The 57671-nt window shown below is 37.1% G+C and carries 53 protein-coding genes (1 of these 53 running past the window's edge); 17 read left to right on the forward strand and 36 right to left on the reverse strand.

Annotated elements, in window-relative coordinates:
- Positions 1–600: 600 nt before the first annotated feature.
- Positions 601–1302 carry a DUF4294 domain-containing protein gene (locus tag AC58DT_RS00005; protein ID WP_497214658.1) on the reverse strand — a complete coding sequence of 234 codons (702 nt, stop codon included), beginning with the start codon at positions 1300–1302 and terminating at the stop codon, positions 601–603.
- Between the two features lie 128 nt (positions 1303–1430).
- Between AC58DT_RS00005 and AC58DT_RS00010 the strand changes: the two genes are divergently transcribed.
- From AC58DT_RS00010 to AC58DT_RS00020, 3 genes are all read left to right on the forward strand, one after another.
- The gene (locus AC58DT_RS00010) at positions 1431–2516 is read left to right on the forward strand and encodes a M42 family metallopeptidase (protein WP_497214660.1); all 1086 of its coding nucleotides are present in this window, start codon (positions 1431–1433) and stop codon (positions 2514–2516) included.
- A 521-nt stretch (positions 2517–3037) separates the two neighbouring features.
- Positions 3038–4063, forward strand: a complete 1026-nt coding sequence (locus AC58DT_RS00015; protein ID WP_497214661.1) for an MBOAT family O-acyltransferase — start codon at positions 3038–3040, stop codon at positions 4061–4063.
- A gap of 55 nt (positions 4064–4118) precedes the next feature.
- A complete protein-coding gene (locus AC58DT_RS00020; protein WP_497214662.1) occupies positions 4119–5009 on the forward strand; it encodes a hypothetical protein in 891 nt (296 codons plus the stop codon).
- Here AC58DT_RS00020 and AC58DT_RS00025 read toward each other — a convergent pair.
- Entirely contained in the window at positions 5006–6379 is a 1374-nt protein-coding gene (locus AC58DT_RS00025; protein WP_497214663.1) for an alanine/glycine:cation symporter family protein, read from the reverse strand. The genes AC58DT_RS00020 and AC58DT_RS00025 overlap by 4 nt on opposite strands.
- Positions 6380–6458: 79 nt before the next feature.
- Here AC58DT_RS00025 and AC58DT_RS00030 point away from each other — a divergent pair, with 79 nt between their 5' ends.
- A complete protein-coding gene (locus AC58DT_RS00030; protein ID WP_497214665.1) occupies positions 6459–7724 on the forward strand; it encodes an acyloxyacyl hydrolase in 1266 nt (421 codons plus the stop codon).
- A gap of 4 nt (positions 7725–7728) precedes the next feature.
- Here the strand turns inward: AC58DT_RS00030 and AC58DT_RS00035 are convergent, their stop codons facing one another.
- Positions 7729–8685: a phosphoribosylaminoimidazolesuccinocarboxamide synthase gene (locus AC58DT_RS00035; protein ID WP_497214666.1), complete on the reverse strand. Its 957-nt coding sequence runs from the start codon at positions 8683–8685 to the stop codon at positions 7729–7731.
- A gap of 67 nt (positions 8686–8752) precedes the next feature.
- A complete protein-coding gene (locus tag AC58DT_RS00040; protein WP_497214667.1) occupies positions 8753–9709 on the reverse strand; it encodes a PhoH family protein in 957 nt (318 codons plus the stop codon).
- Positions 9710–9816: 107 nt separating this feature from the next.
- On the opposite strand from AC58DT_RS00040, the gene AC58DT_RS00045 reads away from it, so the two are divergent.
- The 7 genes from AC58DT_RS00045 (at position 9817) to mnmE (ending at position 16751) form a co-directional block, all read left to right on the forward strand.
- Positions 9817–10650 carry an SAM hydrolase/SAM-dependent halogenase family protein gene (locus tag AC58DT_RS00045; RefSeq protein ID WP_497214669.1) on the forward strand — a complete coding sequence of 278 codons (834 nt, stop codon included), beginning with the start codon at positions 9817–9819 and terminating at the stop codon, positions 10648–10650.
- A gap of 12 nt (positions 10651–10662) precedes the next feature.
- A complete protein-coding gene (locus AC58DT_RS00050; protein ID WP_497214671.1) occupies positions 10663–10959 on the forward strand; it encodes a putative quinol monooxygenase in 297 nt (98 codons plus the stop codon).
- A gap of 4 nt (positions 10960–10963) precedes the next feature.
- Positions 10964–11671, forward strand: a complete 708-nt coding sequence (gene gldF / locus AC58DT_RS00055) for a gliding motility-associated ABC transporter permease subunit GldF (protein WP_497214672.1) — start codon at positions 10964–10966, stop codon at positions 11669–11671.
- Complete coding sequence (gene gldG / locus AC58DT_RS00060) at positions 11671–13362, forward strand: gliding motility-associated ABC transporter substrate-binding protein GldG (RefSeq protein WP_497214673.1); 1692 nt, start codon at positions 11671–11673, stop codon at positions 13360–13362. The genes gldF and gldG overlap by 1 nt, the downstream gene beginning before the upstream one ends.
- Positions 13363–13466: 104 nt before the next feature.
- The gene (gene dnaN / locus AC58DT_RS00065; protein WP_497214674.1) at positions 13467–14585 is read left to right on the forward strand and encodes a DNA polymerase III subunit beta; all 1119 of its coding nucleotides are present in this window, start codon (positions 13467–13469) and stop codon (positions 14583–14585) included.
- Positions 14586–14733: 148 nt separating this feature from the next.
- Positions 14734–15243: a hypothetical protein gene (locus AC58DT_RS00070; protein ID WP_497214676.1), complete on the forward strand. Its 510-nt coding sequence runs from the start codon at positions 14734–14736 to the stop codon at positions 15241–15243.
- 119 nt (positions 15244–15362) lie between these two features.
- A complete protein-coding gene (gene mnmE, locus AC58DT_RS00075) occupies positions 15363–16751 on the forward strand; it encodes a tRNA uridine-5-carboxymethylaminomethyl(34) synthesis GTPase MnmE (RefSeq protein WP_497214677.1) in 1389 nt (462 codons plus the stop codon).
- Positions 16752–16799: 48 nt separating this feature from the next.
- On the opposite strand, the gene AC58DT_RS00080 is transcribed toward mnmE, so the two are convergent.
- From AC58DT_RS00080 to AC58DT_RS00100, 5 genes are all read right to left on the reverse strand, one after another.
- Positions 16800–17366, reverse strand: coding sequence for a TetR/AcrR family transcriptional regulator (locus tag AC58DT_RS00080; protein ID WP_497215315.1), 567 nt, complete (start codon positions 17364–17366; stop codon positions 16800–16802).
- A gap of 21 nt (positions 17367–17387) precedes the next feature.
- Entirely contained in the window at positions 17388–17765 is a 378-nt protein-coding gene (locus AC58DT_RS00085; protein ID WP_497214678.1) for a DoxX family protein, read from the reverse strand.
- A 62-nt stretch (positions 17766–17827) separates the two neighbouring features.
- Positions 17828–18652, reverse strand: a complete 825-nt coding sequence (gene ygiD, locus AC58DT_RS00090; RefSeq protein WP_497215316.1) for a 4,5-DOPA-extradiol-dioxygenase — start codon at positions 18650–18652, stop codon at positions 17828–17830.
- A gap of 177 nt (positions 18653–18829) precedes the next feature.
- Entirely contained in the window at positions 18830–19399 is a 570-nt protein-coding gene (locus AC58DT_RS00095; protein WP_497214679.1) for a YceI family protein, read from the reverse strand.
- A gap of 98 nt (positions 19400–19497) precedes the next feature.
- Positions 19498–20325: a helix-turn-helix transcriptional regulator gene (locus tag AC58DT_RS00100; RefSeq protein ID WP_497214680.1), complete on the reverse strand. Its 828-nt coding sequence runs from the start codon at positions 20323–20325 to the stop codon at positions 19498–19500.
- A 206-nt stretch (positions 20326–20531) separates the two neighbouring features.
- Between AC58DT_RS00100 and AC58DT_RS00105 the strand changes: the two genes are divergently transcribed.
- Positions 20532–20960, forward strand: a complete 429-nt coding sequence (locus AC58DT_RS00105; protein ID WP_497214682.1) for an FKBP-type peptidyl-prolyl cis-trans isomerase — start codon at positions 20532–20534, stop codon at positions 20958–20960.
- Between the two features lie 124 nt (positions 20961–21084).
- Here the strand turns inward: AC58DT_RS00105 and AC58DT_RS00110 are convergent, their stop codons facing one another.
- Complete coding sequence (locus tag AC58DT_RS00110; RefSeq protein WP_497214683.1) at positions 21085–22641, reverse strand: NAD(P)/FAD-dependent oxidoreductase; 1557 nt, start codon at positions 22639–22641, stop codon at positions 21085–21087.
- A gap of 193 nt (positions 22642–22834) precedes the next feature.
- On the opposite strand from AC58DT_RS00110, the gene AC58DT_RS00115 reads away from it, so the two are divergent.
- From AC58DT_RS00115 to AC58DT_RS00125, 3 genes are read left to right on the forward strand one after another with little or no spacing between them, the layout of a single operon-like run.
- Positions 22835–25126, forward strand: coding sequence for a TonB-dependent receptor family protein (locus tag AC58DT_RS00115; RefSeq protein ID WP_497214684.1), 2292 nt, complete (start codon positions 22835–22837; stop codon positions 25124–25126).
- A gap of 38 nt (positions 25127–25164) precedes the next feature.
- Positions 25165–26169 carry a lipoate--protein ligase gene (gene lplA, locus AC58DT_RS00120; protein WP_497214685.1) on the forward strand — a complete coding sequence of 335 codons (1005 nt, stop codon included), beginning with the start codon at positions 25165–25167 and terminating at the stop codon, positions 26167–26169.
- Between the two features lie 39 nt (positions 26170–26208).
- Positions 26209–26349: a hypothetical protein gene (locus AC58DT_RS00125; protein WP_497214686.1), complete on the forward strand. Its 141-nt coding sequence runs from the start codon at positions 26209–26211 to the stop codon at positions 26347–26349.
- A 2-nt stretch (positions 26350–26351) separates the two neighbouring features.
- Here the strand turns inward: AC58DT_RS00125 and AC58DT_RS00130 are convergent, their stop codons facing one another.
- The 24 genes from AC58DT_RS00130 to cysQ all read right to left on the reverse strand — a co-directional run bounded on the left by AC58DT_RS00130 (position 26352) and on the right by cysQ (position 52051).
- Complete coding sequence (locus AC58DT_RS00130; protein ID WP_497214688.1) at positions 26352–27689, reverse strand: capsule assembly Wzi family protein; 1338 nt, start codon at positions 27687–27689, stop codon at positions 26352–26354.
- A gap of 10 nt (positions 27690–27699) precedes the next feature.
- Positions 27700–30063, reverse strand: a complete 2364-nt coding sequence (locus AC58DT_RS00135) for a GumC family protein (RefSeq protein WP_497214689.1) — start codon at positions 30061–30063, stop codon at positions 27700–27702.
- Positions 30064–30144: 81 nt separating this feature from the next.
- Positions 30145–30816 carry a polysaccharide biosynthesis/export family protein gene (locus AC58DT_RS00140; protein WP_497214691.1) on the reverse strand — a complete coding sequence of 224 codons (672 nt, stop codon included), beginning with the start codon at positions 30814–30816 and terminating at the stop codon, positions 30145–30147.
- Positions 30817–31082: 266 nt separating this feature from the next.
- Positions 31083–33008 carry a polysaccharide biosynthesis protein gene (locus tag AC58DT_RS00145; protein WP_497214692.1) on the reverse strand — a complete coding sequence of 642 codons (1926 nt, stop codon included), beginning with the start codon at positions 33006–33008 and terminating at the stop codon, positions 31083–31085.
- 68 nt (positions 33009–33076) lie between these two features.
- On the reverse strand, positions 33077–34213 hold the full coding sequence (locus tag AC58DT_RS00150) for a DegT/DnrJ/EryC1/StrS family aminotransferase (protein ID WP_497214693.1): 1137 nt from the start codon (positions 34211–34213) through the stop codon (positions 33077–33079).
- Entirely contained in the window at positions 34203–34799 is a 597-nt protein-coding gene (locus AC58DT_RS00155; protein WP_497214695.1) for a sugar transferase, read from the reverse strand. The genes AC58DT_RS00150 and AC58DT_RS00155 overlap by 11 nt, the downstream gene beginning before the upstream one ends.
- A gap of 8 nt (positions 34800–34807) precedes the next feature.
- Positions 34808–35554 (reverse strand): formyltransferase family protein, encoded by a 747-nt coding sequence (locus AC58DT_RS00160; protein WP_497214697.1) that lies wholly within the window; start codon positions 35552–35554, stop codon positions 34808–34810.
- Positions 35551–35889, reverse strand: a complete 339-nt coding sequence (locus AC58DT_RS00165) for a hypothetical protein (RefSeq protein ID WP_497214698.1) — start codon at positions 35887–35889, stop codon at positions 35551–35553. The genes AC58DT_RS00160 and AC58DT_RS00165 overlap by 4 nt, the downstream gene beginning before the upstream one ends.
- Positions 35870–36487: a sugar transferase gene (locus AC58DT_RS00170; RefSeq protein ID WP_497214699.1), complete on the reverse strand. Its 618-nt coding sequence runs from the start codon at positions 36485–36487 to the stop codon at positions 35870–35872. The genes AC58DT_RS00165 and AC58DT_RS00170 overlap by 20 nt, the downstream gene beginning before the upstream one ends.
- Positions 36488–36544: 57 nt before the next feature.
- On the reverse strand, positions 36545–37693 hold the full coding sequence (locus AC58DT_RS00175) for a glycosyltransferase family 4 protein (protein ID WP_497214700.1): 1149 nt from the start codon (positions 37691–37693) through the stop codon (positions 36545–36547).
- A gap of 25 nt (positions 37694–37718) precedes the next feature.
- Positions 37719–38960: a hypothetical protein gene (locus AC58DT_RS00180; RefSeq protein WP_497214701.1), complete on the reverse strand. Its 1242-nt coding sequence runs from the start codon at positions 38958–38960 to the stop codon at positions 37719–37721.
- Positions 38961–39013: 53 nt separating this feature from the next.
- Entirely contained in the window at positions 39014–40111 is a 1098-nt protein-coding gene (locus tag AC58DT_RS00185; RefSeq protein WP_497214702.1) for a glycosyltransferase, read from the reverse strand.
- The gene (locus AC58DT_RS00190; protein WP_497214703.1) at positions 40108–41190 is read right to left on the reverse strand and encodes a glycosyltransferase; all 1083 of its coding nucleotides are present in this window, start codon (positions 41188–41190) and stop codon (positions 40108–40110) included. Before AC58DT_RS00190 ends, AC58DT_RS00185 begins: the two co-directional genes overlap by 4 nt.
- A 28-nt stretch (positions 41191–41218) precedes the next feature.
- A complete protein-coding gene (locus tag AC58DT_RS00195; RefSeq protein WP_497214704.1) occupies positions 41219–42418 on the reverse strand; it encodes an O-antigen ligase family protein in 1200 nt (399 codons plus the stop codon).
- Positions 42415–43443, reverse strand: a complete 1029-nt coding sequence (locus tag AC58DT_RS00200; RefSeq protein WP_497214706.1) for an ATP-grasp domain-containing protein — start codon at positions 43441–43443, stop codon at positions 42415–42417. The genes AC58DT_RS00195 and AC58DT_RS00200 overlap by 4 nt, the downstream gene beginning before the upstream one ends.
- Entirely contained in the window at positions 43443–44348 is a 906-nt protein-coding gene (locus AC58DT_RS00205) for a sulfotransferase family protein (protein ID WP_497214707.1), read from the reverse strand. The genes AC58DT_RS00200 and AC58DT_RS00205 overlap by 1 nt, the downstream gene beginning before the upstream one ends.
- 9 nt (positions 44349–44357) lie before the next feature.
- The gene (locus AC58DT_RS00210) at positions 44358–45275 is read right to left on the reverse strand and encodes a sulfotransferase (protein ID WP_497214708.1); all 918 of its coding nucleotides are present in this window, start codon (positions 45273–45275) and stop codon (positions 44358–44360) included.
- 1 nt (position 45276) lies between these two features.
- Complete coding sequence (locus tag AC58DT_RS00215) at positions 45277–46743, reverse strand: lipopolysaccharide biosynthesis protein (RefSeq protein ID WP_497214709.1); 1467 nt, start codon at positions 46741–46743, stop codon at positions 45277–45279.
- Between the two features lie 853 nt (positions 46744–47596).
- Positions 47597–48853, reverse strand: coding sequence for a sulfate adenylyltransferase subunit 1 (locus tag AC58DT_RS00220; protein ID WP_497214710.1), 1257 nt, complete (start codon positions 48851–48853; stop codon positions 47597–47599).
- A gap of 48 nt (positions 48854–48901) precedes the next feature.
- Positions 48902–49294 carry a GxxExxY protein gene (locus AC58DT_RS00225; protein ID WP_497214712.1) on the reverse strand — a complete coding sequence of 131 codons (393 nt, stop codon included), beginning with the start codon at positions 49292–49294 and terminating at the stop codon, positions 48902–48904.
- A 47-nt stretch (positions 49295–49341) separates the two neighbouring features.
- On the reverse strand, positions 49342–50247 hold the full coding sequence (gene cysD / locus AC58DT_RS00230) for a sulfate adenylyltransferase subunit CysD (protein ID WP_497214713.1): 906 nt from the start codon (positions 50245–50247) through the stop codon (positions 49342–49344).
- A complete protein-coding gene (gene cysC / locus AC58DT_RS00235) occupies positions 50240–50839 on the reverse strand; it encodes an adenylyl-sulfate kinase (RefSeq protein WP_497214714.1) in 600 nt (199 codons plus the stop codon). Before cysC ends, cysD begins: the two co-directional genes overlap by 8 nt.
- Before the next feature lies 1 nt (position 50840).
- Positions 50841–51269 (reverse strand): DUF2061 domain-containing protein, encoded by a 429-nt coding sequence (locus AC58DT_RS00240; protein ID WP_497214717.1) that lies wholly within the window; start codon positions 51267–51269, stop codon positions 50841–50843.
- Positions 51266–52051, reverse strand: coding sequence for a 3'(2'),5'-bisphosphate nucleotidase CysQ (cysQ, locus tag AC58DT_RS00245; RefSeq protein ID WP_497214719.1), 786 nt, complete (start codon positions 52049–52051; stop codon positions 51266–51268). Before cysQ ends, AC58DT_RS00240 begins: the two co-directional genes overlap by 4 nt.
- A gap of 35 nt (positions 52052–52086) precedes the next feature.
- Between cysQ and AC58DT_RS00250 the strand changes: the two genes are divergently transcribed.
- Positions 52087–52338 (forward strand): hypothetical protein, encoded by a 252-nt coding sequence (locus AC58DT_RS00250; RefSeq protein WP_497214720.1) that lies wholly within the window; start codon positions 52087–52089, stop codon positions 52336–52338.
- A gap of 240 nt (positions 52339–52578) precedes the next feature.
- Complete coding sequence (locus AC58DT_RS00255) at positions 52579–53070, forward strand: Dps family protein (RefSeq protein WP_497214722.1); 492 nt, start codon at positions 52579–52581, stop codon at positions 53068–53070.
- Between the two features lie 63 nt (positions 53071–53133).
- Here the strand turns inward: AC58DT_RS00255 and AC58DT_RS00260 are convergent, their stop codons facing one another.
- Both AC58DT_RS00260 and AC58DT_RS00265 read right to left on the reverse strand, forming a co-directional pair.
- On the reverse strand, positions 53134–56847 hold the full coding sequence (locus tag AC58DT_RS00260; protein WP_497214724.1) for a metallophosphoesterase: 3714 nt from the start codon (positions 56845–56847) through the stop codon (positions 53134–53136).
- Between the two features lie 6 nt (positions 56848–56853).
- Positions 56854–57671: the final stretch of a phosphoesterase gene (locus AC58DT_RS00265; protein ID WP_497214727.1), read on the reverse strand. Its footprint extends 2860 nt past the window's final position; the window shows 818 of its 3678 coding nt (coding positions 2861–3678); its start codon lies off the right edge, out of view; it ends in the stop codon at positions 56854–56856.

Below are 57671 nucleotides of genomic sequence, written 5' to 3' on the forward strand. Positions count from 1 at the left end.
GGATCAAACTCTTCATCGTATAATCTTCAATAATATTGCGACCATACACCAAAAGAGCCCGACTCTCAAAAAAATCTCGGGATTCTCACTTAGTTTAGTTTTCTTTGTTGACCAACTACCTTTCGGTAGCTAATCTACGCTGTCAATTTCAATATCTCAATGAACTTTTTGTCTCTCTTTTGCTCGCTTTCAAATCGTGTTTTGTAGTCACTCATTGTTTTAGCGGGTGCAAATCTACAACTCTTTTTTAAACCTGCAATACTTTTTAAAAAATATTTCAAAAATTTTTAAGAGCGTTGTTTTTTGCTTTTTTGAACGTCTGAATCTGTTCTTCTAAGCGGGTGCAAATATAGAACCCTTTTCCGTTCCCGCAAACTTATTCAACAGGTTTTTTCGGTAAATTTTATCAACAAATAATAACGTTTTGAAACCTAGATTTTTAGTAGTCAATTTTTTTTTCTCTAGGGATAATTTGACTTTTAAGGCACAGTTAAATTAGTTTTTAGGCCAAGGCACTGTTATGCTGATTGTTATGAAAATATAAAAGAGCGAACTACAAACATAACATGTTTTAAAATAATACGCAACTACCTGATTGCCTTAGTTATTAACAGTTTTTTTGTTCCAATGTGCCTTTAAATCGAGATAGTCTATTGGAAATGCAGGATTTTGTCGTTCGAGTTTATTTTCTTGAAAGGATCTTTCCAGAATATCTTCAATTAAATAGTCTTCTTTTATCTCAAAAGGCTTGTATTCTTCTTTTAATGAGATTTCAAAAAGACTGGCCGTTGTGTTATACCAAAAAGCTCGCCAACCCGTGCGTAGTTCTTTTACAAGCTCAAAAGCTGTGCGACCGGTCTGTCTGTGGATAAGCTTTACTAATATCTGACCTTCGGTGTGGGTCAATTTCTTTAGTTTTTCTGAAAATTCGCCTTCTACGTATTTCTGAATACGCTTGGTATATCGTTTTTTGTCCCTATTGCTTTCAATTGTCTTCAACCGTTCGGTCATAGTGGTCAAACGTTCCGAGGCCAATTTGGCGTAAGGATATACTTTTCTGGTTTTTCGGCGAAGGATGAGATAACGCCTTCTGTCCTGCTCTGATTTAAATTTTAGTTTGTCTAACAAAATCACTTCATCAAGATCAATCATTTCACGAGCTATAGTATCGCCCTCGATTATATAATACATAACCTCTGTAGAATCCTTTTGTTTTTTTAAAAATTCGGTATCCGTCTGACCATATATAGGGCTCAGGTTAAAGAACAGTACACATATATATATAGGTATGAAAATCTTCATTTATAAATTTTTATATGAAAAGCTATACATCATCCAAAAACGTTCCAAAAATAAGCAAATTGCCTTGTTGGTCTTAATAAGAAATTACTAATTTTACCACACTTGAATCTTTTCAGAAAAATGAATTTATGACTACTTCAATATTAAACGACAAATCACTTAAATTTTTAGAGGAATATTTAAACAATGCGGCGCCCACAGGCTATGAATGGGACGGACAAAAACTGTGGATGCAATACCTCAAACCCTATGTAGATGAGTTTTTTACAGACACCTACGGAACAGCGGTTGGAGTAATCAATCCAAAGGCGAAATTTAAAGTTGTAATTGAAGGACACGCTGATGAAATTTCGTGGTATGTTAATTATATATGTGACAATGGGCTACTTTATGTAATAAGAAATGGTGGCAGCGACCACCAAATAGCACCTTCAAAAATTGTAAATATCCATACGAAGAACGGAATAAAAAAGGGCGTTTTTGGATGGCCTGCTATCCACACACGCGATAAATCAAAAGAAGAGACCCCAAAACCCGAAAACATTTTTATAGATGTGGGCGCAAAAGACAAAGAAGAAGTTGAGAAAATGGGGATCCACGTGGGCTGCGTCATTACATATCCCGATCAGTTCCATATTTTAAACGAGGATAAATTTGTTTGCCGAGCCTTGGATAATAGAATGGGCGGTTTTATGATTGCCGAGGTGGCTAGATTGCTGCACGAGAACAAAAACAAACTTCCTTTTGGTCTTTATATTACCAATTCAGTACAAGAAGAAATAGGACTACGAGGCGCCGAAATGATTGCAGATCGAATTAAGCCAAATGTGGCAATAGTTACCGATGTAACGCACGACACCACTACCCCAATGATTGACAAAAAGAAACAGGGCCTGGCAGAAATTGGTTGTGGTCCAGTAATCGCCTATGCGCCCGCCGTCCAACAGAAACTGCGGGATCTTATAGTTGATACTGCCGAAAGAAAAATGATTCCCTTCCAGCGAGCAGCACTTTCTAGAGCTACTGGGACTGATACAGATGCCTTTGCGTATAGCAATGGCGGGGTGGCAAGTGCATTAATTTCATTGCCATTGCGGTATATGCACACTACAGTGGAAATGGTCCACCGTGATGATGTTGAAAACGTCATTAAGCTTATTTATGAAACCCTGTTGAATATAAAAGATGGAGATACTTTCAGTTATTTTGAATAATAAAAATGAAAACTTAGTAGGTTAATCCTTACTTCTGAATCAAAAGAAAGACCGCTAGAATCTAAAATTTGTAGCGGTCTCTTTTTTGTTATATTTACCGCAAAATCCAGCAAACCTTGTTATTCAATTCCTTTTCATTTGGATTGTTTCTTCCCATTACCCTCCTGCTCTATTGGGCTGTGGGTTTTAAAAGAATAAAAGCACAAAACCTCATTTTGCTTGCAGCTAGCTATTTTTTTTACGGGCTGTGGGATTGGCGATTTCTTTTTTTAATAGTCGCTAGTTCTTTGGTAGATTATTTTGCCGCACTAGCTATTAAAGGTTCTGAGAGTTTTAGTAGAAAAAAAATCTTTCTTTATAGCAGTATTATTTGGAATTTGGGAGTACTCTTTCTTTTTAAATATTACAATTTTTTTATTGATGAATTCGCGTTGCTTTTCAATATGCAACAGGGAGAATATGCTTTTAGCACACTAAACCTAATACTTCCGGTCGGGCTAAGTTTCTATACTTTCCAAACTATGAGTTATACCATAGATGTGTATAAAAATAGAGTTTCGCCTACCAATAATTTACTTAACTTTTTGTGTTTTGTGGGTTTCTTTCCTCAATTGGTCGCTGGGCCAATTGAAAAAGCCTCTGATTTGTTGCCGCAATTCAGCAAAAAAAGATCATTTAATACAGATCAAGTTAAAGAGGGGTTACGGCAAATACTTTGGGGGCTTTTCAAAAAAATGGTGATTGCTGATAACGCCGCTTATGTTGTAAATATGGTATATGCAAGTCCCGAAGACTATGGTAGTTTGTCGTTGCTTTATGCTTCGGTACTTTTCTTTTTTCAGATTTATGGAGATTTTTCGGGTTATTCAGATATCGCCATAGGTACCGCAAAACTTTTTGGTTTTAAACTGAGTAAAAACTTCAACATTCCCTACTTGGCAAAAAGCGTTACGGAATTCTGGCAGCGTTGGCATATTACCCTCACACGGTGGTTTACGGATTATGTATACTTCCCAATAATTCAAAAAAACCTGCGCAGTAACACACGCCGTAATATTGCTGTCTATTTAACCATGGGACTCATTGGTCTTTGGCACGGAGCCGACTGGACTTTTGTGATTTTTGGACTTTTTCAAGGGTTTTTGATTGTTTTGGAAAGAACCCCTTTAACAAAGGATAGAAAATCAAGTCTATTTCATAAGTCTTTAAAACTAAGTTTTCTGCTGCCCCTCTTTTTTGTTCTTATAGCTAGTTTATCCTCAGTCCTTTTCAGAAGTCAGAATATTGATGACGCCTGGGTTGTGGTCCAGCGTATCTTAAGTTTTATTCCCAGTACACAAATTAGTCAATTAATAAATAAATATTTTTTGATATTTACCGCATTGATGCTGACTTCTGAAATATTAACCCGCCGTAAGGATTTTCCGTTAAGTCAATTGGAAAAACATATCAGACGGCCCCTTCGTTGGATTATATATTATATATTTATTTTTATCATTTTTCAATATGCCGGATTTCAAGAAGATTTTATCTATTTTCAATTTTAGTAAATCAATACAAGAGTTCTTAAAATACTGCGTATTTTTTTTCACTCCTGTCGTAATGACGTATTGTCTCTTGGAGGTTTTAGCCCTGCAAATTCCAATTACATTCAAAGTTGTGGGAGATTATCTAGAATCAAACTCTACCAAAATTGAGCTAGTTGCTCTAGGTTCTTCACAAGTAAAATGCAGTTTTAATCCTGCTCTTTCACATGTACCTGCAATTAATATGGCTTCATCTTCCCAACATCATAAGGAAGATTATTTGATTTTAAAAGGTGTTATAGATAAGCTTCCAAAACTAAAATATATCTTGTTTGAGGTTTCATACATGCATTTGGAATTGCCTTATCACTCCCAAAATTACTGGAAAAACAATATTTACTTGAATTATTATGGAATCAATACTTTTGAACGGCAGACCTATTTTAAGGATAAACTCATCTATCTTTCCCACCCTCGATATTTTTCCTCCAAAATAAAAGACTATTATTTTGATGAGAACAAGAAAAACGGAGAACAATTAAATGAATTTGGTTTCAATATCAATAAATATTATGGTTCATTTCATAAGTTAAAATATGATACTGCTCAAATAAAAAATAAATATTTCAAAATTTATACCCACGAAAATCCAGATATTTTTAAAAAAAATACTGCTTTTCTATTCAAAATGCTAGACCATATGAAAGAGAAAAAATTGAAGGTTATAATTTCCACCATACCGTTATATAAAACTTATTTAAATAAAAGAAACCCAAACATCGTACGCCGTCGCGACAGTGTGCTGTCAGAGATTTTGAAAAAATATAAAAATGTAACTATTTTGGATAAAGAAACCGATACGCTTCAATTTAAGGCAAAAGATTTTTTAAACGAAAACCATTTAAATCCCGATGGCGCGAAGAAGTTCACAGCCTTAGTGAACCGAAAATTGGATAGTTTGCATTAATACTCTTTCAACTTTTCAAAATAAATCTTCGCTTCCTTTATCACTTTCGGCGCCAGAATAATAGTTGCCGTCATTGTAGGGATAGCCATCAATGCAAAGAAAGTATCAATCAAATTTATCATCATACTTAAAGAAGTGGTTGCTCCCACAAGGATACTAAGTATATAGAAATAGTTATAAATTCCTTTGTTTTTTACCCCAAAAAGAAAGGCCATGCACTTACTGCCATAGTAGGAATATGAAAAAAGCGATGAGATACTAAAAATCGCAATACACGCCAACAATCCATATTTACCAAAGGTTGGCATACTTTCCTCAAAAGCTGAAGCCGTTAAGCTCACCCCATTTGCATCACTACTTTGCCAAACGCCCGTAACCAAAATTGCCAGCGCCGTAAGTGTACAGATTATCAACGTATCAATGGCCGGGCCTAGCATGGCCACCAAACCTTCACGAATGGGTTCGTTGGTTTTTGCGGCACCGTGTGCCATGGGCGCCGTTCCTATCCCCGCTTCATTAGAGAAGGCGCCACGGCGAATTCCCAAAAGAATAATTCCGCCAATAACCCCACCCAAAAATGCATCACCTTTATAAAAATTTGCAGAAAAGGCATCGATAAAAATTAATCCCAAATATTGCGGAACTACATCTAAATGCACGCCGAGAATAATCAGCACCAAAGCAAAATAGAGCACGACCATGGCAGGAACCATTTTCGAAGCAGTTTTACTAATTCGCGACAACCCACCTAAAACAACAAAGGCAGTTATTGTAGCCAAAACAAGCCCAATAATTAAATCTGTTTTAAAACCACTGTAAAGTCCGGCAGGTTTCAAAAGAATGTCGTTGATGGCCTGTGTAAGTTGATTTACATTGAAAACCGGCAAGGCTCCAACCAATCCGGCAACACTAAACAGAATGGCCATTGGCATCCACTTTTGGCCCAATCCTTCAGTAATAAAATACATTGGCCCACCTTGAATTTTTCCGTCACTATCCTTACCTCGGTAAAGAATGGCAAGCGTGGCAGTAAAAAATTTAGTGGACATTCCAATTACCGCACTTACCCACATCCAAAAAACAGCTCCGGGCCCACCAATGGCTATTGCCACAGCAACTCCGGCAATATTGCCCATTCCCACAGTAGCAGAAAGCGCTGTTGTCAATGCCTGAAAATGGGTGATTTCACCAGCATCGCTTTCACTATCATACTTTCCTCTGAGCACTGCAATTGCATGACCCAAATAACGAAATGGTAGAAATTTAATCCTGATTAAAAGGTACAATCCACCGCCAATCAAAATAATCAATAGTGGCAAACCCCAAGCATAAGAGGCCATTTCGGCAATAAAATTATCTATACTTTCCAAAAGGAGTGATTAAAATTTATAACGAATGTAAGTTTTAAATTTTTAAAATTAACGAGGAAATTGTTACTTGCAGCACCAAATGAAAAAACAACTAACCATTTTCCTTCTTTCCGTCACCTTTATCTCTTTCGCTCAAACTGAGAACGATTGGAAAAAAAGTGCTTTTACTTTTACCCCTGAAGTTCTCTTAGGGCTTACTATGGAAGCAAACCACGGTTTTCCCGATACTAAATTACAGAAACAAATCGTCCTAAATTTTGGGCGTAATCATATAAATAACCCGCAACAATGGGCACAGCGACTGAAAGCTCCAAAAACAGGGTTCTCAATAGGAATAACCGATTTTGGAAACCTGGATAGCTTAGGGTATGCTATTACCGCAATGCCGTACATAGAATTTAAAGCTTTTGGAAGTGAAAAATGGAGCGTATTGACTGGAATGGGAGCTTCTTATTTCACAAAAAAATTTAATGCAGAAACAAATCCTCTAAATCAAGCTGTAACCACTGATGTTACTTGGGCTTTCAGAATGTATCTTTACTATAGATTTCTTTCATTAAAAAGTTCCGATTTGCGGGTTGGCTTGGGGTATTCACATCATTCCAACGGACACACGCGTTTGTTGAACCAGGGATATAATTCATTTTTGTTAAGCCTTTCGGCAGCTATAAAAAATCCTTTAAAATATCCTGAAATTGATTCTAAAGAAAATATTCCACTATACAAAAAGACAGTTTATAATTACTTCGCCTTGCGCGGTGGACTTGGACAGAATGTTTTTGCATTGGCTTTTAACGACAAAAAAAATGTTTATACCATCGCTGGCGAATATGGTCGTGTCTATAATAAAACCTTTAAAATTGGATTAGGTTTTTACTATCGCTTCTACCAGCATTATTACGATTATATTGAAGGAAATGAATCTTTGGTGCAGGCCGGAAGGGAGTTTGATTATTTCAAAGGCAATCCTTGGTATTATGCATCCAATCTGGGTATAACCGTACACGGCGAAATATTCCTGAACCATGTGGGTATTGATCTGCAATTGGGTTACAATCTGCACAAACCAGCATACAAGCTCGAATGGCGAATAAATGAAGGATGGGATAATACGCCTAGAGTAATTTCAAAAACTTGGGTTTTGGGCGAGCTGGATGGCAGCTACAAAAGAAAGCATCGTATATCTTCCCGTTTGGGACTTAAATATTACTTGATAGGTATGGAAAAGGCTCCTAAAAATAATTTTTATTTAGGTGCCCACCTCAATGCAAATTTAGGACAAGCTGATTTTACAGAATTAAGTTTTGGCTATGTTCACAGTTTTAACTTTCAGGAACGCAAGTAAAATTTTAATTTGTGTTTGAAAGATATTCCATTACATTTTTCTCAATGCGATCGTGAATATTGGATACATCAGCCTTTACAAATTTTTCTCCAGTGATATTTTCGTAAAGCTCAATATATCTTTCTGAAACGGTCTCAATATATTCATCGCTCATTACAGGCACTTTTTGCCCCTCCAAGCCTTGAAAACCATTTTGGATTAACCATTGGCGCACAAACTCTTTGGAAAGTTGCTTTTGGGGCTCGTTATTTTTTTGGCGTTCCTCGTAACCTTCCGCATAAAAATAACGTGAAGAATCAGGCGTGTGGATTTCATCAATTAGAACAATTTTGCCATCCTGTGTTTTTCCAAATTCATATTTGGTATCCACCAAAATCAATCCTCGCTTTGCCGCAATCTCGCTACCGCGTTGAAATAGTTTTCGGGTGTAATCTTCCAATTGAAGATAATCTGCATCGGAAACAATCCCACGATCTAAAATGTCTTCACGAGAAATGTCTTCATCGTGATCGCCCATTTCGGCTTTGGTGGCTGGGGTAATTATTGGTTGCGGAAATTTATCGTTTTCCTTCAATCCTTCCGGCATTGCAACCCCACAGAGCATCCGCTTTCCAGCTTTATATTCTCTAGCCGCGTGGCCGCTCATATAACCTCGAATTACCATTTCAACCTTAAAAGGCTCGCAAGCTTCACCAATAGCTACATTAGGATCGGGTGTTGCAATCAACCAATTAGGCACCAAATCTTCGGTATCGCGCATCATTTTAGTGGCAATCTGGTTCAGAATTTGACCTTTGTAAGGAATTCCCTTCGGCATCACAACATCAAAAGCGCTCAGCCTATCCGTGGCAACCATCAAAAGTTTATTGTTTTCCAAAGTATAAACTTCACGGACCTTCCCATGATACACACTTTTTTGTCCGGGAAAATTAAAATCGGTTGATATTATGGTATTACTCATTTTTGATTTACAATTTAAAAATTGAAGTTTGGTATTTACGAATTATAAACTGTGACTGAAAACTGATTTACTCTACGTTTTCAATATTTTTATAGGCAGCAATCACTTCTTTTACCAAACGGTGACGAATAACATCTTTATCATCTAAATAAATAATCCCCACCCCTTTTATATCTTTCAGAACCAATAAAGCTTCCTTTAATCCAGAAATAACACGGCGCGGAAGGTCAATCTGCCCCGGATCGCCCGTAATCATGAACTTGGCATTTTTTCCCATACGGGTCAAAAACATTTTCATTTGGGCATGGGTGGTGTTTTGAGCTTCGTCCAAAATTACAAAAGCATTGTCCAAAGTACGTCCGCGCATGAAGGCCAAAGGCGCAATTTGAATAACCCCAGTTTCAATGTGCGATGCCAGCTTTTCAGCAGGTATCATATCGCGAAGGGCATCATACAATGGCTGCATATAAGGGTCGAGCTTTTCTTTTAAATCTCCCGGAAGAAAACCTAAATTTTCTCCAGCCTCTACTGCAGGTCTAGTTAAAATAATTCGCTTTACTTCTTTGTCTTTCAAAGCTTTAACCGCAAGCGCAACTCCAGTATAAGTTTTTCCGGTTCCGGCTGGTCCAACTGCAAAAACCATATCATTTTTGCGCATCAGCTCAACCAATTTTCTTTGGTTTGCTGTTTGCGCTTTTACAGGTTTTCCGCTCACCCCGTGTACTATAACTTCCTTGCTGTTAAATTCTGGAGTTTCGTAATCCTCCTTACTGCGACTCAACAACACGCGCTCAATCACATTTTCATCAATTTTATTGTATTTCATATATTGTTCGAGCAACATAGTAATGCGTCTATCAAACTCCTCCAAAACATCTTCATCGCCGTAGGCTTTTATTTTATTACCGCGGGCAACGATTTTCAGTTTTGGAAAATATTTTTTAAGAAGGTCAATATTAGCGTTTTCTAGGCCAAAGAATTCTCTAGGGCTAATCTCTGTGAGTTCGATGATAAGTTCGTTCAAAAGGCGTGCTTTTTTATTATTTGGAATATGCAAAAAATTGTTTTGCTACTAACAAAAGTAACCTATTTTTGTGGTAATTCTTTTAAGAAAATATCAACAATCCATTTATGGCAATAATCACACTTACTACTGACTTTGGAGAGAAAGATCACTTTGTTGGCGCGGTTAAGGGAGCTATTTATACTGAAATGGAAGATGCCAAAATTGTTGATATCTCTCACTCTATTTCACCATTTCACTTACACGAAGCTGCATACATAATTCAGAATGCCTATAAAAGTTTCCCTCCCGGAAGTATACACGTAATTGGGGTAGATTCTGAATTAAATCCTGAAAATAAGCACATTGCCGTATTGATGGACGGACATTATTTTGTGTGTGCCGACAATGGAATAATCTCGATGCTTACTTCGGAAATTCGTCCCGAAAAAATTGTTGAAATAAATATTCACGACCGTATAATCAGTAATTTTCCTGTTTTGGACGTATTCGTAAAGGTTGCCGGCCATATTGCCCGTGGCGGAACCCTTGAAGTTATTGGTAAAAATATTACTGAAATAAAGGAACTGACGGGAATTCGTCCAGTTGTGAACAACAAAGAGAGCCAAATAATAGGCAACGTAATTTATATTGATAACTACGGAAACGTAATCAGTAATATCACCAAAAAATTATTTGAAACGGTAGGGAAAGGAAGGGAATTTTTAATAAACGCCCGTTCCGAGAAGTTCCGCCAAATACACACACATTACAGTGATGCGATTAACTTTGCGCAACCTCCCGAAAAACGTGAGGAGGATGGAAAAAGGCTTGCACTTTGGAATTCATCACAATACTTGGAACTGGCAATTTACAAAAGCAATCCTACCTCTGTGGGCGGGGCTTCAAGCCTTTTTGGGTTGGAATTTAGAGATACAATCACGGTTAACTTTAATTCATAAATTAAAAGAAAAATGTTTACAAGAATTGTAAAAATGCGGTTTGAAAAAGAAAACATTCCTGCTTTTCTGGCTAATTTTGAAACCGTGAAAGAAAAAATCCGAAATTTTCCAGGCTGTACTTTTTTGGAACTTTACAATGATAAGAATGACGAAACAATCTTTTTCACCTACAGCCGTTGGAATGATGAAACTGATTTGGAAAACTATAGAACAAGTGAACTTTTCAAAAACGTTTGGAGCGTGACAAAACCCATGTTTAAATCAAAAGCAAAAGCGTGGAGTGTAGACACTTTACATTCCTTAAAATAATTAGATGCTCACAATAATAAAACGCGAAATAAATTCTTTCTTTTCCAGTACCATTGGGTACTTGGTGATTGCTGTTTTTTTATTGATTAATGGGCTGTTTTTGTGGGTTTTCAGTGGAAATTTCAACATTCTCGATTCGGGTTTTGCAGACCTCTCGCCCTATTTTGAACTTGCGCCCTGGGTTTTGCTTTTCTTGATTCCCGCCGTCTGCATGCGCGCCTTTAGCGATGAAATGAAAATGGGAACTTTGGAGCTTTTATTGACGAAACCAATTTCCTTAAAAGATATAGTTCTGGGAAAATATTTTGGAGCGGTAATCCTGATTATTATTGCTTTGATTCCAACAATACTTTATATTTTCACAATCTCTGAATTGGGCAATCCGCCCGGCAATTGGGATGTTGGCAGTACCATCGGCTCCTACATTGGATTGCTGTTTTTAGTGTTTGCATATACCTCCATCGGCATCTTTTCATCCACGCTTTCGCAAAATCAGATTGTGGCATTTATAATTGCGGTATTTCTGTGCTTTGTACTTTATTACGGCTTTGACGGTTTTTCATCTTCCAGTTTCAATATTGCCGAATTGGGAATGAAAGAACATTTTGATAGCGTGGCGCGTGGCGTTTTGGACACGCGCGATTTGATCTATTTTTTGAGCCTAACCGTGTTTTTCATTGCGTTGACAATCTTTAAATTGAAGCAACAATAATGAAGACTTCAATTAAAAAAAATATCGTTTCAGTTGCCGTTTTGGTTGGAGGATTAATTCTTTTGAATATCGTCGGAAATTATTTCTATAATCGTTTCGACCTTACGCAGGACAAGCGTTTCACGCTTTCCGCAGAAGCAAAGGAAATTGTTGATAAGGTGGATTCTCCATTAATAGTAGACGTTTTTCTGAAAGGAAATTTCCCCCCGGAATTCCGAAGGCTGCAAAGTGAGACCGAACAACTTTTGGAAGAGTTTTCGGCTTATAATTCCAACATTAAGTTTGAATTTGTAAACCCCACCGAAAAAGGCAACGAAGCCTTTCAGTCCCAATTTGAAAAATTTGGATTGACACCTGCACAAGTTTCAGTTACCGAAAGTGGTAAGCAGAGCACCGAACTTGTTTATCCCTGGGCGTTGGCACATCACAATGGCAAATCGGTAAAAATTCCGTTACTGAAAAACCAATTGGGCGCCACTTCCGAAGAACGCGTTAACAGTTCACTGCAAAATTTGCAGTATGCCTTTGCCGACGGTTTTAAAAAATTGGCTACCGATAAGTCAAGAAAAATAGCGGTCTTAAAAGGTAATGGCGAATATGATGACCGCTACATTGCCGACTTTTTTGCGACACTTCGCGACTATTATTTTATTGCGCCTTTTACCTTGGATTCGGTGGCTTCAAACCCTGAAAAGACTTTTAAGGCTTTGGAAGATTTTGATTTAATAGTTGCGGCCCAACCCACGGAAGCTTTCAGTGATGCCGAAAAGTATGTGTTGGATCAATATATAATGAACGGCGGCAAGTCACTATGGCTATTGGATGCCACTCAAATGCAAGTTGATACAGTTAGCGGAAATACGTTCGCTTTCGGAAAGGATTTGAATTTAAATGATTTCTTCTTTAAATACGGAATCCGCATTAACCCAAATTTGGTAAAGGATGTGTATTCCGCCCCTATAGTTCTGGCAAGTGGCGACGAACGCGAAGCGCAGTACAACCGTTATCCGTGGTTTTTCAGTCCGTTGAGCAGCAGTGCAAACAATCACCCCATAGTTTCAAACATAGAGGCCGTTAAATTTGATTACGCCAGCGCCATCGATACGCTTCCGAATAATATTAAAAAGACGGTTTTACTTTCCACTTCACCAATATCTAAAGTCGTGGGACTGCCCTTCCCTATTGATTTTGATGTGGAAATTCCGAAGAATTTACAAGTTGTGAACGAAGGTCCCGATCCCAATGAATACAATGCCGGCGAAATTCCGCTTGCGGTTTTGCTGGAAGGCAAATTTACTTCAGTTTATAAAAATCGGGTGAAGCCTATCTCCCTAAATGGTGTGAAAAATATAGATGACGGTAAAGTATCAAAAATGGTGGTTATTAGCGATGGCGACATCATAAAAAACCAATTGCAGGGTAGCCGTCCACTTGAACTTGGTTTCGACAAAATGACGAACCAATTCTACGGAAACAAGGAATTTCTGCTGAACACTGTCAATTACCTACTTGACGACAGCGGACTTATAAACATTCGGACACGTCAAATTGCGGTGCCATTTCTCGATCCACAAAAAACCGTGGAACAGCGCACAAAGTGGCAAGTGCTTAACCTCCTGTTACCGTTGGGTTTATTGACCTTATTCGGAATAGGTTTTGTAGTCTACCGCAAACGCCGCTACACCCGTTAAATGTTAATAAGTTTGTTTTAACAAACACTTCAATTGAAATATATTTGTAGGTATGCTAAAACCAAGGCATTTATCATTATTCTGATCAAAAAAATAAATATTCAATGAAATTCATCGTATCGAGTTCGTATTTATTAAAACAACTTCAAGTTTTGGGCGGTATTATCAACAACAACAATACCTTGCCTATTCTAGATAATTTTCTGTTCAATTTGGATGGAAAATCCCTTACTGTTTCGGCTTCCGATTTGGAAACAACCATTTCTTCTAAACTGGAAGTGGAAAGCGCTGAAAAAGGAATGGTTTGTATTCCTGCAAGGCTTTTGCTTGAAACTTTAAAAACCTTTCCAGAGCAGCCTTTAACCTTTACCGTTGAAGACAACAACACCATCGAAATAAGCAGCAACCACGGTAAATATGCGCTTGCATACGCCAGTGGCGAAGAGTTTCCCAATGCCGTGGAATTGAAAGATCCTTCTTCCACAGTAGTCCAGGGTGATGTGCTTGCCACTGCAATCAGCAAAACTATTTTTGCCTCTGGAAATGATGATCTGCGACCAGTAATGAGCGGGGTTTTCTTTCAGTTTTCAACAGATAATCTTGTATTTGTTGCTACCGATGCGCATAAATTGGTAAAATATACCCGTGATGACATCAGCGCTTCCCAAACTGCGGAATTTATTATGCCGAAAAAGCCTTTAACGCTTTTAAAAAGCATACTTGCAGGCAGCGAGGAAGATGTTACTATTGAATATAACGATAGCAACGCAAAGTTCGTTTTTGAAAACACCGAAATGGTTTGCCGCTTGATTGATGGGAAATATCCAAATTACGAAGCAGTTATTCCAAAGGAAAATCCCAATAAATTGGTAATCGACAGAAACCAATTTTTGAACTCCGTTCGTCGTGTTTCTATTTTCTCAAGTAAAACAACCCACCAGATTCGTTTGAAAATTGCTGGGGCCGAGTTGAACATTTCCGCAGAGGATATTGATTACAGCAACAAAGCCGAAGAGCGCTTGACTTGCGACTACCAAGGCGATGATATGCAGATAGGCTTCAACAGCCGTTTCCTTACTGAAATGTTGAACAATCTAACAAGCGACGAAGTTTCTCTGGAAATGAGCCTACCAAACCGCGCAGGAATTTTAACTCCCGTGGATGGTTTGGACGAAGGCGAAACCGTTACCATGCTTGTAATGCCGGTGATGTTGAACAATTAGATTGTTAGAATCTTAGATAATTAGAATAGCAGAATTAAAAAAATCCGCCCCAGTGGCGGATTTTTTTCTTGATAGTGATGACATAATTTAACGGGGCCGATGTGTTGTTAATTTAATTCTATAATTAACACTCACTAAAACGAAACACATGAAAACCCTAAAAACTATTAGCATCCTTTTTCTATCACTAGTAATTATTTCCTGTTCCAAAAAAGATGACGACAATGGTGGCGGAAGTGCTCCCGAAGCAGAGTTTAGCGCCACGATAAACGGCGGTGGGTTCGGTAGTAATTATTCGTCCCGTTTGGGATTTTACTCAAGCGACTATAGCGGCAATGGATTAACCCTTGCAGTAACTGACGAAAACACCAATATTATTCGCATATTTTTAAATAATACTGGAGGCTTTGGAAGTGGAATCACCAAAATTATTAATGACGTTGCCACCAATGGTTTTGTAACCAGCGTTGTAATTCGCGATCAAGCCAATCAAGTAACCTACAATGCCTCCGAAGGAGAGATAAATATTTTGGAAAACCGTCAAAATCCTGAAAACGAGGACGGACGCTTAATCTCCGGAAATTTCACAATTACAGCAACTTCCGGTTCGGGGCCGAGCATCACAATGAATGGAAATTTTAAACATTTTGCATATTAATAAAGCAAAGGGGTTACTATCAAAAAAGGGTGCTTTTGTGCACCCTTTTTTTTATGTGTTAATTTTCAACTTCCACTAAATTTATAACTTTTCCAAAGTTAACCGTACCTTTGCAGCCAATGACACACACAGACACCATAGTAGCAATGGCAACGCCAGCAGGAGCCGGGGCAATAGCCGTTTTAAGGCTTTCGGGACCGCAGGCTGTTACAATTGCTTCTTCAATCTTTTCTTCTGTTTCTGGTAAAACGCTTGCAAAACAGAAAACCCATACCGTTCATTTGGGACATATAAAAGATGGCGAAAAGGTTTTGGACGAAGTATTGGCAACCATTTTTAAAAACCCAAACAGTTATACGGGTGAAGACGTGGTGGAAATTTCCTGTCACGGCAGTAATTACATTCAACAGGAAATCATTCAGCTTTGCCTTCGGAAAGGGTGCCGTATGGCACAAGCAGGAGAGTTTACACTGCGTGCTTTCCTAAACGGGAAAATGGATTTAAGTCAGGCAGAAGCGGTTGCAGATCTCATTGCCAGCGATAGTGCCGCCAGCCACCAATTGGCAATACAACAGATGCGGGGCGGTTTTTCTTCGGAAATAAAAAAGCTTCGCGAAGAACTTTTGAATTTTGCATCACTCATAGAATTGGAACTGGATTTTGCCGAAGAAGATGTGGAATTTGCCAACCGCGAGGAATTTCAAAAACTTATTTCAAAAATAACCCACGTATTAAAGCGATTGATAGATTCCTTCGCAACAGGAAATGTACTGAAAAACGGTATTCCCGTTGCCATTGTGGGTGAACCTAATGTGGGGAAATCTACCCTGCTAAATGCCTTGCTGAACGAGGAAAGAGCAATTGTAAGTGATATTGCCGGAACCACGCGCGATACCATTGAAGACGAAATAATCATTGGCGGCATTGGTTTCCGCTTTATTGATACTGCCGGAATACGTGAAACCGTGGACGTTATTGAAGGAATGGGAATTCAAAAAACATTTCAGAAAATAGAACAGGCGCAAGTGGTAATTTATCTGTTTGATGCGGAAAAGTTTCAGGCCTCAGGTTCAAAGTTTAAAGTTGAGATTGAAACTATCAAAAATAAATACCCTTTAAAAAACCTTTTGATTGTTGCCAATAAGGTTGATAAACTTTCGAAAGAAGAAATAGAAAATCTACAGTTTGCAATGGGCAATCTTCAATTATTATCCGCAAAAACTGGGCAAGGAGTTGAGAAAATTCAAAATAAATTGCTCGAGTTTGTAAACACTGGCGCGCTTCGTAACAACGAAACCATCGTTACCAACAGCCGCCATTATGACGCCATGCTTAAAGCTTTGGAAGAAATCATAAAAGTACAACAGGGCTTGGACAGTAATTTAAGTGGTGATTTGTTGGCCATAGACATTCGGCAGGCACTGCATTATTTTGGGGAAATAACCGGTGAAATTTCTAATGACGAACTGCTTGGTAATATTTTTGCCAATTTCTGCATCGGGAAGTAATTGCCTTTATTACAATGCAGAATTTAAATTTAAAAAGAGCTGAATAAATTATTGTCTTTTAATAATACCATTCAGGCTCACTCTAATAGTGTTGTCAAATAGGTCTTGCAAGCTATATTCCATAAGCGCGGTTTTATGGCTTATTACTTGATCAAGATTTATCAGATGAAATTCACAAAACAACTGGGTATTGATTGTGGGGTCTATTTCACCACTCCTTTGCCCCTTTTTCAATAAGGTTTTAATTATACCAAAAACTATTTTACCGCGTTGAAGGGCATAAAACTGATAGGTTTCCGGATAACCTCTTTTTAAATCAAAATAAAAATTAGGTGTAACTTTTATTAAATGTTTTACGGCGTATTCATAAATCTTTTTTATTTTCTCTATCGGTGTTCCCCTTTCATCTTGAATCCTTTTGATATTTGAAAAATGTAAATCAAAAAGATAGTGAATACATTTTTGAACCAATTCATTTTTACTGCCATAATGAAGATAAATGGTCTTCTTTGATAAACCCATTTCTTGGGCTATATCATCCATTCTAACGGTCTTGATTCCATGTGTTTGAAAAAGCACAAGTGACCTAACCAATATGGTTTTTGACAGGGACATAGCTGTATATATTAACAATATCTATTCTTCTAATTGATAGTTTTTCAAAATAGCATCAAAAGAATATTTACCGCTGCCAAGTATTAACAAAACTACATAGGCCAACAAGTAAAACAGTCCTAATTCTTTCAAGGCATATGGATCGCTACCGTGAATCATCAATACGGCTACCAACATGGTTATAATCAATGGAATGGCCGCTATTCTGGTAAAAAGTCCAATTAGCAGTAATATAGAGCATAAAACTTCTGCAACCACAGTTAGTAATAATGAAAACGTAGCGCTCATCCCCATAACACTGGGAAACTGAATATCTTCACTAAACAGCATGTATAGTTTTGGAATTCCATGAACAAGCATCATTATACCCACACCCAACCTTAATAATAAGACAGCCATACTAACAGTGTTCTCTTTTAACTCAATATCCAATAATTTTTTCATAATTCATTGTTTTGTTTCTAACCTATCTTTACGGAAGTCATAGTAAGTGAACCTCCAACAGGTTTGTCGTTAAATATTGTTATTTCTTCATTTTTGGTCTTTAATGCCAAGGTGTAAATCAACGGCATATAATGTTCGGGCGTTGGTATGGCTAACTCAAAGGCTTTTCCTTGGGATTTAAAATCAATTAAACTTTTGTGATCTTCGCTAACGATAAAGTCTTTCATCTTTTCGTTGGCCTCTATAGTCCAATCGTAGGCATATACTTCGTTTAACCTTTTCCACGAAACCATGCGAAGATTATGTACCATATTTCCACTTCCCACAATTAGAACACCCTTTGTGCGAAGGCTATTCAATTCCTTTGCTAATTCATAGTGATATTTTGCAGGCTGTGTGTAATCAATGCTCATTTGAATTACCGGGATATCGGCATGGGGATAGAGATGTTTTATAACGCTCCACGCTCCGTGGTCGAGCCCCCATTTATCATCTAATCCTACATTTGTTTTTGTTATTATCGCTTTGGTCTGTTTTGCCAGTTGAGGGCTTCCCGGTGCTGGGTACTGTACTTCAAAAAGCTCCTGTGGGAAACCTCCAAAGTCATGAATGGTAGGAGGATTTTGCATTGCTGTTACATATGTGCCATTGGTTTCCCAATGGGCAGAAATGCAGAGTATTGTATTGGGGCGTACCAATTCATTTCCAAGCCGTCTAAAATTTGCCACAAATTCATTTTCCTCAATGGCATTCATAGGGCTTCCATGACCCAAGAATAGTACAGGCATTTTTTCTGTATTACTCATTGTTGCAGTCATTTTATTTAAATCTTTCAAATTCATACTTGAACCTATTAGCGGCAATAGTGCAATTGATTTTAAAAATTGTTTTCTATTCATTGACGTAATCTAACTACGAAACTTGCTTTGCCATACACGTCTTCTCTGCTTAACTTTTGGATTTTAAACTTTTTCATGATTTCTAAATTCAAAATATGAATAACTTCCCTTTAAATAGTTTTACTGTTTGGCGAACTGTAGATGAACTACAATATCCACATCCTTACCAATACCAGCTGCGGTAGGGTCAAAATTAATGTTGTAGTCAAACCTGTTGATAGTGGTTTTCGCTTTCAAACCTAATTTTTCACCTTTGTCGCTCTTCGCGGTTCCACCGTAGTACACATCAAAAATTACTGGTTTTGTAACCCCTTTAATAGTAAGCTCGCCATACAATAAAAAATATTCTGGTTTACCTGTCGCCAAAATTTTGGTGCTTTTAAAGGTCATAGTCGGATAGGTTTCCACCTCAAAAAAATCGGCACTTCTCAAGTGCTTGTCCCTCGCATCTACATTGGTATTGATACTTGCCACTTGCACGTTAAAATTAAATTGTGCATTGCTTAAGGCATCGCCATTGGTGGTTAAACTACCTGTGTAGTGTAAAAACTTGCCATTCACCAAACTAATGCCTGAATGCTTGATGCTAAAGTTTAACGAAGAATGGTTTGGGTCTACCTGCCATTGGGTCTGTGCAAAAGCTCCTATTGAAAATAGGGACATTACAACTAAAATCAGTACTTTTTTCATAATCATTTAAAATTAAATTGTTAATTAATTATTTGATTACAAAAATAGTAACACTACGGATGTTAAGAATTACACTTTTCGGTAGTAGAGGTATAATTTTAGGAAGTTAACAGGCTTCGCATTTCATCCCGAAACTCACCTGGTGTTTGTCCCGATTTTTTTTTGAAGACATTTGAAAAATAAGAATTTTCATTATAACCCAATTCGTAGGCTATTTTGGCAATGGTTTTATCTGTGGAAGTCAGAAGGTTTTTGGCTTCAGTCAATTTTCTGGTTTCAATGATTTCCGAAACACTTTGCTGTAGAATATTTTGGCAAATTAAATTTAAGTTCCGGGTGCTCATAAACAATTTTTCCGCATAATATCCCACGCTCAAGGGGCGCCGAAAATTTTCTTCCAAAATGGCGAGAAAATTGGTAAACGTCTCATTTTGGTTTGAGGAAATAGCTGTGGGCTGCTTTTTCTGTTTTTCTGATAATACAATCGAAATAACGGCATTGAGCAAATGGCGAATGACGGAAAAATCAGGATTTGATTGTCTTAATTCATTATACATCATTTCAGTCAAAACAGGAAGGCGGCCGGTAAGCCTTTCCACCGGCCAAAATATATTAGCCGTATTGTGGAATGCAGCGTAAAGTTGAAAAATGATTTCAGCTGCAAATTCACTACTAAACCTAATTACCCAAATATCGCACTTACCATCTTTTACTATAGGCTTTACTCTGTGAACCTTACCTTTGCTTACAAAACAAACATAGGGAGCATCTACGGTTGTGGTTTCAAAATCTATGAAATGCTCAATAGAACCCTCCATTCCTATAAGGATTTCTTCAAAATCGTGGATATGAGGTTCATTAGTTGAAGAAGCAACTTTTTTTGCCTCTTCAACGTCAAACCTAAATATTTTTACTGGTTGGTCCATTGCTTAATTACTGATGTAGTGTAAAAACTAAATTTACAAATTTTAAATCAGTTCTCTTTATTATCCCATACCACCTTTTTTATAGTCAAGGGTAAATCCGTTAATATTTACATAAATCTCAGGATTAATGACTCATTTCTGTGGAATTGGCAATGCAAACCCATAGTTTTGCCCCCTTATTGAACAATAATTGAAAAAACAAAATTATGAGTCAAGTACAAGGAAATGAAACCGTAAAACTTCATTACACAGGAAAATTGAACAACGGACAAGTATTCGATAGTTCCGTACAACGTGAACCACTGGAGGTAAAACTCGGTGAAGGTCGTTTAATTCCAGGTTTTGAAAAAGGATTGGTAAATATGAAGGAAAACGAAAAGAAAACCATTACCATTCCAAAAGAAGAAGCTTACGGCGAAGTTCAAAAAGAACTTTTTCAAAAAATACCAAGTGAGAACTTGCCACAGGATATAAAACCAGAAATAGGTATGGGCCTTGTGTCCAAAAACCCTGACGGATCTGAGCGTCAACTGCGAGTTGCAGATGTAAAAGATGGGTTCATCATTGTGGATGCGAACCATCCTTTGGCCGGTCAAGACCTAACCTTTGAATTGGAATTGCTTGAGATAAAGTAATTTTTCCAAAAATATACTTTAAGAAAGGCTGCCACTTGGTAGCCTTTTCTTTTTGAAATCGAAATTGAAATTAAATTACAAAATTTAAGTCACGTATCAACGAACCGAATCTACGAATCCCGAATTAACGAATTAACTTTTCAGCAATTGCATCCACACAATTAATCCCATCAATGGCGGCTGAAATAATTCCTCCAGCATAGCCTGCACCCTCTCCACAAGGGTATAATCCTTTTATTTCAATATGTTCCAATGTTTCTGAATCGCGTGGAATGGAAACTGGCGAAGAAGTCCTGCTCTCGGGCGCATGCAAAACCGCTTGATTGGTGTAATATCCCTTCATCTTTTTTCCGAAGGCTACAAATGCTTTTTTCAAACGTTTTGAAATTAATGGCGGAAGCACTTCATTTAAATCTGCTGAAACAATTCCGGGCTGATAAGAAGTTTTTGGAAAATTTTCAGAAACCTTTCCTTCCACAAAATCAATCATCCGCTGGGCAGGTACTTTTTGGGTCTTCCCTCCTGCTTCCCAACAGCGCTGTTCCACAAACCTCTGAAAGTCCAGACATACAAAAGGATCACCTTCTTTATAATTTGGTAAATCTTTGGGTTCCACGCTCACTACAATTCCGCTATTTGCGTACGGATTGTTGCGCTTGCTTGGGCTCCAACCATTGGTAACCACCTCTTCCTGCTCGGTGGCGCAGGGCGCAATAATTCCGCCGGGACACATACAGAAGGAATACACCCCCAAACCATCTACCTGCTCCACCAAGGCATAGCTGGCCGGTGGTAAGTTTGGATTGTCAACTTCTCCGTGATATTGAATATAATCTATGAGCTCCTGTTGATGTTCCACCCGAACGCCAATGGCGAAGGGTTTGGCTTCAATTTTTACATTTTTAGCGTGAAGCAAATAAAAAATATCTCGCGCCGAATGCCCTGTTGCAAGAATTACGTTTTCAAACTCAAACCATTTTTCGGTATTTATTTGAATTGCTTCAATAGCGCCATCCTTCAACTTTAAATCTGTCAATTTTGAATTGAAATGTACTTCCCCACCATTATCGAGAATCGCTTCCCGCATTGCAGTTATTATCTTTGGAAGTTTATTAGTGCCAATATGCGGATGGGCATCAACAAGTATATCTTCATCGGCGCCAAAGTGGACAAACCATTCCAACGCTTTCAGCACATTGCCACGTTTTTTGCTACGGGTATAGAGCTTTCCGTCAGAATAGGTTCCTGCGCCGCCTTCCCCAAAACAATAATTACTTTCTGGGTTTACAATTTGGTCTTTATTGATTGCCGCTAAATCACGGCGGCGCTCCCGAACGTCTTTCCCGCGTTCAAAAACAATTGGTTTCAAGCCCGCTTCGATAGCACGAAGTGCAGCGTAAAGTCCGGCTGGGCCTGCGCCAATTATTGCAATTTCTTTGGAAGAAGAAACATTCTGCGGAATAAATGGCGGAATAAATTCACGCTTTTCGCCTTTCAACCACATTTCAACTTGAAGGTTTATTTTGATAGGTTGACGGCGCGCATCAATGGAGCGTTTGCGGATGCGCCAGTCGCTAATGTTTTCTTTTCGAAGCTTTTCCTTTTCCAAAGCAAGTTCCAAAATGAATTCCAAGTCTTCTTGTTGCCGTGGTAAAATCGCTATTTGAACCAATCTGCTCATAGGCGGCAAAGATAGGGAGTTAATTGGATAATGTAATCAGGGATATACCTATTCCACTCCTCATTCTTCCGTTAAGAAATATGTAAACTTTTTAGCGGGCTCTTATTTTCTAATACTAATTGCTATTTTTAAAGAAAACTGTTGTAAAACAATTAAACATGGAAATACAACCTATACTGAAATTGCATAAAGAATGAAATTACTTTACTTTCAAGCCGTGGCGACTTTATTGTTGACTGCCTTTTTTAATTTTTCGTACTCACAGGAAATAAAAGGCAAAGTCGTTTCTTATAAGGGCATTCCAATTGAGACAGTAACGGTTTTCTTAAAGGAAAAACAAGTGGCAATAACAGATTCGGAAGGGGTTTTTATAATTAAGAATTTATTGGAACTTCCTGTTACTTTAGGGTTTGAGCATCCCAATTATTATAGCGAAACATTTCAACTTTCAAAATACAATTCAACATTTATCCTTTATCCAAAAGTTAAATTGGAAAATTTAGAAGAGGTTATTATTTCATCAACCTTCCAAAAGGAAAGCAAAGTTATAATCCCAACGGAAAAAATTTCTTCAGCAAAACTTGAAGCATACAGCCCTGTGGATTTGGTGGCAGCAATTAATGAAACCCCCGGAGTTTATATCCAAAGCGGCGCCATCAACACCAACAGGATCGTAATCCGCGGCGTGGGCTCGCGAACCCTATACGGCACCAATAAAATCCGCGCCTATTTTAATGGAATCCCGATTACGAACGGTATTGGAGAAACCTCAATCGATGCTTTTAATCCAGAGGATTTGCAATCCCTGGAAATAGTAAAAGGTCCGAAAGCTACTCAATACGGCACCAATTTGGGCGGAACTTTGCTGCTCACCTCGAAACAAGCGAATTTTGGGGAATCTTTTTTTAAAACTAACCTGACAGTGGGCTCCTTTGGGCTGATAAAAAACTCCGTTTCAACAGCAACTTCCACTGAAACTTTTTCAGTCAATTTAAACTACGATCATTTAAAAACAGAAGGTTTTCGTGAGAATAACAACTATGACAGGCAATCGGTATTGTTAACAGCTACTTATACATTCAACACCAGAAATGAACTCAGTTTTTTAATGAATTACGTTGATTACTTTGCACAGATTCCTAGTTCCATCAGTAAAACCGCCTTTGAAGAAAACCCTGCACAGGCAGCATTTACCTGGAAGGCAGCAAAAGGGTATGAGGATAACAAACAAACATTGGCTGGGCTTAGCTTTACGCACCGTTTTTCTGAAAACTTCAGCAATACCAGTAGTCTTTACTATACCTATTTAGATCATTACGAACCACGGCCTTTCAACATTTTGGATGAATTCATCAATGGATACGGAGCGCGGACGGTTTTTGCAAAAGACTTTTCGTTTATAAGAGATAAAGCCAATCTCAGTTTTGGTGGCGAATTTTACAAAGACGAATACAACTGGAAAACCCTTGAAAATTTATATGAAGATAACAATGGCAACGGAAGTTTAGAAGGCGATTTGTTGAGCGATAATATTGAAAGGAGAGACAATTTGAATGTTTTTATAACCGCAACGCTTCCTTTTACAAAAAAGCTAAAAGGTCAGTTTGGCCTTAATTTTAACCAAACTAATTATGATTTTATGGACTACTTTAATGAAGGAGAGGCAAACAAAAGTGCTGATCGAAACTTTGAACCCATTTTGGCACCGAATATAAATTTGTTATACCAATTCACTGAAAACAGTAGCGCCTATTTCAACTTCAGTCGCGGCTTTAATTATCCTTCCATTGAGGAAACCCTTACGCCTGCAGGAGTCATAAATCCCGATCTTGGACCCGAAAAGGGTTTTAATTATGAATTGGGAAGCGAGCTTTTTCTTTTTAAAAGAAAGTTATCTTTTCAACTCAATGCATATCTTTTGGATATTGATGATTTATTGGTGGCAGAGCGCGTTGGCGACGATCAGTATATTGGCAGAAACGCAGGAAAAACGGAACATAAGGGCATAGAAATAAGTGCTTCCTACACACAGACTTTCAGTGATTTGTGGTCCGTTTCTCCTTATCTTAATGTCGAAATTACCGATCATAAGTTCATTGATTTTGTAGATGGCGACAATGATTTTTCTGGTAACCGACTTACGGGTGTGCCCGATAAAAAAATAAACGGAGGAATACAAATTGGATTTAAAAACTTTAAGTTGGGCACAAATTTTCTTCATATTGACGAAATTCCACTTAATGATGCCAATGAAATTTATTCAGAAAAATATACGGTTTTCAACACTAAGGCTTCCTATAAAAATCAACTTTCAAAAGCGCTCTCTTTTGAAATACATGCAGGGATAAACAATTTTACCGATGAAAAATATGCTGCTTCCGTGTTAATAAACGCTTCAGGCTTTGGAGGTGCCGAGCCTCGCTACTATTACCCAGGAATGCCACGAAATTGGTATGGCGGGTTTCAGCTAAAATATCAACTTTAAGCCTTGAAGTTTGTACCTTTGCGAAAACTTTTTACAACATGATTTTCCTGGAAAACGAAGGCAATACCAATCCCAGATTAAACCTTGCATTGGAAGAATACGCGCTGCGAAATTTTAGCGCCGAAAATGATTATTTGCTCTTTTATATTAACGAGCCGTCCATCATCATTGGCCGCAATCAAAATACATTGGAAGAAATAAACCACGAGTACATTGAACAGAATAATATTCACGTTGTGCGAAGGGTTTCGGGCGGTGGCGCGGTATATCACGATTTTGGGAATCTTAATTTCAGTTTTATCACAAACCACGATGTAAAAAGTCTGAATAACTTTAAAAAATTCACTGCTCCCGTAATTAAGGTGTTGAACACTTTGGGCCTGGATGCGGAACTTAAAGGCAGAAACGATATCCAGGTAGATGAAAAGAAAATTTCAGGTACCGCGCAGTTTTCCACGGGAAAGCGGATGGTAAGTCACGGTACGCTCCTATTTGATACAGATTTGGGTGAAGTGGTAAATGCCCTTAATGTGAAAATGAGCAAAATTGAGTCTAAAGGACATAAATCGGTACGCAGCCGGGTGGCCAATATTTCTGAATTTTTAAAAGAGCCATTAAAGATTGAAACTTTTAGAAAACTTTTACTGGAAGGCCTTTATGAAGAAAGTGAACCTTTTGAAAGCTATCACTTAACGTCCGAGGAATGGAAATCAGTCCATCAATTAAAAGAAGAGAAATACGACACTTGGGACTGGAATTATGGCCGCTCCCCTAAGTTCAACGTTCAGCGTAGCAAGCGTTTTCCTGTAGGCGAAATAGATCTTCGCATATTTGTGGAAAAAGGGCATATCAAGGAATTCAAAATATTTGGGGATTTCTTCGGAAAGGAGCCCGTGGAAAACCTAGAAAAACTCTTGGAAGGCGCCCGCTATGAAAAAGAGGATATTTCAGAATTGTTGAAGGATATTGAAGTAAAGGAATATTTTGGTGATATTCCCAAAATTGATTTTATCGAGTTAGTATATGGTGCAGATAAAGTTTAGTAATAGTCTGGTGAAGTTAATTTTCGAAATTATTATTGGATGAGTAAAAATACCAAAATACTTTTAATGGTTATAGCCGCATTGATTACTATAATAGGATTTGTAACAGGAAAGTTTCTGTTTCTTTTTATCTGGCTGCCTTTGGGATTTCTATTTAAGAAAAAGGAAAAAGAAGATTGATTTTAGAAGGAATAGGAATATGCTATTCCGCCTCCAATAAGCGTATCAGCAACATTTGAGAAATCTGCTCCCCCCAAGACTGTAAATGTTCCGAGCTTTTCACTTTTATAGGAAAGCGAGCCGTAGTTGTACCAATATTTCCATTCTGGGAAAAATGGTTTTCGATAGGTTCCTAGATATTTGGCATAGGTGCTTTTTAATTTCCACTGAAATTTACTAAATGTTCCCTTCACTGCAAAATGGTGCACTTTGGAACGGTTACTTATAATAGGGCTATATTTCTCAGTTATTTCAACATTATTTTCAAAAATTATAAAAGGTAGCCCTATTATATTTTTTTCATAACTCCAGCCACTTCGATAAATTCCATTAAAGAAATAATTATCTATACCGCTACCTATAGAAATCCCACTTTGATTCATTGTGTGTATATATTCATAGAGGACTGAAGAAACAATTTTAATTTTTTTTGGGACAAAATATACTCCCCATACTCCATCAGGAAAATTTGCAAGTCGAGTGCCTGACCCATCTTCTATTGGATGTTCGTGATAAACCGAAAAACTTCCAAAAGAATTTCTGTTGTCATAAATTAATGAATAAGTACCTAAGTGATTTCCCAACTTATTTATCTTATCATTTTCTACTCCAATTTCTTCAGAGTTGTGAGCAAAAAAAACATTAATAAAATCTTTAGTACTATTTTCTAATTTTCCCAAACTTCGTGAATTTCCACCCCATTGGGCATAATGTTGAATTTTTGCCGTTAATTTATGGTTTTCATTGAATTGGGTTATAAGCCCCAATCTTTTGTAATGTACATACGTACCATCCACAAATCGATTGTCATTCAACTCGTAATGGCCAATACCCCAATCCAATCCGAAAGTATTTGAAATTTTAAGAGGGTTGTTTGCCTCTATGAGTATCCCCGGCAAGGGTCTGGCGTTTCCAGACCATAAAAAGTTTTGGTTGGTTGCAGAAAGTCCTTCAAGCACTTCCTTTTGTTTTTTTGAACCAACTGTGGCCAAAAGCCAAGAGTTTTCAAATTGAAGATATAAATCCCTTCGTTGCACATTGTTTTCAACTCCATCCCTTCCAAACACTGCAGCCCCTGCATTCAACTTAAATTTTGAATACTTTAATGTTGTTTTCAACTCAGCCGTTGCCGATAGATTTGTGAGTTCTCCTACCGCATAATTAGTATTGCTGTGGAACCAAAAAGGGTTTTCGTTTTCGTTTGATAAAATAGCTTTAGTCCCAATACTGCCGCCAATTTCAAATTCCTGTGAAAAGAGTACCAAAGGGAAAAGAAGAAATATTAAAAGGAATCTTTTCATTTGGCTTAACCTACTGTTTATTCAACATCCTTTTCAGCAGTGAGCGTTCCTCCCTGGCATATGCATACCCGTATTTATTACCGTAGCCAAAATTATTTAAGTTCACATTGTTGAGCACTATCGCAACATTAGCCAAACGCCCATCATCAATAGCATCTTGCGGAAAATCGAGCAAGCGTTTGTCTGTATAGCCAGCCCGTACCACATACAATGTTATATCCGCCAGTTTATTAATCAAAATAGTATCGGTTACCAGCATAGAAGGCGCAGTGTCCATAATGATGTAATCATATTCCTTTTTGAGTGCTTCTACAAAAGTTGTAGTTCGCTTTTGCATCAACAATTCGGCAGGGTTTGGCGGTATGGCACCTGAAAGCACAATGCTCAAATTTTCATTGTACTCACTTTGGGATACAACATCTTCTACCTTAATATCATCATATACAATATACTCGGTAAGTCCTTTATTGTTTTTTAAATTCTCTGGTAAATACCGTTGCAATTGTGGATTGCGTATATCAGCCCCCACCAGCACAACTTTTTTACCTGTAAGTGCTAATGTTAATGCTAGGTTGAATGCCACAAAGGTTTTTCCTTCACCTTTTATGGTTGATGTTACAATTAGTGTCTTGCCTTTCTCGTTTTCTTCAAGCTTATTGATAAATAGATACTGTAGATTGGTCCGCAATATTCTATAGGCTTCGGCCATTATACTGCGATCGTTAAACTGTATCAATTCTGATTCACCCTTTTGGATTTTTGGAATTTCTCCAATAATGGAAATAGTTTTTAAATGTTTTTCCACATCCTTTCTATTTTTCACCTTGGTGCTCAGCAAATAAAAACTGTATATTCCACCAAAGGGAACCAAGAGCCCTGCCAATAAGGCTCCTAAATAGATAATTGGTTTTTTGGGAGAAACTGGCTGTTCAGGTCCGTAAGCACTATCCACAATCTTTGCCCTATCTGCCGTAGCTGCCAGCGCAATGGATGCCTCCTCCCGTTGCTGCAGTAAAAAGAGATAAAGCTGCTCCTTAATGGTTTGTTGACGTTCTATACCCCTGAATATTTTTTCTTTGGCAGGGACTTGGGATATCTTGGAGCTGATAATATTTTCTTGTACATTTAAATCCTTCATCGCAATTCGTAATCCATTACGTGAATTCTCCAAACTTCCCAATATATTGGCGCGCATTTGGGCAATTTGTTCGTTTACACTCTTTACTACAGGATTCTTGGAGGTGGAGCTTTGCAATAATTTATTTCGGTATAAAATAAGTTCGTTGTAATTATTTACTGCCGTGCCTACACTTTCATTGGAGATTCCAATATTGGCGGGCAGCAATTCATCAGGATTGCTATTCTTGATATAGTCTATCATGGTATTGCTCAACTCCATTTGGGTAGAAACATCCAACTGCCGCTTATTAAATTCACTGGCATTTTCCAAGGTTATTTGGGCTTCCGCCTGAATGTCAGTCAGTCTATTGGAGCTTTTAAAATCTTCCTTATTTCTTTCAACCGAATCTAGCTCCTTGGTAATAATCTGCAATCGTGACTCTATAAAAGCTGATGTTTTTTTGGCAATCTCATTTCTATCCTGAACAGCATCCTTGTTGTATTGCCGCACCAGCTCATCTAAAAAATCCTGCCCTTTCTCCTTATTTTGGGTCTGTATGGACAATTCTACTACATTACTTTTATCGTTAGTATTCATAACACTAACCCTTTCCTGAAAATTTAATGAAGCTGTTTCTATTGAATTATAATTTACTAAAATTACTTTTTCAAAATATCCATTAAACTTATCTATATCCAATAAATTAGGTAAGACGGTAATTACACCAAATGGAAGATCGATTTGTTCACCAAAGCTATAAGTATTTGAAAGATTAAGTTCCTCACTCTCAAGATGAAATTTATTATTTGACAATATTTTAAAATAGAGAGAGGGAATATTTTCATTAAATTCCTCTTTAAAACTTTGAAACTTCACCTCAAAAGGTTTGTAGCCGTATAGTTCAGAGGTCTTTATACTTCCAACCACCTCATATTTTATATTGAGTTGCAGCTCTTTTACGGTTTCAGATATTAATCTCTTCGAGTTAAAGATTGCAAGTTCATTGTCTATTTGATTATTCTTAAACCGGGATAAAAAACTTCCAAATTGGGAAAAGGCCGCCATTTCCAATGGACTCTGGGTTTTTTCATCCTTAATGATAATGGTTGCCTTGCTCTGATAAAGCTGTGGGGTATATCGTAAGTAAAGAAATGCGATCACCAAAGCGATAAGCACTCCAATAACAAATAAATACCAAAATTGGGTATATTGTTCAATTAGCTCTCGTAATGAAAGCTCGTCTGAATCTTGCATTTTTTGATTCTCTTCCATAAAATTTCTTTCCCTCTTAATTATAAAACTATAAAAGGGTGTTTTTTCTTGTAGTATTTAAAGCTATCTAAATATAATAGCCATCGCAGACAATAGTAGAGAGGCTACACTCACATAGACTGCGGTATTTCTATTAAAGCTACTACTCTGTACCTGAGCCCGATTGGGTTCCACATATACTACATCATTTTGTTGCAAATAGTAATATTCACTGTTTAAAACATCTGCACTTCTAAGGTCCAAATATTCATATTGTTTTGTTTTACCATCGTCCCTAATAACCAATACATTATCCCTTCTTCCATAGATTGTCATATCTCCGGCCAATCCCAAGGCAGCAGGCAGTGTCAGTCGCTCTCCTTCAAAATTATAGGTTCCGGGCCTATTTACTTCCCCTAAAAGACTTACCTTAAAGTTAAGGATACGAATGGTAACAATAGGATCTTTCACATATTCGGAAATACGTTTGGTCAACATCTCACTTAATTCCGTCCTACTCAACCCGGCTACCTTTACATTGCCCAATACAGGAAAATCTATGGTTCCGTCCTGTGCAGTAAGATAGGCTTGTTGCTGGTTGGTATTGTTTATACTTATTCCAGAAACCTCAGCTGTAGGACGTGTCTCACTAATTAGATTGAATGGACGAACCGCATTTAAATCGTATGCGGAAACCACAATACTTAGAAGATCTCCAGATTGAATTTTAGAGCTTTTTTGTAGAGTATCAAGCACTCGCTGCCCTTCAGATAAATCTTGGAAATAAACAATTTTCTTAGGAGAAACACAGGATACCCCTAGGGTCCCCAGGAGTACAACAACTAATAACTTTATAAAATATCGTATCATATCTTTTTTGCAAATATAATCTTTTATCAACCGTACACTAAAGGATTCAGGATTTTAAGGAAAACAAGCGTGTTTAAAAATATATAAAACTTATAAAAAAGAAAACCTTCATTACTTATATGAAGGTTAATTTATTTGATAGCATAATATTATTAATTCTGGTGCTGAATATCCAAAAACTGGTATTCAGAATTCTGGCTAATATACTCTGGCACTAATTCCTTAATCTTTAGGACCACCTCCGTTTTTTTACTTTGGTTGGTGGCTTTGACAATAGCCTGGATTTTCTCACTAACCCTATAAAAATCCTCTGTCGGCACTTTTGATACCATAATCTTCGAGTGGAAAGTTGGTAAGCTCTCAGCAGTTTCGCTTAAAAGCTCTTCATACAGTTTTTCCCCAGGACGTAAACCGGTAATTTTTATATCAATATCTTTATAAGGTTGGAATCCGGAGAGTTTTATCATCCGTTCAGCCATATCGAGTATTCTTACCGGCTTACCCATATCAAATATAAATATCTCTCCTCCTTTACCCATGGTACCAGCCTGTAATACCAGTTGACAGGCTTCTGGTATGGTCATAAAATAACGTATTATATCCTTATGGGTGACAGTTACAGGTCCTCCTGCCTCAATCTGTTTTCTAAAGTGCGGGATTACCGAACCATTGGATCCCAAAACGTTTCCAAATCGAGTTGTAATAAAGCGGGTATGGGTGCCAATTTTCTCCTGAAGTGACTGTACATACATCTCCGCTGCTCTTTTTGACGCTCCCATTACATTCGTCGGGTTAACGGCCTTATCGGTAGATATCATCACAAATTTATCTATCCCATGTTGTACAGCGAGGTTAGCAAGATTTATCGTACCACTAATATTTACACCTACAGCCTCGTAAGGGTTTTTCTCAATAATCGGTACATGCTTATATGCCGCAGCATGAAAGACTATATCAAACTTGTAGGTGGCAAATATCATCTCAAGGCGATCGATATTCCTCACATCAGCCAAAACACTGGCAAATTTTAAATCCGGAAAATTATTTTCCAAATAAAGTTCCATCTCATATAATGCCGACTCCGCATTATCCAAAACCACAATTTTTCGAGGATTGAATAATGACAATTGTCTTACTATTTCACTCCCAATCGATCCTGCGCCCCCAGTTACCAAAATTGTTTTATGCTCAAGATCGTTTTTAATTATAGCAGAATCGATTTCAATCGGATACCTATCCAATAAATCCTCAATTTCTATATGCTTTATTTGGGTCTGTAAGTCTTGTTTCTGGTTCCAATTCTCAACAGAAGGCATATTAAATACCTGTATCTTATTTGCCAAACAAGCTTCTACTATTTCATTTGTTTCTGCTACTGATAAAGAATCACGCACCATTAAAACCCCATCAATGCGATGCTTTTCCAGCAAAGAGGCAAATTCTTTAGAATCCTTTTTTATCGATGTTAAAAAAACCGGCTTTCCAAGAACATTTAATCTCTTAGTGGAAGTATCATCGGAAATAAACCCTATCAATTGAAAGGCTTGGTCAGATTCCGAGGTAAGTGCCCTTCCCAAGTTAATAGTCTGATTATCCATTCCTACAATCAACACCCGCTTCTTGATCTTAGCAGTATTCATTCTGCGTATATACTGATAAGCCTCCTTCACCGCAATTCTCAAAAACAACATTAATGTAAAAGAAAAAAACATGTAAAGTATCACCGCCGTTGTAAGCAATATTTTTTCTCCCTGAAAAAAATAATAAACGGTATTATAAATAACAACCGTAATTGCTGTAAAAAAAGACGCTGCAGCTACCCTAAATACATCGGTAAACGTGGAGTGGCGAACTATTCCCGCATAAGTCCTAAAAATGTAAAAGAAAAATACATTTATACCCAAAATGAATAGAGCCCGCAATGGAGTAGGCCATACATTCTGAAATTTTAACGGCGTACCGTCCAATATTAAATAAGCCAATACAAATGAAGCCAAACATATCAAAACATCCAACATCAATACAGCCCAACGTGGCAAATACCGTCGGTTTAATAAACCTATAGTTCTAGTGCGCATCTTTAATTGCTCAAATAGTGAATTGTTATAAGGCACGGCTTCGTAAGATTTGGGACTACAAATATAACCTATTTATCGATAAAAGGTATTAAAACATCGTTAATCTTAACTTTTTCTTCATCTGTTAAATTTGAACCTGAGGGCAAACAAAGCCCCATATTAAATAAATCGGCAGCAACTGTACCACCGTAATAAGGCGCATCTATAAAAACAGGCTGCAAATGCATCGGCTTCCATAACGGCCTGCACTCAATATTATTTTCACCCATTGCCAATCTAATATCTTCGTTTGAAAAACCACATTCTGAACGATCTACGAGAATACAGGAAAGCCAATGATTTGAAAAATAATCGCTATTAGGTTCTGAAAACACATTAACTCCATTGGTATGCTTAAATATATCTTTGTAAAAGTCGTTCATTTCTCTACGCAAACCTACGTGTATATCAAGAACTTCCATTTGGCCTCGGCCTATACCCGCAGAAATATTGCTCAACCTGTAGTTATAACCTATTTCTGAATGTTGGTAATGTGGAGCCGCATCCCGCGCCTGTGTAGCCAAGAAGATGGCTTTTTCCTTGTGCTTTAAATTTCGAGACAGCAAAGCGCCGCCTCCCGAGGTAGTTATAATCTTGTTTCCATTGAAAGAAAGTATAGAAATATCTCCAAAGGTACCGCATTTTTGGTTTTTATAGCTACTTCCAAGGGCTTCGGCACTATCTTCCACTATTGGAATTTCATATTTTTCAGAAATCTTTCTTATTTCTTCAACTTTATAAGGCATTCCGTATAAATGTACGGCAATGATTGCTTTTGGTTTTTTTCCTTTTGAAATTCGATCCTTTATGGTTTCCTCCAAATGGTTTGGGCAGATGTTCCAAGTATCTGGCTCGCTATCAACAAATATGGGAGTTGCACCTTGATACACAATAGGATTTGCTGAAGCGGAAAAGGTCATACTTTGGCAGATTACCTCATCGCCCTTTTCAACGCCCAATAAAATAAGTGCCAAATGTATTGCCGCAGTGCCAGAGCTAAGTGCGGCAACGTGATTCCCATTTCCCAGATAACTTTCTAAAGATTTCTCAAAACCATCCACATTTGGACCCAATGGCGCTACCCAATTTGTGTCAAACGCCTCATTAACGTAATTTTGCTCGGCACCGCCCATATGTGGGGAGGATAGGTATATTTTAGTATCCATTATTTTTTAAATCTAATTTTGAGGATGTTTGCAGAAAAAACTTAGAAACAGTTTTAAAAATTATTTTTAAGTCTTCAGTGATTGATTTTTTATAATAATAATCTAAATTCATTTTTACTTTATCGGGAAAAATAACAGAATCGTTATATTCCAAAGGATTCTTTTTTGTGCTTAAAATATATTCTTCATTAAAATATTTTAAAGAAGCCTCACTTGTCAATCCTGGTTTCAATTCCAATATTTTTCTATTCTCTCCTTCTAATTTATCATAATACCCTGGAATATCAGGCCGCGGGCCCACAAAACTCATTTGCCCAAAAAATACATTCACCAGTTGTGGTAGTTCGTCAATTTTCGATTTTCTTAGAAACATTCCAAATTTTGAAATATGGCCTGTTTTATCATTTATCGTTCTGATTTTAAATATATTAAATAATTTTCCGTACTGCCCTACCCTTTTTTGAACGTATAATCCAAATGATAAAGTATCAACGCTTGCTAAAATGAGGCATAGCAATATGAGCCAACCCAGAAAGATAAAAAGGAATAGCGATAAAAAGGTGTCAAAAAGATATTTTATGGACAAAGTCAGTTTTATTGTTTAGAAATATTTACCTGAATATAATAAGTTTCACCGCCTTCATTAAAATAAGCTGCTTCCTCAATTTTATTTGTTGTTAGACCTCTCAATAAATTAACCAATTCCTTTCCGGAATAGGATTTATTCAGGTCAATTTTCTGTACATTTTTTAAATCTTTTTTGGAATGATTCGTACCTACATGCGTTTGTTGAGTAGATTTTGGGTTAAAATTTTTTAAACTTTCAAAAGCTTCACAAAAAACTTCTTCTTCTACCTTCATCACTCGCATATACAATGTGTGTGCGGTATCTGATGGTTTAACCTCAATTTCTTTTTGATGGATAATGTTTCCCTCGTCCAGTTTTTCGGTCATAAAATGCAATGTTGCGCCATATGGCGTTCCATCAATTATTGCCCAACTTGGCGTATGCCAACCTTTATTGAAAGGCAAATAAGCAGGATGAAGATTTAAAAAACCTATTTTAGGAAGGTTCAAAAATTCAGTTGGAATAATATACGGAAAATGAATCCCGAAAATATAATCCAAATTCAACGCTTGAATTTTTTCAAAGTTATCTTTAAAGGAGTTTCCTCGAAAAATTAAATCATCCGTTAAACCAGATAATTCAATAAGCTCTTTGCAATGTGAACTTTTGTCGCTGTCTGAAATAAATAAGGCCGATGGTTTATACCCTTTTGAAATAATAAATTTTAAAATGGTAACGCTAATTTTTCTATCCCCCGCAAATGCATATCTCATAGTTTTTTCAATAAAATTTTATTTACAAATGTTTTTGGGAATTCAGGCGAATTTTTGAATCGCTCAAAAACGAATTCTGATTCCAAATCCGGTTCTGTTCTTTCCAATTCCGCAAACTGATTTAACCAATCTTCCAAATGAAATATATACCGCTGAACTGCTTCTTTTTCCGTTTCATCACATTCGTATAAATAAATTTCTAAAATTTCATAAACATTCAAGTTTGCAGACTTAATGCGAAGAGCCTGAAAATATTTCTTTTCAGGAACATACAAATTATATGCGGCTTGGGAGCGACCAATGGCTATTTGAAGTTTAGTTATTGTCGAGATCATTTCCTTTAAAATATAGTGTTGTAGCTTGGCCTTCCTGTGAGATGCCTTCTTTGACAAATACTTTTTTTATAGTCAAAAACAATATTTTGAAATCCAAAACCAGACTAATATTGTTAACATACCAAACGTCATATTCAAATTTCTGTTGCCAGCTAATTGCGTTGCGACCATTTACTTGCGCCCATCCAGTAATTCCGGGTTTCACATTGTGTCTTTGCTTTTGAAAATCATTATACAACGGCAAATATTGTGGCAATAGTGGTCTTGGACCAACAAAACTCATATCGGCTTTTAAAACATTCAGCAACTGGGGCAATTCATCAAGGGAAGTGGAACGAACGAAACGGCCAATGGAAGTAATTCTTTTGGCATCTGGCAAAAGATTTCCAAGATTGTCCTTCTTGTCCGTCATTGTTCTGAACTTAACAATTGTAAATATTTCTCCTTTTTTGCCAGGTCTTTTCTGTAAGAAAAAAGGGGAGCCCCCGTTTGCTAACGTAAGCACTATCATTACCAAAATGATTATTGGGCTAGATATTAAAAGCAATACCAATGCAAAAGTGATATCAAAAAAAGGCTTTATTAAATTTACGTACATTTTTGGGGATATGCTTGAGCGTGCAAAATTAAGTAAAAGGAAAGAGATGTAATAGCTTTATAGTGTTTGATACTCTTTCAAAAGGGCTTGCCAAATTTCTGTCCTACTAAAACGCGAAACTATTTTTTGTCGAGCTACTGCCTTTAAATTGGTGTATAAAAAGGCATCTGTGGCAAGTAGTTTCATTGCAGTTTCCAATTCTTTCACATTTTTGGGAGAAATAATCAAGCCATTAACCTCGTTTTCAATAATCTCATTACAGCCATTAATATCGGTAACTATTGCTGGCAAACCCATTGCCCCCGCTTGCATAACTACGTTTGGAAAACCTTCGCGGTAACTAGGAAATACCAAAGCGTCGGAAATAGAAAAATAGGACCGTACATCATTTTGATAGCCTACGGAATAGATTCTTTGGTGATGCTCAATCTGGGAAAGGGTTTCGGGCAAAAGTGGGTCAAGACTGCTTTCAAAAGGCCCTACCAACAACAATGACACCTTTGAATTGGAATTGGCAAGATTCAAAAAGGCGGCTACCAATTCATTTATCCCCTTATCTTTTACCAAGCGGCCGACAAAGATGAATACGAAGTGATTTTGGGGAATCCCTAATTTTCTTCTAAAAAAAGTTTTGCTTTCTTCCGTGAAAAGTGTTGGGTCAAAATCGGTGGTGTCGATACCATTACTACTTCCCAGCCCTATTATGAAAAGTTTTTCCGGAGTTGTAAATTTCTCTGAAAGAATAAATTCATACAACCCCTTTGAATTTGGATAAACCTTGGTTGCAAAACGGTATGTTAGTTTTTCCACAAAATTGAGGACCTTTCTTTTTAAACCCGATGTTTCCATCAACGGAAGGCCCGCAACGGTGTGCAAACGGTTTGGAACTCCTGCAAACCAGGCTGCCATCATTCCTACAATTCCCGCCTTGGGGGTATGTGTATGCACAATGGTAGGTTTTTCTTTTTTTAGAAATTGGTATAATTTAAAAACGGCGGCAAGATCTTTTAGGGGCGTGATTTTTCGGGTAAGTCCTACAGGAAAAACACGAACCCCTTCCTTTTTTCCATAAATTTCCAAGCGTTCGCTATCCGAAGATATGGCAACTACTTCAAAATAGTTCTCCATATATGCCAATTGCCCTTCCAGGAGTTTTTCCAAAGAGAGCGGCACTGTTGTTATCCGTATGAGTTTGTGTTTATCCACGAAACCTGTCTTTAAATAGTCCCATTTATTGTTCTTCTTTTATATCTATAAAAACATTTTCGGTGGAATGCAGGCTTCCTTCTAATTTTTCGCTCGTTTCCATTGCATTGAGCTTTTTGTGTTTTTCAATTATATTAGGCGAGACCAAACTCAATAAGATTGCATTTGTTCTAAACCCGCTAGCTTTCAAAAAAATATTATTATCAGACCATCTCGGGTTTATAAAGGTTATGGAGCCTTTGGTTTTGCCTATGACGTTTTCCTCTTTTGGAATTAATGGACAACCGATCAAAACTGCAATATCTGAATTTACATCCCTATGGTTTTCAACAAAAATGTTTGTCATTATGAAGCCATCTTTCATGAGTTTGCCCAATCCAATTTGAATGCCCTTGCCCGAATTCTTTTCGGTTGTTAAATTTAAAATTTGAATGTCCCTTATAATATGTTCTGGACTGTTGGGCTCAATATCCAATCCGGCCATTGGTTTCGTTCCGTCGGCTCTGGCCGCTGTGTGGTTTTGTATTGTGATGCGCACCCCACTTGTAATTGTAATATTGTTTCTTCTGTTTTGGTTCGTAATTCCGCCATTTACAAATATATCTTCTGAAGGCCTAGTTCCTTTTTGTTTGCCTATATAAATACCATCACCCCAACAATATTGGATATTAGGACGGTTAATGAGTATGTTTTTTGAAGAATAAATTGCTATGCCCATCCCCCATTCCCCATCCGTACCCAAATGGTTGTAGCGGTCGCCTTCAATAACTGGATTATTTAAGACAACGTTTGAAACATCGCGCATTTCCAAAATTTTATAATTTCCCTTTTTGTTGGGTTTTAATTTAAGAATGCTTCCATTAGAAAATACAATCTTGCTTCCCGAGGGAATACTGAGACCGTTCTCGTTAATCAAAATTGGAAATGGCGGAAATATAACCTCGCAATAGTTGTCCAGAACATTTTGTATATAACTTGTATAATCAACCGTGGCATCTGTGACATAATTGGCAGGCAACGCATTTTCAAGTTTAAAGCCCGATTGCATTATTTGTTCGCCCATTATTTTTAAATTCCTTGTGATGGAGTCGTTTTTTGAGGTTTCTTCAAAATTGAGTTCTGAAACAGATTTAGGCATTGATTGAATGGAATCTGCACCTTGGCCGATCGTTATGGCCCTTGTTTTGTTTTCAGTATTCCTACAAGCGGAAAGTTGAAAAACAAGAGCAGTGAGGAAAAAAATATATGAAGTTTTCAAACTGGTCATCTTTTTTATAATGCACAAATTTCATAAAACATTGTGTCAAAAATGTTATGAATCTACGCATTATCGTTACTATCGCCTTCTATTGATTTATAAACTTGTATATAACCGCTTACCATTTTTTCAATATCAAATTCTTTTGCACGGGCATAACACTTTTTTGCGATTGTTTCGTATTCTTCAGGATTATGAAATAGGTTTTCTATTTTTTGTGCAAGTTCTGTATGGTTTCCTTGTTCAAAGAGAATACCATACCCAGAAGCTATTTCCCGCAATCCGGGTACATTGGATGCAATAAAAGGCTTACCTACTGCCATTCCTTCAATGCTGGAAAGCGATAGTCCCTCGTGCTTGGAAGACAGCACTGATGCATCTGCAGTTTTCAACAATCGTGGCACATCGTTCCGCATGCCCAAAAATAAAACCCTATCCATAATTTTTAAATTCTTGGCTAAATCTATGGCCTGTTTTTTTAAGGGACCGTCCCCCACCAATAGCAATTTATATTTTATTGGGAGTTCTTTCATGGCTCTTAGTAAGGTAGGCTGGTCTTTGGGCAGTCTAAAGGAAGAAATCTGAATTAAAATGATGCTTTCTTTATCAAAGAAAGCATTTTTATTATAAGGTGTTGATTCTTCTATTTTTTTTAAATCAATTCCGTTGCAAATCAGGATAAATTTTTCCATTTTTGTCAAGAGGTGTGCTTTTATATTAGCATCTACTTCCTTTGCTATTGTTATAATCTTAGTAATACCTGCATAGATTATTCTATCAGTAATTTTTAAAAACCAATTAGATCTGCGCTTGTTTGACGTACTATGTTCTGTATATATTAATTTCACAGATGAGAACGAAAGCCATTTGGCAATTACAACCCAGTATAATGCCGGAAAGAGATGAATATGGGCAATGCTATATTTTTTTAAATATGGGATTATCTTGAAAATCAATAACGGATTATATACTGAGCGTTTGGTTAAGTAACATATTTGTTCCGCAGGAATGTTTTTCAATTTATCTTTAAGCACATCCGTTTCTTTAAGGGCCAACACTTTCACTGCTATACCTTTTTTTTTGTAAAAAGGCAAACTTTCCAAAAGCAACTGTTCAGCTCCTCCCATATTCAACGATGTAATTATATGTAATACCTTCATTGAAAATTCCTTTCCTTTAAAATGGTTTCAAACCAGTTATTGTAATTGAAATTTTCAAAATAAAAAGGGTCGGGTGATATTTTGAGAATTTCGTTAAGGCCAATTGCAAGGGCTTCAACATTTCCTTTTTCAACGATGATTCCATTTTTACCAGACGTTATAATTCCTTCAAAATCCACACAGTTTGTAGCAAGTACAGGCACTTGCAATGCTAAAGCCTCTAAGATCACATTCGGAAATCCTTCTTTGATTGAAGAAAGCACAAAAGCGTCTGCATTAAAATAATATTTATATGGATTATCTTGAAATCCTTCAAAAAAAACAGCTTTTTCAATGTTCAATTCTGAAACAATATCTATTAAATATTTTTTATAGCCAGCTTCTACGCTCTCATCCCCTAAAATATACAATCTACTTTTATCCTTTTTTTGATAAAACAAAGCAAATGCCTTTATAAGTACATCAAATCCCTTTACTGAATACAATGAACCTGCAGCCACAAAGTTGGTAAAGTCTTGGTCCAATGCAGATTCTACCCTCGAAAGCTTGTTAATTTGTTCAAAATTCACTGGATTCAAAATTGTCAGAACGTTTTCTTTGGGCAATCCAAAATAGTGGATTAGTTCTTTCTTCATTTGGTTTGATTGCGCTATAATAAAGTCACTCCACCGTAATGTCTGTTTTTCAAATTGTCTCAAAGAGACCGCTTTTAGACCTTTTCCCAATTTATTGCTGGGAAGGGAAGGAATCCGTGCAATATTCAAGAATTTTAAACCTCTGGCTTTTTTGAATAGGGTTATGGGCAAGGATATATGTCCGGCTGATGTATATACCAATTCCGGTCTAATCTGTAACAATTTTTTAAAAATTGGGATGAGGGCATTTTTTACGTTCTTCTTTTCAAAGTATGTTATTTTGACTTCATTTTGTATTAGCGAAATATAAGAGGTATTGTTGGTACAGACCCATAGATGTATTTCAAACAAAGAAGCATCCAATGAATTTAAAACATTGAGCATATTGCGCTCGGCTCCTCCTTTTGAGAACTTTGGTGATATAAATACTATTTTAGGCTTCATGGGCTGGAAGAAAATGTTTTTCCTAATTTTATAGTAGAATATTTTTTGAAAATATACGGTTTTGATTTCCCAAACCAAATATGACAGCCGCAAGAATCCAGTACAGTTTCGAATTTATTGCTCCCCCAGACTTGAACACAGATACTATATATACTAACAAAAGGGCGAATAATAATGGGTTTTTAAAGTGTCTATAATATCTTTTTGCGCCTTTATAAAGGGAATAAAAGAATATTAGGTACATACCAAGTGCAATAATTCCCCCGGAAACCATAAAGTAAAGAAAAAGATTGTGTGTATCTTTTATTTCACCATAGCGTGCTACCATTAAAAAATCGTAACCCGTATTACCAACCCCGAAAAAGGGATTTTCATAGAATATTCCCAAAGCGATGTTCCATATATCGCCCCTGCCTCCAATGTTTCCCTCTACAAGTGTTTTTTGTATTCGGTTTTCCATTATGCCAGTTTGCAATACTTGATTCAGTGCAAATGCCAATATCACAATTCCAAAAACCATATAGATTATTTTTTTATCTGTTGTGGTCTTCTTTAAGAAAATCAAAGCCATGGCCCCCGCAAAACTTATTACAAGTGCCCCCCGAGAGCCAGAAAGTGCCAATATTGACAACAGACTGGGGAGCGTCAGTAAAAGCAAGAGGGTTCTTTTTCCAAAGTAATTTGCTTTTTCGTAAACCATAGCAATTACAAATAGAATAGCTACTGCAGCCAAGTTGCCCACATTATTAGGATTTGAACCAAAAAAAGACAATCGGTTCCCAATACCTACGGCCTCTAAGTTTACTTCTATCCCAATCCCCAATGAACTTAATGAGCCCATTAGAAAAACACCTGAGATAAGGGCTAAGAATATTTTCTTTTTTAGTTTAGGATCGTTCAATAAATCATTTGCAACTAAAAAAAACAAAATTATATTCTGGAAAAACGTTATTTCAAAAACCCCGTAAAGACTTCCTGTATGATAATTGAAAATGGCCCTTAGGACCACATACACCCACAATAGCACTAAAATCCTTAAAGGAGAGAAGTTATAAACATAGCCCTGCCTCCGCAATTTGCCGATGCTTGCCACTGAAAATAAAAAATACAATAGCCCAGCCATTTTAGTGATGGTAAAAACATCAGATATACCCAAGGGATCCCAATATTCAAATGGAAGCGAAAAAACGAATAATAAGAGAGAATATAATTTTAGTTTGAGTGTCATTTATTCGCCTTTTCAATGTTTTCCATAATCTCATCAACCATCCACCCATAAGGGTTTATTTTTCCCTTATGAAATTGAAGCTCATCATCCCAGTTGCCCGGACACGCTTCATAGCCTGCTGGAGAAAAACCATAACTGATTTCAACAATCAAAGGATTGTTATTTTGATCGTACACAAAATCAAAAGCACAGCTTTGCATCTTTAACTTTTCTGCTACATCGAAAGACAGTTTCAGTAAGTTTCTATCGAACAAATCCCCACCATAATAAAACTCGCCACTGCCTGAAGCTCTAAAATCACCTTTTCTTACCATTCGCTTCAACGCGAAGGCTTTTTTGTTGATAATTATTATTCTATAGTCAGAATCATTATTGGGTATAAAATCCTGAAAATAAATATACCCCTTTTCCCTTCCAGCTTTTTTCGAATAGTTTGTTGAAAAGACCATTCGTCCAAAAGCTCTTGCTACGGAATAAAAAGGAACTATACCTGAAGTGTATTTATGATAAGTGTCCTTTAAATAACCATAGCCATCAAACTGCTTAAAACCTTTGCCAAAGGCTATGTTAATAAGTTTCTTTGCTTGTTTTTTAGTATTTACCAAACGTACGTTTGAGGAGCCAGCCCCGCTCCTCAACTTGAATACTTTTGGAAATGTTGCTTTCTCAATCCATTGTGCAGCTTCCCGTTTTGAATAAAACACGTAAGAAGGTACCAAAGGTGCCCCAACAGCTTCCAATAAATACTTTTGGCCCACTTTATCATCAAAATGCCAATTGGTATTGAAATTTGGAAAAACGGTAATGCCAGCTTGCTGTAATGAAAATAAAATTCTATCTGCTACCAGTTTGTCAATAAAGCGCCCATGGTGATGATGCCACATTAAGACATCACAATCTGCCAAATTTTCAATAATATCAGAATGATAACAATTAACTATTTTATATGGTATCTTTTTATCATTAAAATATGCAATCCAGCGATCTGAGAAACTTCCCTCTCTATGGTGTACAGCTATTTTCATTATGTCTGGTTTAAACCGTTGGTTGCGATTTGTATTATTCTTTCATCCATTTTCTTTGAAAAATAAGGCTTTGCATTTTTATTGCGATTGTAAATTTTATTTTTCTTCAAAAAATCAGCTATATTTTTGTCCATTTTTAAATCTATAAATTCCAAAATAGTTTCTATCTCGCGCTTTGGAAATTCAATAAAATCTTCATAATTGACAGTATGCACTTTATCTTTAAGTCCAAATTGATTTATTTCGCGGCAATGCATTTCATTTACTTTAAAATATTGCAAAGCGGCAATTAATTCTGGATGTTCCTTATTTTCCGCTGCAAAGGCCAATTCTTTTTCACTGTAAACATTTTTGCCCTGCCACCAAAGTTCGTATTGCCTGTCTTGATAGAATGGCACTTTTAGCAGGGAAAGAATATTTGGCAATGGGTTTCTTTTTATATGCACAAATAATGCATCCGGAAATAAAGCATGAAGATAAGCTAAACGGGATGGCCCAGTTATTTTAAAGCCCAGCCTTTTTTTTCCTTGGTACATTGCTACCCTGTTAAACTTTTTTCTGATCTTCAACTTCTCTTCAACAGGAATTTCCATTTGGTTTAAAAACCCCCTGCCAAAGTCAGTACTGGTTGCGTAATTTAGAAAACTAAAAGCTTCTGCGTTTTTAAAGATATAAGAATTGAAGGAAGAGACCTTGTTCAATTGTTTTTTTTGTCCTTGTATGGTATAGAAGATATTGTCGAACAAATAACGAACGGAATTAGCCAATACAGCCTTAGGGAATTTAGAGTTGTAATTTGAGAGATATGCCAGTTTATGGTGGGACAATATGATGTCCGCAATAATACTGGTGCCAGACCTTCCAAATCCTATAATAATTATTGGTTTGCTTAAATTGTTTGGCATATATAAAAATTAAAGTTTTTGAAGCAAGTCTGAAAAAAATTTAGCTTTTTTGTTGTCCTTATAAAATTTCTTCCACCTATTATCTGGTGTTATTGGTTTTCTTTTATACCTACTTGGGCTACCACTAAGTACATGTAAGGAAGAATTATAAATATTTGTTTCTGTTGGAACTTTAAAATATGGAATATTCAAAAATTGGCAAACGTGAAAAATCTCATTTTTTGGATCTTTAGTTAAATTCAAATAATTTATTTCTTTTGTGTTATTTTTATCATTATTATTCTTTATAAGATTTAATATTAAATTAATATTTCTACGTATTCTATAAGAAGCTAAAATGATTTTATATATTGAGATTTCGTTGGATCCATAAATTTTATTCAATTCCATCATACGGTTTTTTTTGGATAAAGCCACTTCATGTATGTCCCTGTTTATATACAAAAAATAAATAGATCCCTTTTTGTATTTGTTTAAATAATAGGCTTCAAAAGCACTTTTTGAAGAATCAATAATTATTTTTTTTCTAGTTTGTTCCGCTACTGCTTCGTATATTTTCCATCGATTTATGGCCATTATTTTACCCTTTTCAGCCATATTAGTATTTTCCAAAGTCTTTTTTAAGAAAAAAAATTGTTTAATTTTTTTAATAAACTTAAATTTAGGGATAGAAATTTTTGTTTTAAAACTTTCATTGAAATTAATTTTTTCCAGTATTCTTGACCAAAATTTACATTCTTGAACATATTCTCCACAACTACATTTCCAATCAAGACTTTTCCCCGTCCCCTTTTTATAATAGTGGCCATGGAGATGATGCACTTCACCTATAGAAACCGCATCTGGATGCGAGGCAAGTAAATAATCCAAAAGCGTGGAGCCAGAACGGCTATCGCCAATTATGTAAACTACTATTGATGCTTTCATACTATTTCCTTTTAATAAATTTACCAATGAACTTAGTCTGTAATATATGTCTAAACTCCAGATATGGTGCGAGTTTCAAATAATGGACAAGAGTTCCATAGATAAAAAATCCAACCCCAAAGCCAATTATTAATCTTAAAATATCAACCAAATTATGGAAATAGTGATCCATTAACAGGATTCCCGAGCCAATACCTAAGCTCAATAATAGTATGCCGGATATATCAAACAATTGTTGTTTAAAACTGTAGTTTATAAAGCGTCCCGCGATATTGCTAAATAAAACATACGAAAACACCGAACTTGCCGCCTGCACCATTAAAAGTGTCATGATTCCGCCATACCATATTGCAAAAAAAATGGCAACTCCCGTTAAAATTCTTCTTATAAGCTGTAGTCTTAGAAATACATCACTTCTACCCTTTACGTTAACAATATTCAAATTATAGGTGCTCAACGAACCAAATATCGCAACAACGCAGAGCCATTGAAAATAGGGAACCGCGGGCAACCATTTGGCCGTAAAGACAAAGCGGAAAAGAGGTTCTGCCAAAACTCCGGCAAACACATAGATAGGAGTTATCCAAAAAAACACTTGCTGGATTGCCCGCTTGTAGCCTTCCTTCAAAAGTTTATCATCATCCTGAATTGTTGCAAAGGCAGGAAAGGTTACGCTGCTAATCACAGATGAAATGGTATTGGAGGGCGTAGTTGCCAAGTTATTTGAATTTTGATAATACCCAACGCTGCTGATGGGATAAAACTTACCCAGGACCACCAAAAAAATATTGTTGTATAAAGTACCCACTATTTTGGCTATAAACAGTTTTCCACCAAAAGAAAATAGGCTCTTCACGCGTTTTTTATTAAAGGACCGCAAAGGCTTCCACTTGCTGCGAATCCATATTTGTATGGCATATGCAAGGCGCGTAACAACCTGCATAGCAACTATACTCCAAACGCCAAAACCAAAAAAGGCCATTACAATGCTTACAACGCCACCGATAATTGTTGACGGAATATGGACAATCATCAACTTTTTGAACTGAATTTCCTTGGTCAAGCGAGTTTCCTGTACAAAAGAAAAGGCATTTATAACAAATACTAGGGAAAGTACACGCAATAAATCAATTAATAACGGCTGGTCATAAAACGCCGATATTAAAGGGGCACAAAAAAAAAGTATGATGTACAATAAAAGACCTGAAGCTAGATTTAAATAAAATACTGAGGAATAATCTTCCTCGTCAGTATTTTTTTTCTGGATCAGGGCCAAATTAAACCCCCCATCAACAATTGCTTGACTTATCTGTATAAAAATCATTAGCATTCCAACAAGGCCAAAATCTTTTGGGGTGAGCAGTCGTGCCAGCAGAATAACAATAATGAAAGAGAGCCCCCGAGATCCTATCTTTTGCAAAAAAGACCAAAAAATGCCAGAAATAGCCCTATCCTCTAATGTTGTCATTCAGTTATGTAATTATCCAAATAGAAACAATCAAAATTATTTGTTGTTCTACTAGATGAGCTGTATAAATATTAAAAATCTAATTCACCGTAGTGATAAAAGGACGTGACACAGAAAGCAAAGATAGCCAAGACCTATTTCAACAATCTTATTCGTATGGGCGATTTCTTATTTTTTTTTTAAACATGCATTAGAGTACGTTTCAAAAACTTCCCTGTATCATTCGGATTAAATTAAAATTAATGAAAGTCCAAACAGAGTAATTGTTGACATCCAAAAAATTTTAATTCGCAAAGATAATTAACCCATATCGATAAAATACCAATTTTTAACGTTTAAATGACAACAAAGTAGCAGATTGATTAATTATTATTTCCTTGCTCCAATTCCTTAATACTCCGGAATGAAACTCCCATATAATTTTCGTACAAACGATTTCAAAACTTCTATTGACGGAATCGCCATTGTAGTTAGCTCATCTAACAACTTAAAATCATTTTTTTCTAATCGTTACTAATGCCTATTACAACATCCCCAATGCATACCTTATAGCGACCTAATGTATATGTTAATGTACGCTAATGGGTAGTTCAGAGGGGTCGAGAGTATTGCGAATGTATGGTTTAAGCTACGATAATGGTACCCAAAGGCTACCTTTAAGCTACCTCAAGGCTACTTCTAAACCCTAATTCTATCCAAATTTTATATAAATACATGAGTTTTACGCTGTTTTCCTATACTTCGTAAATTTGCTTTTATGCCTTTCTACGTTTATGTGGTCAACCTATATCAGGGACATAAACGAATCACGAATCCACGAATCACAAATCCACGAATAACGAATAACGCCCCCTCAAACAATCATCCCCGCAGCAACAGTCTCGTGTGTTGCATCATCAATCAACACAAAACTTCCTGTAATTCGGTTATCACGATATTCATCAACCATCAGCGGACGCGTAGTCCGGATACTAATACGGGCAATATCGTTCATCTTTAATTCCTTGTCCTCTTCTTCGCGAGCATAAGTGTTAATATCAATTTTATACACCACTTCCTTTATCATCGCTTTTTGTTCGTTAGAGGTGTGAACTATCGTGTATTTAGCTCTAGGCCTAGCGGGTGAATTGTTAAACCAGCAAAGCATAGCGTCAAATTCCTGTAAAGGTTTGGGCTGGTTGTTTTCTTTTACTATCATATCGCCACGGCTAATGTCTATGTCGTCCTTTAAAGTAATTGTGACAGACATTGGCGCAAATACCTCTTCCAAAGAGCCATCCATGGTGTCTATGCTTTTAATTGTTGATGTAAAGCCAGAAGGCAGTATGACCACCTCATCGCCCGGCCTGAAAATACCGCTGGCTACGCGACCTGCGTATCCCCTATAATCTATAAAGCCTTCCCGTTGCGGCCGTAAAACCGTCTGAACCGGAAAACGGGCATCTATTTTATTGATATCACTGCTTATGTGCATTGTTTCCAAAGTGTAAAGCAAAGGAGCTCCTTTATACCAATCCATATTTGTAGAACGGTTTACCACATTGTCTCCATCCAAAGCGCTTATGGGAAGAAACTGAATATCCTTTACATATAGTTTTGATGAAAACTCCTCAAACTGGTTAATGATGTTTTCATAAACCTCTTCTGAATAATCCACCAAATCCATTTTATTGATACAAACGATAATATGCGGAATCTGCAAAAGCGAAGCAATAAAGGCATGGCGCTTGGTTTGTTCAATAACACCGTGACGGGCATCAATTAAAATTAAGGCAGCATTGGCAGTTGAAGCCCCCGTAACCATATTCCGTGTATACTGTATGTGTCCCGGCGTATCCGCGATTATGAATTTACGTTTTGGAGTGGTAAAATACCTATAGGCTACATCAATGGTTATTCCCTGCTCCCGCTCGTCGCGAAGTCCATCTGTAAACAAGGCAAGATCTACACCTTCGTGACCTTTTTTACGGCTTGTATTTGCTACTGCTTCCAATTGGTCTTCAAAAATTGCCTTGCTATCGTAAAGCAATCTCCCTATCAACGTGCTTTTACCATCATCCACACTTCCTGCCGTGGTAAATCTTAGTAGTTGGTTTTTGTCTATTTCCATATCATGACGCAGATTTACGGATTTCGCGGATTTCGCGGATTTTCCGATTCATTTATTTTTGTCTTTCGTATTTATAAATCTTTTCCAAGTTAAACTTGCTTGTCCAAAATTAATCAACAATCCCACCGGAGCATTGATCGATTTTAAATAATTTATGGTTTGGGCTTCTCCTGCTTTGTGAAGAAAAGAAGCCGATTTAATTTCAACTACAATTTTGTCAAAACAGATAAAATCAGCAATAAAATATTTCTGCAATGGTTTTCCTTGATAGTAAACCATAAGCTTTTTCTGTTTTTCAAAAGGAATTTGTTGATTTGTCAATTCGCGTTCAAATGCCTCTTGATAAACCGATTCTAAAAACCCTGCGCCCAAACCTTTATGTACGGCCATGGCCGCCCCAATAATCTTAAAGGTTTCCCGCTCATAAATCAACTTTCCCATATTAAATCAGCGTAATCCGAGTAATCCGCATAATCCGTGTTTAATTTTTAAAAATATCCCTGCCGCTTCCTATCCTCCATAGCCGTCTCACTACGCTTATCATCGCTTCTGTTACCACGCTCCGTTTTTTTCATTGCGGCAACTTCTGCCACGATTTTCTCCAAAGTATCTGCTTCAGATTCAATTCCGCCAGTTATTGTAATGTCCCCAAGAGTTCTAAAGCGAATTTTCTTTGTTTCTATTTTTTCGTTTTCTTCCAACTTTAAAAATTCAGAAACCGGAATCCACGAATCATTTCGCCAAACCACCTCACGTTGGTGTGCCAAATACAGGGAAGGAATTTTAATATCCTCACGCTTTATATAATTCCAAACATCCATTTCAGTCCAATTGCTTATGGGGAATGCGCGGAAATGCTCGCCTTCAAAATGTTTTCCATTTAATAAATTCCAAAGTTCCGGACGTTGGTTTTTTGGATCCCACTGCCCAAAATCGTCACGGTGCGAAAAGAAACGTTCCTTGGCACGGGCTTTCTCCTCATCACGTCTTCCACCACCAATGGCACAATCTATTTTATTACTTTCAATAGCGTCAAGTAATGTTGTGATTTGAAGCGCATTACGTGTTGCGTTTTTTCCTTTTTCTTCAGCAACCCTTCCTGTATCAATTGATTCCTGAACGGAGCCTACAATTAACTGAGCTCCCAATTCTTCTATCAAATCATCTCGAAACTGAATTGTTTCCGGGAAGTTGTGTCCCGTATCTACATGAAGTAGCGCAAATGGAATTTTGGAAGGATAAAAAGCTTTCTTCGCCAAATGCGTTACAAGAATTGAATCTTTACCTCCCGAAAATAAAATCACAGGGTTTTGAAACTGCGCCCATACCTCCCTAAGAATATAGATGGCTTCACTTTCCAATTCGTCCAAATAATTAAGATAATACTTACTCATTTCCTTTCAATTTTTTCTTTATCGCTTTTAAAATAATAGCAACTGCTTCTTCAACAGAGACCTTAGTTGTGTCAATTTCAATATCTGGCACCATCGGGGCTTCATAAGGTGCGTTAACACCTGTGAAATTTTGTATTTCTCCCGCTCTCGCCTTTGCATACAGCCCCTTTACGTCGCGGCGTTCACACTCCTCAATGGGGGTATTCACGAAAACTTCAACAAAATTATCATATCCAACTATACGTTTCACATTCTCACGATCCTCTCTGTAAGGCGAAACGAAAGAAGCGAGCACAACCAAGCCCGCATTAATCATTAAATTGGACACTTCAGCAATTCTTCTAATGTTTTCAGATCTATCTTCGGGTGAAAAGGACAGATTGTTGTTCAAGCCTTTCCTTACGTTGTCACCGTCCAAAAGATAGGTATGTATATTTTGTGAGATAAGTTTCTTTTCCAAATCGTTCGCAATGGTAGATTTTCCAGAACCCGAAAGCCCCGTAAACCAAATAAGAAACGCGCCATGTTTTTTTAAAACACTTCGCTCTGCTTGGGTAATGCTGAAATTATATGGAATTACATTTTCTTCCATGTTATCTTACTCTATTTTTTAATCCATAATTAGTTCTGTACCAAACTCTTTCGTGAAGATAATATAAAATCATTTTCGTTAAAAGTTCCGCAAGACCAATCTTTAGGCCCATTATAGGGTTTCCTGTTATTAACCAAGAAAGCAACATAGTATCTAGCGTTCCTACCCCGCGCCAAGTAAAGGTTTTCAAAACATGCCTTTTTCGGCTTTCGCGGATAATACCTTTTTCTGAAAGATTAATGCTAAACCAAACCCGTTCGTGAAAATAATATAATATCATTTTGGTTATCACCTCGGCAAATCCAATTTTAAGCCCGGTCAGCGGATTTCCGGTAATGAGCCAAGACAACAATATGGTGTCCAGCGTACCGACAATGCGCCAAGTGATAGTTTTGGCTATATGCCTCTTTCGGGATTGGTCCTTCCTCATACCTTTACCAAAAAATAATTGTTCAATAAATTGGGCTTATTGTATTGCATATTATTTCCAGTGGTCTGATCAATTACTGAAACCCCTACAGCATTACAGATTGCATGTCCCGCGGCAGTGTCCCATTCCATAGTTGGGGCAAAACGGGGATAAAGTTGCGCAAGCCCTTCTGCTACCAAACAGAATTTTAACGAACTTCCTTTTGAAACAATTTCTACCTCATTCTGCTTCGCTATTTCTGCAATAAAATTTTTAGTATCTTCATTTAAATGCGAACGGCTGCCCACAATCTTTACTACGGAAGCCTTACTTGGTTTGATTTCTTTAGCGTTTTTTAATATTTCCTCAACCGAATCTTTTTCCGAGGAAATAATTATCTTTTTTGAAGTCTTTCCCTCCGAAGAAGTAAAATACAGTTCTTTTGAAACGGGAACGTAAATTACTCCAAGCACGGGATTGCCATTTTCGACCAAAGCAATGTTTACAGTAAATTCACTATTTCGTTTTATAAATTCCTTGGTGCCATCCAGCGGATCCACAATCCAACAACGGTTCCAGTCTTTCCTTTCCGAATAGTCCAACTGCCTGTTTTCTTCACTTATAATTGGGATTTGGGTAGGTTTCAAATACTCATTTATTACCTCATTTGCATTTTTATCAGCCTGTGTAAGAGGTGAATCATCGTTTTTGTGCTCCACCTCAAAGTTGGTGTCGTAAATCTTAAGAATTTCTGTTCCGGCAGATAAAGCTGCTTTTACCGCTGTTACTAAAAGACTTCGCATAAGTAGGTTTTGTTTCAGGTCGCAAAGGTACTATTTTGAATTTAAAAGGAAGTCGTGAAACTATTGAAATACAAAGCAAACGTTGGTGCCATTGCAAAATCTTTGTAATTTTAAAGAAAAATGTAATTATGGGAGATACTGTTGACGGATTCGGAAAAAATCGCGACCACAACCAATATGGTGAGGTGGAAAAGGATAAGGACGAAATTAAAAAAGACACCAACTTGCCAAAACCGCCAAATAGGGGGAGCGATAGCAATTTAAAGAATAAAAAAGCTTCAGAATAACCTCCTCACGGCTACTCCATAGCAAAGCCATAGCAAAGCCATAGCAAAGCCATAGCAAAGTCATTAAAATGTAAGAAAAACGTCATTTTTTCCTACAAAAAATTCTCGACCTTTTTTTTAAGCAAATCTATGTACCGATTATAAGTATTTCGGAGTTAAAAAAAGGCTAAACTGTCTTTTAAAATTGATTCCTCAAATAAGGTTAGTTATCTTTGAGGGAAACCTATAAAAAACAAAATAATGAGCTATTTAAACCTCGATAAAAAGAAAACTACCACCACTGCAAAAGAATTGAATGTACTACTCGCAGACTACCATTTGTACTACCAAAAACTCAGAAATTTTCACTGGAATGTAATTGGCCATAATTTCTTTGACCTTCACATTAAGTTTGAAGAAATGTACGACGATGCTAAATTGAAAATTGATGAAATTGCTGAGCGAATCTTGACCCTTCGCTTTCAACCCACCAGTAATTTTACTGACTACGTGAAATTGAGCAATATTAAGGAGTCTCCATCTGACACCAAAGATTTAAAGATGGTTGAAATATTGCTGGATGATCATGGAAAACTTCTTAAACAAATGCGCACTGTGGTTGAAAAAGCTGATGCCGCTGGCGATGAAGGTACTATTGATATGATTGGTGGCTTCATTGGCCATATAGAAAAAATAAGTTGGATGCTGGATGCTTGGACAATGAAAACGGGAGAAGGCCATCCGGAAGCTTAAGCTTTATAATTTAAAAACCATGAAGCTTGCCAGATATTTATAGTATTTGGCAAGTTTTTTTGTTTAAAAATCAAATCCCAATCCAAAACTAAGCCTTGTTCCCTCAGTAGAATTGAACAAACTTAGGTTAACATTCGCGCCACCTGGCCCATTTATCCAAAAACCTCCACCTCTGGAATTGTGCCACTTATCTGAACTATCGTCAGCCAACCAGACTCTTCCTAAATCTGCACCTCCATAAATACCAATCTGAAATGGCAACAACCCCACTTTAAACTTAGGAAAACTATATCTCAAATCTGCACTGCCCACCAAAAACGATTTCCCCGTAAAACGCTGCTCCCTATAGCCCCTTAAACCATTGTCGCCTCCCAGATTTGCAGCTTGATAAAATTGGTACTTTTGCCCCATATTCAATTGGTAATTAATATTGGTTTTCAGCACTAAGGTCCTGTTTTTAACTAAAGTATTATAAAACCCGAGTCGTGTTTTTAAAAAGCCAAATACCTCATCCATATCTTCCAGATTATCGGTAACCCCCGCATTAAGATCAAACATCATTCCTATGGTCGGGTTTTGGGGGTCGTCAAAACTTCGGTAATTATAAATTCCTTCAAAGGTGCCGAAGTAGCTTGTTTCTCCTTTATTTTCAACTGCTGCTTCAGAAATAAAATTAGTTGATGAATTTCCCACCTCATAAGCGTCAAAGGTAGTTTGCAACTTGAAAAAGCTACCAAAATTACTATTGCGAAGCAATCCAATATTGCCAGAAATATGCTGCACATCTACCCTATTGTAATCATACCCCTTTTCGTCCTGCAGATTTTGGGTTTCATTTCCAAAGCCAAAAAAATTAACCTTGTAATTTGGACTGGTAAGCCGGGCGCCAAAACTTAGATTTAAATCGTCTTTTATATTTGCAAACTCACCGGAATACGAAAGTTCAAAACTATTGATATCAGTAAAATAGGCTAAGTGTACTATGTGTTTTTGGGAAAATGGATTTCTTTGAAAATTATCTACCCTATAAGCATATTGCAGTGCCGCACGAAAACCGTCGTCGGGATTATACCCAATTGCCGAAACCAATCCTTGTGAACGGTCTATTTGCTTTCGATAATCATAGGTGTTTAGATTGTAGATATCCGTAAAACGTATACTCCCCCCCTTTTTTTCTTCAATTACATTCGGCATACTTTCATAATCGTAAACCTTTAATCTTCTACCTTGTTTTAAACTAAAACTGTCTTTATCCCTTCCTCCAATTATTCGCAAAAAAATAAAATCATCTCCCTCTCCATTTACAATAAACCTATCATTACCATTTAGGCCGTAGATCCATATTTCTTTAGTATCGGTTCTTGAAAATGTTCTATCAATTAAGGTATCAGATTTTATGCCATTAATAGTAGTAAAACTTCTCACATTTGTTCTGCCATCAGCGTGTCTTGTAACTTCAAATAAATCATCATAATCTGTCCCAACAATGGTCTGTAATGTAGAAAGATAGGTGTAGTATTTATCGACAATGGCAACCAGGTTTTTCTTTCGCTCCCTTAATTTTTGTTTTATATCTGCTAAGGATTCATCTTGCACCTCTGCCGGTATATTATTAAAGGCTTTTTCAATGATAGCATCGGTAATGCTATCCTGTATTGATTTTGCCAAATATTTCCATTGTTCGCGACCAGAGTTTTTTAATAACGCCCTATCCAGAATTACCCCTTCTTTATTGAACCATTCCAAATCGTTCAAGTTTTCACCATATACGTGGGTTTGCAGAGACCCGTTAAATAGCGAACGGGTGTAATCGAAAATATTTCCTTCAAAACTTGAAAACGCATTGTCACGGTTGTTAGGTATGGGCACGTAAACGTTTTTCTTGTATCTATTGTAAAATTCTGCCCATTGCCAGTGGTTCGGCTCTCGGTCCCAATCGCCAATTAACATATCGAACAATCGTGATTTTATATAATTTTCTTCATCAACTTGCACATTCCCTGTTTTCCGAAGTTTGATTAAAATATCATCCGTTGTTTCTACATCATCGGGGTATTTGAAAAGACCTTCCCCTTCGCTCTTCTCGGAGGGTTCAATAGAAATCAAATACAAATCATTTCCGAAACTATCATTGTAACCCTCCAAACTTTTCTGCTTGGGAACATAATATAATTGTGGGGTTGTGTAAAATATATTTATTGCCCGGGCCATATCCGGTATTGCCATGATCGCATATGGATGTGAAGCAGTATAAAAATTTGTATTTTGTCCTTTTACGGAAGGGACATCAGACTTTTCAGTATCGGTAGGTTTGTCTTCAGTATCTTCAAAAATGAGTTTTCTTGAAACCTGCAAGGCGTTTTTGCCCATTGCGCGCATACGATATTGGTTGCCATATTTGTCTTCCATTAAAAGTGAATTGTAATCCATTCCTTTATTTTCCTGAATCACTTTTAACCCTCCATACAAAGTATCTAAAGAAGCAACTTGTGCGGTAACTGGCGTTGAGTATGCTTCTTTGTATTTTGCGCCCCAAACCGTTTTAAAAAATAATGCATCATTAATACTGTCTTGCTTATAGATGGGGACTGTATATTGTTGCGGAAATATCTCTGGTAATTCAGAAATATCTTTTTTTACCGGTGCGGAAACAACTTCTTTTTGGAAGATCATTTTCGGCTGAAAGTTTTCACCTTTTACAAAATAACGCACCCAAGAGGAACCATCTTCAAACACATCCAGCACCGCAAAACCTTGCATGCCCGTACTAAAAAAACCGTCTTTTCCTAATGCCGCATACGATTCTTTTGCACCTCCACCAGAAACAATCTGTTTTAGACCATCTTTTTCAATGTATTGCAAATTATGGTCGTGACCGGATACAAAAACCAATCGCTTATTATTTTTAACTAGCTCCTGTAGCCTGTTCATTAAATTATTATAAAGCTCATTGTATCTATCCTGAACCGAAACCCCGCCCTGGGATCGTACCTGTACCACCAAGGAGGAAAGAAGGGGCATCGGTATTTTTTTTTGGAGAGGGTATAGATGCTTTTCAAGCGCAAAATAACCCCCGTGATTACCATTGGTAAACATGGGATGGTGCATGGCGAAGACAATGGTTTTATTTTGGTTTTTCTCCAATTCCAACGCTAGCTCAATAAAGAACTTTTCCCGGGTCTTTATATCGCAATTTTCATTAATTGTGGGGTTTGCGTTCCAATCCTCCAAATACCATTGCGTGTCTATAATGAGCAACTGAATGTTTTTAGAAACGGCTACACTTTCCAGTGGGCATCCATTACTGGGCCTAAACGCATCTTGATCTGGAAATAGCGCTTCCACATAATTTTCTTCACGGGCAACGCCAATTACTCCATTGTTGTACCATTCGTGGTTACCGGGAATAAATATGGTTTGCCCCTTGTAATCCCTAACTGCTTTGTATTGTGCATCAATCATATTCTCAGATTCCTTTCTTCGCGGGTGACCTTCGGGATCCATTCCTGATGGGTAAATATTGTCACCCAGATAAATGGTATAATTGCCCTTTGTCTTTTCGTTTTTAAGATAATTGTTGAAGGTAGCTAGCGCCTCGCTCATCCCACCCATTGGTGAAAGACCTGCATCGCCAACCAAGTAAAAAGTTTTTTCTATTTTTTTTTGCGAAGGATACAATGGCATCGCATCCTTATCCTTAAACTGCGGTGCATACGTAGCACAGGAGGAAATGAAAATCGCAGTAAAAAATAAAAAATAGAACTTTTTAAAAATCATAAAATGTTACATTGAAAAAGCCATACCGAAGGTAAAGCGCAATCCTTCCTCTCCCGTAAAAAGATTGAAGGTACCACTTAAGAGGTCAGCGGTATTAACCCAAAAGCCTCCACCATAGGAGCTATGCAATTCCTCTGAGGTATCATTGGGCACCCAGACCCTTCCCACATCATAACCTCCAAAGACTCCAATCTGTATGGGCAAAAGCGCAGTCTTGAATTTATTGAAACTATATCTAAGGTCTGCTCCGGCAACTGCTGCACTTCGTCCTGTAAAACGTTCATTACGATATGCCCTCAGCCCCATATCACTTCCTATTTGGGCACCTTGATAAAACTCAAAGTTGTTGCCAATATTGAAGTGTCCGCGAACGTCTGTTTTTAGTACCAGTTTTCTGTTGCGCGTCAAGGCATTGTAAAACACTATTTGTGGTTTTACATAACCAAATATTTTTTCGCTATCATCAATATTTTGGGTTCCTCCGGCCACTAATGAAAAATTCATGCCCCGTGTGGGGTTAACCCTATTGTCATAACTTTCGTACTGATACTTTCCTTCTGCGGAAACAAAATACTTGGTTTCGTCAAGCTCGGTGGGCGCGGGAATAACTTCCGTAATGTACCGATCGTTTGTACCTTCCACTTCAATTCCTTCAAAAATAGCCTTGATTTGAAATGTACTTCCGTAAGGGGAATCTTTTGTTACGCCAATAGAGCCCCCGTAGCCACCAATGCGAACGCGATTGTAGTCCATATCAAAGTCAAATTCATATTGTGGGTTAAGGGTTTCATTTCCAAAACCAAAAAAGTTTTCAGAAAAATTGG

The organism is Aequorivita sp. CRS11 (assembly GCF_059693805.1).

Excerpts from the sequence above, each read along its gene's own strand:
- AC58DT_RS00005 (WP_497214658.1), bottom strand. The coding sequence starts at position 1,302 with ATGAAGATTTTCATACCTATATATATATGTGTACTGTTCTTTAACCTG.
- AC58DT_RS00010 (WP_497214660.1), top strand. The coding sequence starts at position 1,431 with ATGACTACTTCAATATTAAACGACAAATCACTTAAATTTTTAGAGGAA.
- AC58DT_RS00015 (WP_497214661.1), top strand. The coding sequence starts at position 3,038 with ATGAGTTATACCATAGATGTGTATAAAAATAGAGTTTCGCCTACCAAT.
- AC58DT_RS00020 (WP_497214662.1), top strand. The coding sequence starts at position 4,119 with ATGACGTATTGTCTCTTGGAGGTTTTAGCCCTGCAAATTCCAATTACA.
- AC58DT_RS00030 (WP_497214665.1), top strand. The coding sequence starts at position 6,459 with ATGAAAAAACAACTAACCATTTTCCTTCTTTCCGTCACCTTTATCTCT.
- AC58DT_RS00035 (WP_497214666.1), bottom strand. The coding sequence starts at position 8,685 with ATGAGTAATACCATAATATCAACCGATTTTAATTTTCCCGGACAAAAA.
- AC58DT_RS00045 (WP_497214669.1), top strand. The coding sequence starts at position 9,817 with ATGGCAATAATCACACTTACTACTGACTTTGGAGAGAAAGATCACTTT.
- AC58DT_RS00050 (WP_497214671.1), top strand. The coding sequence starts at position 10,663 with ATGTTTACAAGAATTGTAAAAATGCGGTTTGAAAAAGAAAACATTCCT.
- gldF (WP_497214672.1), top strand. The coding sequence starts at position 10,964 with ATGCTCACAATAATAAAACGCGAAATAAATTCTTTCTTTTCCAGTACC.
- gldG (WP_497214673.1), top strand. The coding sequence starts at position 11,671 with ATGAAGACTTCAATTAAAAAAAATATCGTTTCAGTTGCCGTTTTGGTT.
- dnaN (WP_497214674.1), top strand. The coding sequence starts at position 13,467 with ATGAAATTCATCGTATCGAGTTCGTATTTATTAAAACAACTTCAAGTT.
- AC58DT_RS00070 (WP_497214676.1), top strand. The coding sequence starts at position 14,734 with ATGAAAACCCTAAAAACTATTAGCATCCTTTTTCTATCACTAGTAATT.
- mnmE (WP_497214677.1), top strand. The coding sequence starts at position 15,363 with ATGACACACACAGACACCATAGTAGCAATGGCAACGCCAGCAGGAGCC.
- AC58DT_RS00080 (WP_497215315.1), bottom strand. The coding sequence starts at position 17,366 with ATGTCCCTGTCAAAAACCATATTGGTTAGGTCACTTGTGCTTTTTCAA.
- AC58DT_RS00085 (WP_497214678.1), bottom strand. The coding sequence starts at position 17,765 with ATGGCTGTCTTATTATTAAGGTTGGGTGTGGGTATAATGATGCTTGTT.
- ygiD (WP_497215316.1), bottom strand. The coding sequence starts at position 18,652 with ATGAATTTGAAAGATTTAAATAAAATGACTGCAACAATGAGTAATACA.
- AC58DT_RS00095 (WP_497214679.1), bottom strand. The coding sequence starts at position 19,399 with ATGAAAAAAGTACTGATTTTAGTTGTAATGTCCCTATTTTCAATAGGA.
- AC58DT_RS00100 (WP_497214680.1), bottom strand. The coding sequence starts at position 20,325 with ATGGACCAACCAGTAAAAATATTTAGGTTTGACGTTGAAGAGGCAAAA.
- AC58DT_RS00105 (WP_497214682.1), top strand. The coding sequence starts at position 20,532 with ATGAGTCAAGTACAAGGAAATGAAACCGTAAAACTTCATTACACAGGA.
- AC58DT_RS00110 (WP_497214683.1), bottom strand. The coding sequence starts at position 22,641 with ATGAGCAGATTGGTTCAAATAGCGATTTTACCACGGCAACAAGAAGAC.
- AC58DT_RS00115 (WP_497214684.1), top strand. The coding sequence starts at position 22,835 with ATGAAATTACTTTACTTTCAAGCCGTGGCGACTTTATTGTTGACTGCC.
- lplA (WP_497214685.1), top strand. The coding sequence starts at position 25,165 with ATGATTTTCCTGGAAAACGAAGGCAATACCAATCCCAGATTAAACCTT.
- AC58DT_RS00125 (WP_497214686.1), top strand. The coding sequence starts at position 26,209 with ATGAGTAAAAATACCAAAATACTTTTAATGGTTATAGCCGCATTGATT.
- AC58DT_RS00130 (WP_497214688.1), bottom strand. The coding sequence starts at position 27,689 with ATGAAAAGATTCCTTTTAATATTTCTTCTTTTCCCTTTGGTACTCTTT.
- AC58DT_RS00135 (WP_497214689.1), bottom strand. The coding sequence starts at position 30,063 with ATGCAAGATTCAGACGAGCTTTCATTACGAGAGCTAATTGAACAATAT.
- AC58DT_RS00145 (WP_497214692.1), bottom strand. The coding sequence starts at position 33,008 with ATGCGCACTAGAACTATAGGTTTATTAAACCGACGGTATTTGCCACGT.
- AC58DT_RS00150 (WP_497214693.1), bottom strand. The coding sequence starts at position 34,213 with ATGGATACTAAAATATACCTATCCTCCCCACATATGGGCGGTGCCGAG.
- AC58DT_RS00160 (WP_497214697.1), bottom strand. The coding sequence starts at position 35,554 with ATGAGATATGCATTTGCGGGGGATAGAAAAATTAGCGTTACCATTTTA.
- AC58DT_RS00165 (WP_497214698.1), bottom strand. The coding sequence starts at position 35,889 with ATGATCTCGACAATAACTAAACTTCAAATAGCCATTGGTCGCTCCCAA.
- AC58DT_RS00170 (WP_497214699.1), bottom strand. The coding sequence starts at position 36,487 with ATGTACGTAAATTTAATAAAGCCTTTTTTTGATATCACTTTTGCATTG.
- AC58DT_RS00180 (WP_497214701.1), bottom strand. The coding sequence starts at position 38,960 with ATGACCAGTTTGAAAACTTCATATATTTTTTTCCTCACTGCTCTTGTT.
- AC58DT_RS00185 (WP_497214702.1), bottom strand. The coding sequence starts at position 40,111 with ATGAAGGTATTACATATAATTACATCGTTGAATATGGGAGGAGCTGAA.
- AC58DT_RS00190 (WP_497214703.1), bottom strand. The coding sequence starts at position 41,190 with ATGAAGCCTAAAATAGTATTTATATCACCAAAGTTCTCAAAAGGAGGA.
- AC58DT_RS00195 (WP_497214704.1), bottom strand. The coding sequence starts at position 42,418 with ATGACACTCAAACTAAAATTATATTCTCTCTTATTATTCGTTTTTTCG.
- AC58DT_RS00200 (WP_497214706.1), bottom strand. The coding sequence starts at position 43,443 with ATGAAAATAGCTGTACACCATAGAGAGGGAAGTTTCTCAGATCGCTGG.
- AC58DT_RS00205 (WP_497214707.1), bottom strand. The coding sequence starts at position 44,348 with ATGCCAAACAATTTAAGCAAACCAATAATTATTATAGGATTTGGAAGG.
- AC58DT_RS00210 (WP_497214708.1), bottom strand. The coding sequence starts at position 45,275 with ATGAAAGCATCAATAGTAGTTTACATAATTGGCGATAGCCGTTCTGGC.
- AC58DT_RS00215 (WP_497214709.1), bottom strand. The coding sequence starts at position 46,743 with ATGACAACATTAGAGGATAGGGCTATTTCTGGCATTTTTTGGTCTTTT.
- AC58DT_RS00220 (WP_497214710.1), bottom strand. The coding sequence starts at position 48,853 with ATGGAAATAGACAAAAACCAACTACTAAGATTTACCACGGCAGGAAGT.
- AC58DT_RS00225 (WP_497214712.1), bottom strand. The coding sequence starts at position 49,294 with ATGGGAAAGTTGATTTATGAGCGGGAAACCTTTAAGATTATTGGGGCG.
- cysD (WP_497214713.1), bottom strand. The coding sequence starts at position 50,247 with ATGAGTAAGTATTATCTTAATTATTTGGACGAATTGGAAAGTGAAGCC.
- cysC (WP_497214714.1), bottom strand. The coding sequence starts at position 50,839 with ATGGAAGAAAATGTAATTCCATATAATTTCAGCATTACCCAAGCAGAG.
- AC58DT_RS00240 (WP_497214717.1), bottom strand. The coding sequence starts at position 51,269 with ATGAGGAAGGACCAATCCCGAAAGAGGCATATAGCCAAAACTATCACT.
- cysQ (WP_497214719.1), bottom strand. The coding sequence starts at position 52,051 with ATGCGAAGTCTTTTAGTAACAGCGGTAAAAGCAGCTTTATCTGCCGGA.
- AC58DT_RS00255 (WP_497214722.1), top strand. The coding sequence starts at position 52,579 with ATGAGCTATTTAAACCTCGATAAAAAGAAAACTACCACCACTGCAAAA.
- AC58DT_RS00260 (WP_497214724.1), bottom strand. The coding sequence starts at position 56,847 with ATGATTTTTAAAAAGTTCTATTTTTTATTTTTTACTGCGATTTTCATT.